The organism is Prescottella subtropica (genome assembly GCF_005434945.1).
Classification (GTDB): Bacteria; Actinomycetota; Actinomycetes; order Mycobacteriales; family Mycobacteriaceae; genus Prescottella; species Prescottella subtropica.
Map to the genome: position 1 here is coordinate 1 of NZ_SKCH01000009.1, position 56,454 is coordinate 56,454.

General features: G+C 70.0%; 55 protein-coding genes (1 of these 55 only partly in view). 27 read left to right on the top strand and 28 right to left on the bottom strand.

Annotation, left to right across the window (positions count from 1 at the left end; genetic code table 11):
- Positions 1-302: 302 nt before the first annotated feature.
- Entirely contained in the window at positions 303-2,072 is a 1,770-nt protein-coding gene (locus E0497_RS10490) for an HNH endonuclease signature motif containing protein (RefSeq protein WP_137724746.1), read from the bottom strand.
- A 114-nt stretch (positions 2,073-2,186) separates the two neighbouring features.
- Between E0497_RS10490 and E0497_RS10495 the strand changes: the two genes are divergently transcribed.
- Positions 2,187-3,623 carry a sugar porter family MFS transporter gene (locus E0497_RS10495; RefSeq protein WP_137724747.1) on the top strand — a complete coding sequence of 479 codons (1,437 nt, stop codon included), beginning with the start codon at positions 2,187-2,189 and terminating at the stop codon, positions 3,621-3,623.
- Position 3,624: 1 nt separating this feature from the next.
- On the opposite strand, the gene E0497_RS10500 is transcribed toward E0497_RS10495, so the two are convergent.
- Together E0497_RS10500 and dxs are read right to left on the bottom strand one after the other, a co-directional pair.
- The gene (locus E0497_RS10500) at positions 3,625-4,434 is read right to left on the bottom strand and encodes a pentapeptide repeat-containing protein (protein ID WP_137724748.1); all 810 of its coding nucleotides are present in this window, start codon (positions 4,432-4,434) and stop codon (positions 3,625-3,627) included.
- 2 nt (positions 4,435-4,436) lie between these two features.
- Entirely contained in the window at positions 4,437-6,368 is a 1,932-nt protein-coding gene (gene dxs, locus E0497_RS10505; RefSeq protein ID WP_137724875.1) for a 1-deoxy-D-xylulose-5-phosphate synthase, read from the bottom strand.
- A gap of 109 nt (positions 6,369-6,477) precedes the next feature.
- Here dxs and glsA point away from each other — a divergent pair, with 109 nt between their 5' ends.
- From glsA to E0497_RS10520, 3 genes are all read left to right on the top strand, one after another.
- Positions 6,478-8,301: a glutaminase A gene (glsA, locus tag E0497_RS10510; protein WP_137724749.1), complete on the top strand. Its 1,824-nt coding sequence runs from the start codon at positions 6,478-6,480 to the stop codon at positions 8,299-8,301.
- A 101-nt stretch (positions 8,302-8,402) separates the two neighbouring features.
- Positions 8,403-9,383, top strand: a complete 981-nt coding sequence (locus E0497_RS10515; protein WP_137724750.1) for an ATP-binding cassette domain-containing protein — start codon at positions 8,403-8,405, stop codon at positions 9,381-9,383.
- Positions 9,380-10,210, top strand: a complete 831-nt coding sequence (locus E0497_RS10520) for an ABC transporter permease (RefSeq protein WP_137724751.1) — start codon at positions 9,380-9,382, stop codon at positions 10,208-10,210. Before E0497_RS10515 ends, E0497_RS10520 begins: the two co-directional genes overlap by 4 nt.
- A 71-nt stretch (positions 10,211-10,281) precedes the next feature.
- Here the strand turns inward: E0497_RS10520 and E0497_RS10525 are convergent, their stop codons facing one another.
- From E0497_RS10525 to E0497_RS10540, 4 genes are all read right to left on the bottom strand, one after another.
- Positions 10,282-11,895 (bottom strand): MDR family MFS transporter, encoded by a 1,614-nt coding sequence (locus E0497_RS10525; RefSeq protein ID WP_421958333.1) that lies wholly within the window; start codon positions 11,893-11,895, stop codon positions 10,282-10,284.
- Complete coding sequence (locus E0497_RS10530) at positions 11,892-12,374, bottom strand: MarR family winged helix-turn-helix transcriptional regulator (protein WP_137724752.1); 483 nt, start codon at positions 12,372-12,374, stop codon at positions 11,892-11,894. The genes E0497_RS10525 and E0497_RS10530 overlap by 4 nt, the downstream gene beginning before the upstream one ends.
- 193 nt (positions 12,375-12,567) lie before the next feature.
- Positions 12,568-13,833 carry a class I SAM-dependent RNA methyltransferase gene (locus E0497_RS10535; RefSeq protein WP_137724877.1) on the bottom strand — a complete coding sequence of 422 codons (1,266 nt, stop codon included), beginning with the start codon at positions 13,831-13,833 and terminating at the stop codon, positions 12,568-12,570.
- A gap of 7 nt (positions 13,834-13,840) precedes the next feature.
- Entirely contained in the window at positions 13,841-15,847 is a 2,007-nt protein-coding gene (locus tag E0497_RS10540) for an APC family permease (protein WP_137724753.1), read from the bottom strand.
- 214 nt (positions 15,848-16,061) lie between these two features.
- Between E0497_RS10540 and E0497_RS10545 the strand changes: the two genes are divergently transcribed.
- Both E0497_RS10545 and E0497_RS10550 read left to right on the top strand, forming a co-directional pair.
- The gene (locus E0497_RS10545; RefSeq protein ID WP_137724754.1) at positions 16,062-16,727 is read left to right on the top strand and encodes a potassium channel family protein; all 666 of its coding nucleotides are present in this window, start codon (positions 16,062-16,064) and stop codon (positions 16,725-16,727) included.
- Between the two features lie 55 nt (positions 16,728-16,782).
- The gene (locus E0497_RS10550) at positions 16,783-17,469 is read left to right on the top strand and encodes a potassium channel family protein (RefSeq protein WP_137724755.1); all 687 of its coding nucleotides are present in this window, start codon (positions 16,783-16,785) and stop codon (positions 17,467-17,469) included.
- Here the strand turns inward: E0497_RS10550 and E0497_RS10555 are convergent.
- Both E0497_RS10555 and E0497_RS10560 read right to left on the bottom strand, forming a co-directional pair.
- Entirely contained in the window at positions 17,416-18,102 is a 687-nt protein-coding gene (locus tag E0497_RS10555) for a DUF3159 domain-containing protein (RefSeq protein ID WP_137724878.1), read from the bottom strand. The two genes, E0497_RS10550 and E0497_RS10555, sit on opposite strands and share 54 nt — an antisense overlap.
- Before the next feature lie 66 nt (positions 18,103-18,168).
- Positions 18,169-18,546: an OB-fold nucleic acid binding domain-containing protein gene (locus E0497_RS10560; RefSeq protein WP_137724756.1), complete on the bottom strand. Its 378-nt coding sequence runs from the start codon at positions 18,544-18,546 to the stop codon at positions 18,169-18,171.
- Between the two features lie 180 nt (positions 18,547-18,726).
- Between E0497_RS10560 and E0497_RS10565 the strand changes: the two genes are divergently transcribed.
- Positions 18,727-19,440, top strand: coding sequence for an alpha/beta fold hydrolase (locus E0497_RS10565; RefSeq protein WP_137724879.1), 714 nt, complete (start codon positions 18,727-18,729; stop codon positions 19,438-19,440).
- On the opposite strand, the gene E0497_RS10570 is transcribed toward E0497_RS10565, so the two are convergent.
- Together E0497_RS10570 and dut are read right to left on the bottom strand one after the other, a co-directional pair.
- Complete coding sequence (locus E0497_RS10570) at positions 19,437-20,270, bottom strand: DUF3710 domain-containing protein (RefSeq protein ID WP_137724757.1); 834 nt, start codon at positions 20,268-20,270, stop codon at positions 19,437-19,439. The two genes, E0497_RS10565 and E0497_RS10570, sit on opposite strands and share 4 nt — an antisense overlap.
- 4 nt (positions 20,271-20,274) lie before the next feature.
- A complete protein-coding gene (gene dut, locus E0497_RS10575) occupies positions 20,275-20,769 on the bottom strand; it encodes a dUTP diphosphatase (protein ID WP_137724758.1) in 495 nt (164 codons plus the stop codon).
- A gap of 18 nt (positions 20,770-20,787) precedes the next feature.
- Between dut and E0497_RS10580 the strand changes: the two genes are divergently transcribed.
- Positions 20,788-21,300, top strand: coding sequence for a DUF3093 domain-containing protein (locus E0497_RS10580; RefSeq protein ID WP_137724759.1), 513 nt, complete (start codon positions 20,788-20,790; stop codon positions 21,298-21,300).
- Between the two features lie 46 nt (positions 21,301-21,346).
- Here the strand turns inward: E0497_RS10580 and E0497_RS10585 are convergent, their stop codons facing one another.
- Complete coding sequence (locus E0497_RS10585; RefSeq protein ID WP_031939713.1) at positions 21,347-21,649, bottom strand: DUF4193 domain-containing protein; 303 nt, start codon at positions 21,647-21,649, stop codon at positions 21,347-21,349.
- Between the two features lie 492 nt (positions 21,650-22,141).
- Between E0497_RS10585 and cei the strand changes: the two genes are divergently transcribed.
- On the top strand, positions 22,142-22,825 hold the full coding sequence (gene cei, locus E0497_RS10590) for an envelope integrity protein Cei (RefSeq protein WP_137724760.1): 684 nt from the start codon (positions 22,142-22,144) through the stop codon (positions 22,823-22,825).
- A gap of 22 nt (positions 22,826-22,847) precedes the next feature.
- Here the strand turns inward: cei and E0497_RS10595 are convergent, their stop codons facing one another.
- Positions 22,848-23,723 carry an inositol monophosphatase family protein gene (locus E0497_RS10595; RefSeq protein WP_137724761.1) on the bottom strand — a complete coding sequence of 292 codons (876 nt, stop codon included), beginning with the start codon at positions 23,721-23,723 and terminating at the stop codon, positions 22,848-22,850.
- Positions 23,724-23,832: 109 nt separating this feature from the next.
- On the opposite strand from E0497_RS10595, the gene ppgK reads away from it, so the two are divergent.
- Together ppgK and E0497_RS10605 are read left to right on the top strand one after the other, a co-directional pair.
- A complete protein-coding gene (gene ppgK, locus E0497_RS10600) occupies positions 23,833-24,600 on the top strand; it encodes a polyphosphate--glucose phosphotransferase (protein ID WP_137724880.1) in 768 nt (255 codons plus the stop codon).
- A 123-nt stretch (positions 24,601-24,723) separates the two neighbouring features.
- Positions 24,724-26,100 carry an RNA polymerase sigma factor gene (locus E0497_RS10605; protein ID WP_137724762.1) on the top strand — a complete coding sequence of 459 codons (1,377 nt, stop codon included), beginning with the start codon at positions 24,724-24,726 and terminating at the stop codon, positions 26,098-26,100.
- 6 nt (positions 26,101-26,106) lie between these two features.
- Here the strand turns inward: E0497_RS10605 and E0497_RS10610 are convergent, their stop codons facing one another.
- Complete coding sequence (locus E0497_RS10610) at positions 26,107-27,324, bottom strand: cation:proton antiporter (RefSeq protein ID WP_137724763.1); 1,218 nt, start codon at positions 27,322-27,324, stop codon at positions 26,107-26,109.
- Between the two features lie 27 nt (positions 27,325-27,351).
- Positions 27,352-27,834: a cation:proton antiporter regulatory subunit gene (locus E0497_RS10615; protein ID WP_137724764.1), complete on the bottom strand. Its 483-nt coding sequence runs from the start codon at positions 27,832-27,834 to the stop codon at positions 27,352-27,354.
- A gap of 275 nt (positions 27,835-28,109) precedes the next feature.
- Between E0497_RS10615 and E0497_RS20815 the strand changes: the two genes are divergently transcribed.
- Positions 28,110-28,304, top strand: coding sequence for a DUF7455 domain-containing protein (locus E0497_RS20815; RefSeq protein WP_137724765.1), 195 nt, complete (start codon positions 28,110-28,112; stop codon positions 28,302-28,304).
- Between the two features lie 98 nt (positions 28,305-28,402).
- Here the strand turns inward: E0497_RS20815 and E0497_RS10625 are convergent, their stop codons facing one another.
- A complete protein-coding gene (locus tag E0497_RS10625) occupies positions 28,403-30,139 on the bottom strand; it encodes a DEAD/DEAH box helicase (protein ID WP_137724766.1) in 1,737 nt (578 codons plus the stop codon).
- Positions 30,140-30,363: 224 nt separating this feature from the next.
- Between E0497_RS10625 and E0497_RS10630 the strand changes: the two genes are divergently transcribed.
- Positions 30,364-31,467: a YihY/virulence factor BrkB family protein gene (locus E0497_RS10630; RefSeq protein WP_137724767.1), complete on the top strand. Its 1,104-nt coding sequence runs from the start codon at positions 30,364-30,366 to the stop codon at positions 31,465-31,467.
- Here E0497_RS10630 and E0497_RS10635 read toward each other — a convergent pair.
- Positions 31,440-31,676, bottom strand: a complete 237-nt coding sequence (locus E0497_RS10635; protein ID WP_137724768.1) for a DUF3039 domain-containing protein — start codon at positions 31,674-31,676, stop codon at positions 31,440-31,442. The genes E0497_RS10630 and E0497_RS10635 overlap by 28 nt on opposite strands.
- Before the next feature lie 76 nt (positions 31,677-31,752).
- On the opposite strand from E0497_RS10635, the gene E0497_RS10640 reads away from it, so the two are divergent.
- The 3 genes from E0497_RS10640 (at position 31,753) to E0497_RS10650 (ending at position 34,746) form a co-directional block, all read left to right on the top strand.
- Positions 31,753-32,109 carry a DUF3099 domain-containing protein gene (locus E0497_RS10640; protein ID WP_137724769.1) on the top strand — a complete coding sequence of 119 codons (357 nt, stop codon included), beginning with the start codon at positions 31,753-31,755 and terminating at the stop codon, positions 32,107-32,109.
- A 26-nt stretch (positions 32,110-32,135) separates the two neighbouring features.
- On the top strand, positions 32,136-33,614 hold the full coding sequence (locus E0497_RS10645; RefSeq protein ID WP_137724770.1) for a DUF7782 domain-containing protein: 1,479 nt from the start codon (positions 32,136-32,138) through the stop codon (positions 33,612-33,614).
- 163 nt (positions 33,615-33,777) lie between these two features.
- Positions 33,778-34,746 (top strand): sigma-70 family RNA polymerase sigma factor, encoded by a 969-nt coding sequence (locus E0497_RS10650; protein WP_137724771.1) that lies wholly within the window; start codon positions 33,778-33,780, stop codon positions 34,744-34,746.
- Positions 34,747-34,836: 90 nt separating this feature from the next.
- Here E0497_RS10650 and E0497_RS10655 read toward each other — a convergent pair whose 3' ends face one another.
- Together E0497_RS10655 and E0497_RS10660 are read right to left on the bottom strand one after the other, a co-directional pair.
- Positions 34,837-37,608 carry a bifunctional acetate--CoA ligase family protein/GNAT family N-acetyltransferase gene (locus E0497_RS10655; protein ID WP_479681066.1) on the bottom strand — a complete coding sequence of 924 codons (2,772 nt, stop codon included), beginning with the start codon at positions 37,606-37,608 and terminating at the stop codon, positions 34,837-34,839.
- Positions 37,535-38,809: an acetoin utilization protein AcuC gene (locus E0497_RS10660; protein ID WP_137724773.1), complete on the bottom strand. Its 1,275-nt coding sequence runs from the start codon at positions 38,807-38,809 to the stop codon at positions 37,535-37,537. The genes E0497_RS10655 and E0497_RS10660 overlap by 74 nt, the downstream gene beginning before the upstream one ends.
- A 123-nt stretch (positions 38,810-38,932) precedes the next feature.
- Between E0497_RS10660 and E0497_RS10665 the strand changes: the two genes are divergently transcribed.
- Positions 38,933-39,619 (top strand): iron-dependent transcriptional repressor DtxR, encoded by a 687-nt coding sequence (locus E0497_RS10665; protein ID WP_137724881.1) that lies wholly within the window; start codon positions 38,933-38,935, stop codon positions 39,617-39,619.
- Between the two features lie 39 nt (positions 39,620-39,658).
- Positions 39,659-40,654: a UDP-glucose 4-epimerase GalE gene (gene galE / locus E0497_RS10670; RefSeq protein ID WP_137724774.1), complete on the top strand. Its 996-nt coding sequence runs from the start codon at positions 39,659-39,661 to the stop codon at positions 40,652-40,654.
- Here galE and E0497_RS10675 read toward each other — a convergent pair.
- Both E0497_RS10675 and E0497_RS10680 read right to left on the bottom strand, forming a co-directional pair.
- Positions 40,634-41,785, bottom strand: coding sequence for a DUF4192 domain-containing protein (locus tag E0497_RS10675; RefSeq protein ID WP_137724775.1), 1,152 nt, complete (start codon positions 41,783-41,785; stop codon positions 40,634-40,636). The two genes, galE and E0497_RS10675, sit on opposite strands and share 21 nt — an antisense overlap.
- A 137-nt stretch (positions 41,786-41,922) precedes the next feature.
- On the bottom strand, positions 41,923-42,636 hold the full coding sequence (locus E0497_RS10680) for a DUF5642 family protein (RefSeq protein WP_137724776.1): 714 nt from the start codon (positions 42,634-42,636) through the stop codon (positions 41,923-41,925).
- A 146-nt stretch (positions 42,637-42,782) separates the two neighbouring features.
- Here E0497_RS10680 and E0497_RS10685 point away from each other — a divergent pair, with 146 nt between their 5' ends.
- The 4 genes from E0497_RS10685 to E0497_RS10700 all read left to right on the top strand — a co-directional run bounded on the left by E0497_RS10685 (position 42,783) and on the right by E0497_RS10700 (position 48,106).
- Complete coding sequence (locus tag E0497_RS10685) at positions 42,783-43,760, top strand: proteasome assembly chaperone family protein (protein WP_137724777.1); 978 nt, start codon at positions 42,783-42,785, stop codon at positions 43,758-43,760.
- 100 nt (positions 43,761-43,860) lie between these two features.
- Positions 43,861-44,898, top strand: coding sequence for an alpha/beta fold hydrolase (locus E0497_RS10690; protein WP_137724778.1), 1,038 nt, complete (start codon positions 43,861-43,863; stop codon positions 44,896-44,898).
- Positions 44,899-44,932: 34 nt separating this feature from the next.
- Positions 44,933-47,452, top strand: a complete 2,520-nt coding sequence (locus E0497_RS10695; RefSeq protein WP_137724779.1) for a DEAD/DEAH box helicase — start codon at positions 44,933-44,935, stop codon at positions 47,450-47,452.
- Positions 47,453-47,470: 18 nt separating this feature from the next.
- Positions 47,471-48,106, top strand: coding sequence for a TM7S3/TM198-like domain-containing protein (locus tag E0497_RS10700; RefSeq protein WP_137724780.1), 636 nt, complete (start codon positions 47,471-47,473; stop codon positions 48,104-48,106).
- A 95-nt stretch (positions 48,107-48,201) separates the two neighbouring features.
- On the opposite strand, the gene E0497_RS10705 is transcribed toward E0497_RS10700, so the two are convergent.
- A complete protein-coding gene (locus tag E0497_RS10705; RefSeq protein WP_137724781.1) occupies positions 48,202-48,627 on the bottom strand; it encodes a DUF5997 family protein in 426 nt (141 codons plus the stop codon).
- Positions 48,628-48,689: 62 nt separating this feature from the next.
- On the opposite strand from E0497_RS10705, the gene E0497_RS10710 reads away from it, so the two are divergent.
- Entirely contained in the window at positions 48,690-49,460 is a 771-nt protein-coding gene (locus E0497_RS10710) for a LysR substrate-binding domain-containing protein (RefSeq protein WP_137724782.1), read from the top strand.
- A gap of 10 nt (positions 49,461-49,470) precedes the next feature.
- Here E0497_RS10710 and E0497_RS10715 read toward each other — a convergent pair whose 3' ends face one another.
- Complete coding sequence (locus E0497_RS10715) at positions 49,471-50,253, bottom strand: lipase family protein (protein ID WP_137724783.1); 783 nt, start codon at positions 50,251-50,253, stop codon at positions 49,471-49,473.
- Between the two features lie 55 nt (positions 50,254-50,308).
- Positions 50,309-51,244: a hydrogen peroxide-inducible genes activator gene (locus E0497_RS10720; protein WP_137724784.1), complete on the bottom strand. Its 936-nt coding sequence runs from the start codon at positions 51,242-51,244 to the stop codon at positions 50,309-50,311.
- Between the two features lie 145 nt (positions 51,245-51,389).
- Between E0497_RS10720 and E0497_RS10725 the strand changes: the two genes are divergently transcribed.
- From E0497_RS10725 to E0497_RS10735, 3 genes are all read left to right on the top strand, one after another.
- On the top strand, positions 51,390-51,977 hold the full coding sequence (locus tag E0497_RS10725) for a peroxiredoxin (protein WP_137724785.1): 588 nt from the start codon (positions 51,390-51,392) through the stop codon (positions 51,975-51,977).
- 2 nt (positions 51,978-51,979) lie between these two features.
- Positions 51,980-52,510, top strand: coding sequence for an alkylhydroperoxidase, AhpD family (ahpD, locus tag E0497_RS10730; protein WP_137724786.1), 531 nt, complete (start codon positions 51,980-51,982; stop codon positions 52,508-52,510).
- A gap of 79 nt (positions 52,511-52,589) precedes the next feature.
- A complete protein-coding gene (locus E0497_RS10735) occupies positions 52,590-53,267 on the top strand; it encodes a PhzF family phenazine biosynthesis protein (protein WP_137724787.1) in 678 nt (225 codons plus the stop codon).
- A gap of 55 nt (positions 53,268-53,322) precedes the next feature.
- Here the strand turns inward: E0497_RS10735 and E0497_RS10740 are convergent, their stop codons facing one another.
- Both E0497_RS10740 and E0497_RS10745 read right to left on the bottom strand, forming a co-directional pair.
- Positions 53,323-53,901, bottom strand: a complete 579-nt coding sequence (locus tag E0497_RS10740) for a LysM peptidoglycan-binding domain-containing protein (protein WP_137724788.1) — start codon at positions 53,899-53,901, stop codon at positions 53,323-53,325.
- A 350-nt stretch (positions 53,902-54,251) separates the two neighbouring features.
- A complete protein-coding gene (locus E0497_RS10745) occupies positions 54,252-54,950 on the bottom strand; it encodes a hypothetical protein (RefSeq protein WP_137724789.1) in 699 nt (232 codons plus the stop codon).
- 18 nt (positions 54,951-54,968) lie between these two features.
- On the opposite strand from E0497_RS10745, the gene E0497_RS10750 reads away from it, so the two are divergent.
- Entirely contained in the window at positions 54,969-55,229 is a 261-nt protein-coding gene (locus E0497_RS10750) for a hypothetical protein (RefSeq protein ID WP_137724790.1), read from the top strand.
- Here E0497_RS10750 and E0497_RS10755 read toward each other — a convergent pair.
- Both E0497_RS10755 and E0497_RS10760 read right to left on the bottom strand, forming a co-directional pair.
- Positions 55,171-56,409 (bottom strand): aminotransferase family protein, encoded by a 1,239-nt coding sequence (locus E0497_RS10755; protein WP_137724791.1) that lies wholly within the window; start codon positions 56,407-56,409, stop codon positions 55,171-55,173. The two genes, E0497_RS10750 and E0497_RS10755, sit on opposite strands and share 59 nt — an antisense overlap.
- Positions 56,406-56,454, bottom strand: the 3' portion of a protein-coding gene (locus tag E0497_RS10760) for a Pr6Pr family membrane protein (RefSeq protein WP_137724792.1). It continues 647 nt past the right edge of the window; only the last 49 of its 696 coding nucleotides appear in the window; its start codon lies off the right edge, out of view; the stop codon is at positions 56,406-56,408. Before E0497_RS10760 ends, E0497_RS10755 begins: the two co-directional genes overlap by 4 nt.

The window sequence follows — 56,454 nt, forward strand, 5'->3', positions numbered from 1 at the left end:
CCTCCATCGAACCTGCCCCGCCCGCGGAGACGGACGTGGACGAATCTGTCCCGCTTACGGCATAATCACCGGCACCACAGAGCTACGCGCTCAACGGTTTACACCACTCCACGGGGCTCTATCTGTCGATCACGGGAAGACCGCACCCACAGCATGGTTCACCGGCCACAGCTTGCTCCCGCGTGAGGTACATCCCCTTCTCGCTCCACTCACGACGCCGAGCCTCGTCTCTATGAGCACGAGCTTCTTCTTCGAGGGCATGCTGCACCCGTCGCTTCTCGGCTCGGGCGACCTTCTGCTCGTCAGTGAGCGGCACGGCATCTTCCTTGTGCTACGTAGTGAACGTAAACATTGGTGCTGACGACTGGACCGAACCAGTCGTGATTGGCGGGTGCCGGCCCAGAATATGGGCTTTGGACGCCGGACGGGCGCGATCCGGTCGACGCGTCGAACGACCTGACTGCAGTCCTCGCAGTGGACCCTCGACTGAGGAATGAGGACGACATCGCCGCCCTACCCGGATTATCGGATCTGCCGGAGCAGCCGCTACGGAACTTCGCCGCCACCAACATCTCCGGCGGTTGTCTCCGATTCCCGCGACCACCGCCTCTGCCCGCACACCTCCCCCCCCCCCGCCGCGCACGGTAGTGCGCCAACGCCGCCTCGAGGAGGTCGCCGAGGTGATGCCGGTGGTTGACCCGAGGCCGTTGCTCGGGGTCGATGTGCGGCGGCGGAATCCACTCCGTCCGGCCCGGATACTCCGATCCCGCCGTCGCGACCCGCGTCCGCCAGCCACCCGGCCCGTCGTGCACGAGTCCGTGACAGCCGTCGCAGGCGAGATCCTCGTTGGTGATGTCGGTGGGACCGCCGTCCCGCCACTCCCGGATGTGGTGCACGGCAGTGAGGGTGGCAGGCGCATCACAGCCCGGCCGGGTACAGCCACGGGACGCGGCGATCAACGCCAACCGCTGATCCGCCGACGCCAAGCGTTTCGCCCACCCCAGATGCAGCGGCCGGCCGTTGTGGTCGAACAGGGCGAGCACTGGATGCGCCTGCTCCAGCATCCGCAACGCATCCCGGATCGGGACCAGACCACCGGTCGCGGTGGTCACCACCCCCGACTCCTCCTCCAACTGCCGCAGCGACAGCGTGATGATCGCCGTCACCGGCAGCCCGCGATGGCTGCCCAGTACACCCGACGAAAGAATCTGCCGCAACGCCACCTTCAACCCGTCATGGTTGCGTTGCTGCACTGACCGGGTATCGCGGGCCGCGGCCTGCGCCAGCGCATCCCGGTCCAGGGCCGGGGATTCAACGTCACCGCAAGGTGATCCGGGGTCGTCCGGATTGTTCATGCCCGGCCTCGCCAGCTTCGCGAGCACCGGTTCGAGCAGGGCCCGTAGCTCCGGGTCCAGCAAGCCCGAGATCGGCGACAACAGATCGGTGCCCTGTTTACCGATCCGGACGCCTCGGCGCCGCTTGCGTTCCCGCTCGTCCGGCACCTCTCCGTCCGGATTCAGGTGCGCCAGCAGCCGCACCCCGACCTTCGTGACATCCTCCGGGGTGGTCGCCCGCGCCGCGTCGGCCAGGATCTGCTCCGCGACGGCGGTCGCGTCCGGGTCGACGGTCGCCGGAATCTTCCGCATCACGGCTGCGATCGCCGCCACATGGTCGGCGCCGATCTCCCCGTCCCGCGATGCCGCCGCGGTCGCCGGCAATCCGGGTTCCGTCTCCTCCCCGGACAGTGTGTGCCACGTCCCGACCGTGTTCGCGATCTTGACTCGCCGCGCCGCGTCACCCGCGGAGATTCGCAGCGTGGAGATCAGGAAATCGTTGATCGACCGGCAGGCGAGATTCCCGGGCAGCGACCGTTCCACCGACTCGACAACCAACCGGTTTCCGACCGCCGACGCCTTCCGTAGCACCGTCTCCAACCGCTGCAGCGCCTCGACGACGCCCGCGTCGGACAGTCCAGTCAGCGAGTCCGCCGACAAGCCTTCGACAGCAGCATCGAGGGCAACCAGGTGATCCGTCACCTGGTCACATCCCGCACCACCCGAAGTCGAAAGCATGTTCGAATACTACTGCGAGGGTCCGACAGAAATCAGCGATTCCGCATCTCCCCGCCCCACCCGCTCATCCGGCGTACTCTCCCGACAACGACCTTCGTCGGCGGGAGGCATGCGATGTCCGGTCTCGGCACTACCGGCCGGTCTCCGGCCGCGTCGTCGGCGGTCGGTGCGGCCGTGTTGTTTTCGGCGGCGGCCGCGTTGGGCGGTTTCCTGTTCGGCTACGACACCGCGGTGATCAACGGGGCGGTGGGGGCGATCCGGGACCGCTACGACATCGGTGCGGGGGCGACGGGCCTGTCGGTGTCGTTGACGCTGCTCGGTGCCGCGCTCGGCGCGTGGGTGGCGGGCAGCATCGCCGACCGGCTCGGCCGGATCAAGGTGATGCGGATCGCGGCGGTCCTGTTCGTGATCGGCGCGCTCGGGTCGGCGTTCCCGTTCGGGATCGTCGACCTGACCCTGTGGCGGGTCGTCGGCGGTGTCGCCGTCGGTGTCGCCTCCGTCATCGCCCCCGCCTACATCGCGGAGATCGCACCGGCCGCGATCCGCGGCCGCCTCGGTTCGATGTACCAACTGGCGATCGTCCTCGGCATCGCGATCTCCCAACTGGTCAACTATGCGATCTCGGCGGCGGCCGGCGGCGGCCGCGGCATCCTGGCCGGCGTCGAGGCCTGGCAGTGGATGCTCGCGATCGAGGCGATCCCCGCCCTCGTCTACTTCGTGGCCACGTTCACCATCCCCGAATCACCTCGCCATCTGGTGCGCTGCGGCCGCGAGGACGACGCCCGCACCGTCCTCGGCCGGGTCGAGGGCGGCGACCCGGAGACGGTGTCCCGCCGCATCACCGAGATCCGCGCCTCCCTCGGCGCCGAACGCACCCGCATCGGCGTCCGCGCCCTGTTCACGAAATCCACCGGCGTGGCCGCCCTGGTGTGGGTGGGCATCGCGCTGGCCGCGTTCCAACAGTTCGTCGGCATCAACGTGATCTTCTACTATTCGTCCACCCTGTGGCAGGCCGTCGGCTTCGGCGAGGACCGGTCACTGCTCATCAGTGTCGTCAGCGCACTCGTCAACATCGTCGGCACGTTCGTGGCGATCGCCGTCATCGACCGCATCGGCCGCAAACCACTGCTGCTGATCGGCTCCGTCGGCATGGCCGTCTCCCTCGCCACCGCCGCCGTCTGTTTCCACTCGGCAACGATCACCACCAACGACATCGGTGAATCCGTCGCCACCCTGACCGGCGCCGCCGGCACCGTCGCCCTGATCGCCGCCAACGCGTTCGTGTTCTTCTTCGCCCTGTCGTGGGGTCCGGTGGTGTGGGTGCTGATCAGCGAAATGTTCCCCAACCGGGTGCGGGCCGCGGCCGTCGGCGTCGCCACCGCATCGAACTGGGTCGCGAACTTCCTCGTCTCCGCCACGTTCCCGTCACTGGCCGACTGGAACCTGTCCCTCACCTACGCCGCCTACGCGGTGATGGCAGTACTGTCGATCGTCATCGTGTCGAAGTTCGTCACCGAAACCCGCGGCCGCACCCTCGAACAGGCCGGGTGAACTACCGCCAGTGCGCGGGCCGCGACAGTGTCGCCGGCAACACGGTCCGGGCATCGCCGCGGGCCGCGTTCACCTGGAACTGGGTGAGGAACAACGCCTCCGACAGGTCCGCACCCGACAGGTCCGCCCCACGCAGATCGGCGCCGATCACGTCGGCGCACCGCAGATCCGTCCTCCGCAGGTCCGCGCCGATCAGCCACGCCCCACGCAGGTTCGCGCCGCGCAGATCCTTGCCGGCCAGCTTCGCCCCCATCAGGTCGGCGCCCCGATGACTGCGCGGCCGGCCCGGCGCCGACGCCCGCACCCGCTCGCTCACCGCGAGCAGCAGCGTGTTCACCCGCTCCCGATGGGCGGGCACGTCCAGGGCCACCAGCGTCGCAGCATCGGCACCGGCCAGCGCCGCCGTCTCCTCCTGCAGCCGGGACAGCTCGGGCACCAGGTCACCGGCGACTGGACGGCGCAGGGATTCGTCGAGATACCACAACAATTCGTGCAGCTGCCGCATCACCGGGAACACGTCGAACATGGGCCGGGCCACGTCGGGTCCGGTGCGCCAGTCGCGTCCGGCGAACGTCACCTGCGACACCTGCTGTCCGGCCCCGAAGCAGTCGTAGACGGTGCAACCGGTGAACCCGCGACCGCGCAGGTCCGTGTGGATCCCGCAGCGGAAATCGCCGCGCAGGTTCCGGCACGGCGTCCCGCCGGCCTTGTCGACCGCGAAATCACTCGACTTCGCGAACGGCAGTGCCACACAGCACAACCCGAAACAGTTCGAGCAGTCCGAGACCAGCTCGATCGACTCCCCCACCATGCTCAGCCGACGCCCGCATCCTTGGAGACACCGTCCGCGGGCACCGTGCGGTCCAGTCCGACGACCCACCCGGTCACCTGCCGGGTGATGTCCTGCGCCGTGAGCCCCAGCTCGCGGAGCACCTGGTCCCGCGACGCGTGCGCCAGGAACTGTTGCGGCACACCGAGATCCCGGCACGGGGTGTCGACACCGGCTGCGCGCAGCGCCGCCGACACACTCGACCCGACACCGCCGTGCAGGCCGCTGTCCTCGACGGTGACGATCATCCGGAAGCTCGATGCCAGGTCGACGAGCGACCCGGGCACCGGCAGCACCCACCGCGGATCCACGACGGCCGCGGTGATGCCGTGCTGGCCGAGCCGCTGGGCCGTCTCCAGCGCCACCGACGCGAACGAGCCGACCGCGACGAACAGCACGTCACCGGCATCGCCGTCGGGCATCGCCAGCATGTCGACACCATCGTCGAGCCGCCGCACCGCCGGAATATCGTCGCCGACAGCACCCTTCGGGAACCGGACGACGGTGGGGCCGTCCTCGACGGCGAGGGCCTCGCCGAGTTCCTCACGCAGGGTCGCCGCGTCCCGCGGGGCCGCCACCCGGATGCCAGGGACGATGCCCAGCAGCGACAGATCCCACATGCCGTTGTGGCTGGCACCGTCGGATCCGGTGATGCCGGACCGGTCCAGCACCATCGTCACCGGCTGCTTCAGCAGTGCGACGTCCATGAGCAGTTGGTCGAACGCCCGGTTGAGGAACGTCGAATAGACCGCGACCACCGGGTGCATGCCGCCGAGCGCCAGACCGGCCGCCGAGGTGACCGCGTGCTGCTCGGCGATACCGACGTCGAACATCCGTTCCGGGAAACGCTCCCCGAACGCGGCCAGACCGGTGGGGCCGGCCATCGCGGCGGTGATCGCGACGATGTCGTCGCGCTGCTCGGCGCGGGCGATCAGCTCCGCCGAGAACACCGACGTCCAGTCCGGCGCGGACGTGGTGGTGCGGGACTTGCCGGTGAGCGGGTCGATCACGCCGGTCGCGTGCATCTGGTCGGCGACGTGGTTCTCGGCGGGCGCGTAACCCATGCCCTTGCGGGTCACCGCGTGCACGATCACCGGGCCGCCGAACGCCTTGGCGCGGCGCAGCGCCGACTCCATCGCGACCTCGTCGTGCCCGTCGACCGGGCCGAGATATTTCAGGCCCAGGTCGGTGAACAGCACCTGCGGGCTGACGGTGTCCTTGAGGCCCGCCTTCATCCCGTGCAGCAGCTGGTAGGCGGCCCGGCCCACCCACGGCATCTTCTTGACCATGCGCCGGCCGCTGTCGAGCATCCGCTCGTAGCCGGGCTGCAGCCGCAGCGACGCCAGATGGTCGGCGAACCCGCCGATCGTCGGCGCGTAGGAGCGGCCGTTGTCGTTGACGACGACGACGACCGAACGGTCCTTCCCGGCCGCGATGTTGTTGAGGGCCTCCCAGCACATGCCGCCGGTCAGGGCCCCGTCCCCGACGACGGCCACGACGTGCCGGCCACGCTGCCCGGACAACTCGAACGCCTTCGCCAGCCCGTCCGCGTACGACAGGGCCGCCGACGCGTGCGACGACTCCACCCAGTCGTGTTCGCTCTCGGCGCGATCCGGGTAGCCGGACAGGCCGCCCTGCTTGCGCAGCGAATCGAACCGGTCCTTGCGGCCGGTGACGATCTTGTGCACGTACGCCTGGTGACCGGTGTCGAAGACGATCGGATCGGTCGGCGAATCGAACACCCGGTGCAGGGCAAGGGTCAGTTCGACGACACCCAGGTTGGGGCCGAGATGGCCGCCGGTCGCGGACACCTTCTGCACGAGGAACTCGCGGATCTCCGCGGCGAGCTCCTTCATCTCCACGGCATCGAGCCGACGCAGGTCGTCAGGCGTCTGAATGCGGGCAAGGACACCCAACGAGATCGCTCCCTCCACCAGGTTCACAGGCTGTCGCACGACAGCCCTCCAAGTCTACGGACGCGACAGAACACGCACCCGGACTGTCCGCTCATCCTACTGTTGCCCCATGAGCAACGTCGTCGACGACTTCATCACGCGGGTGTTCGACGCGGTCCGCACCGACACCGGCGGCGAGCTCGCCGACTACATCCCGGAGTTGGCCGCGGTGGCCCCGGACCGGTTCGGGATCGTCGTGGCCACCGCCGACGGGCACGTGTACGAGGTCGGGGACACCGAGACCGCGTTCACCATCCAGTCGATCTCCAAGCCGTTCACGTACGCGCTGGCCCTCGCCGACCGGGGGGTGGACGCCGTCGGCGAGAAGGTCGACGTGGAACCGTCCGGGGAGCCGTTCAACGAGATCAGCCTCGACCCGGGCACCGAACGCCCCCGCAACCCGATGATCAACGCGGGCGCGATCACGTCGGCGTCGCTCGTCGCCGGTACGACGCCGACACAGCGGTTCGAACGCATCCGGTCGCTGTATTCGCGGTGCGCGGGCCGGCCGCTGTCCCTCGACCAGAACGTGTACGCGTCCGAGGCCCGCACCGGCTACCGCAACCGGGCGATCGGCTACATGCTGCGCTCGTTCGGGATCGTCACCGGCAACCCGGACGACGCCGTCGACCTGTACTTCCGGCAGTGTTCGATCGAGGTCACGTGCCGCGATCTGGGCCTGATGGCGGCCACCCTCGCCAACAACGGCGTCCACCCGCACACCCGGGAACGGGTCCTCTCCCCCGCGATCGTCGAACGCGTCCTGAGCGTGATGACGACGTGCGGCATGTACGACGACGCCGGCGAATGGGTCACCGACGTCGGCCTGCCTGCCAAGAGCGGGGTCGGCGGCGGTGTGCTCGCGGTACTGCCCGGCCAGTTGGGGATCGCGGTCTTCTCGCCGCGCCTGGACCCGCACGGCAACAGTGTCCGCGGGGTGCGGGCGTGCCGGGAACTGTCCCAGGACCTGGGCCTGCACTTCCTGCGGGTCACCCGCGCGTCCCGGTCGTCGATCCGGGCCCGGCACACCGTCGCGTCGGTACGCTCCCGGATCCGCCGCACCGACACCGAGGAGGCCGCACTCGACGAGTTCGGGGACCGGGGCCGCCTGTACGAACTGCACGGCGACCTGCTGTTCACCGGCGCCGAGACGGCCGTGCGGGCGATCGACGCCGACCGCACCGACGCCGAGGCCGTCGTCGTCGACGTCAGCCGCGTCGACGACGTGAGTGCGGTGGCGCGCACCATGATCGAGGCGCTGCGCGCCGACCTCGCCGAATCCGGGTGCCCCACCGCCCTGGTCGACCCGGCCGGGGTGTTCGGGCACACCACGTCGAGCCTGAATCCGCACGCCCCGCACGGCCGGGTGTTCGTCGACCTGGACGCCGCCACCGAATGGTGCGAGGACATCGTCCTGGACCGGCACTGCCCCACCGGCCGGCAGCCGGCGTCGATCGACCTCGAGGCCCACCCGCTGCTCACGGACCTGTCGCCCGACCAGTTCGAACGGTTCACCGGCGAACTCGAACGCCGCACCGTCGCCCGCGGCGAGACGGTCGTGCGCCGCGGCGACCGTGACACCGGGATCTTCCTGGTGCTGTCCGGCCGGGTCAGCACGATCGTGACCTCCGCGGACGGGGCCGCGCACCGGATCACGACCCTGTCGGCGGGCACCACGTTCGGGGAGATGCCGGCCCTGCTCGACTCGGCGTTCCTCAACGACGTGCGCGCCGACTCCACCGTCACCCTCGCGGTGCTGCCGCCGGACGGGTTCGCCCGGCTGACGACGACAGCACCGGAGATCAAGGCGGCCCTGCTCGAGCGGCTCGCAACCGCCGCCTACAGCCAACTCGACACGATGCTGCGCACGTTCGAGCAGCGCGGACGAATCTGATCCGTCTCGGCAAAAACGTTTGCGCGACCCCGCCACGTCCGACAGGCTGGAAACCGAAGACCGAGCCTGAGATCCCACTCACACCTGACGACGGGAACCGGATGACATCCGACAGAGCACTGGCCATCGACACCACCGGACTGATCAAACGTTTCGGCTCGTTCACCGCGGTCGACGGCGTCGACCTCGCCGTCCCGGCCGGCGGCGTGTACGGCGTCCTCGGCCCCAACGGGGCGGGCAAGACCACCACGATCCGGATGCTCGCGACCCTGCTGCCGATCGACGGCGGCAGCGCCCGCGTCCTCGGCCACGACGTGACGAAGGACGCCGAGATCGTGCGGTCGAAGGTGTCACTGACCGGGCAGTTCGCGTCCCTCGACGAGGACCTCACCGGCACCGAGAACCTGATCCTCCTCGGCCGCCTGTACGGCTACTCGCGGGCCGCGGCCCGCTCCCGCTGCGACCAACTGCTCGACGCGTTCGGGCTCACCGAGGCCGCCGGCCGGCAGGTCAAGACGTTCTCCGGCGGCATGCGGCGGCGCATCGACATCGCCGCGTCCATCATCGTCACCCCGGAACTGATCTTCCTGGACGAGCCGACCACCGGCCTCGACCCGCGCAGCCGCAACCAGGTGTGGGAGATCGTCCGGGCCCTCGTCGCAGGCGGCACCACCGTGCTGCTCACCACGCAGTACCTCGACGAGGCCGACCAGTTGGCCGACCGGATCGCCGTCATCGACCGCGGCAAGGTCATCGCCGAGGGCACCAGCGGCCAACTCAAGGCGTCCGTCGGCTCCGGCGCCCTGCACGTGCGGATCGCCGAACCGGAGCGCCGCACCGACGCCGCCGTCGTCCTCGAACGGGAACTCGGCATCGACGTGACACTCGAATCCGATCCGGCGGCGATCACCGCCCGCGTCGACGACCCGCAGCGGGTGGCCCGCGCCCTCGCCGCCCTCGACGACGCGAACGTGGCCGTGACCACCTTCGCGCTCGGACAGCCCAGCCTCGACGAGGTGTTCCTCGCCCTCACCGGGCACGGCGCCGAGTCGGCCGACACCCTCCAGGAGAAGGCCCGATGACCGACACCATCCCCGCGTCCGCCCAGTCGGTCGGCAGCGTCCTGCAGATGCCCGGTCCGCGGCCGGCCCGCCCGAACGGGCTGTCGACGTCGCTGTCGTTCGGGTGGCGGGCCCTACTCAAGATCAAGCACGTCCCGGAACAACTGTTCGACGTGACCATGTTCCCCATCATGTTCACGCTGATGTTCACGTTCCTGTTCGGCGGGGCGCTGGCCGGATCCACCGGCGCCTACGTGCAGTTCCTCATCCCCGGCATCCTCGTGCAGACCGTCGTCATGATCACGATGTACACGGGCCTGACCCTGAACAAGGACATCGAGAAGGGCGTCTTCGACCGGTTCCGGTCGCTGCCGATCTGGCGGCCGTCCCCACTGGTCGGCGCCCTGTTCGGGGACATCGCCCGCTACACGATCGCGTCGGTGATCGTGCTCGTCCTCGGCCTGATCCTCGGGTTCCGGCCCACCGGCGGCGTCGTCGGTGTGGTCGCCTCCGTGCTGGTGCTGCTGCTGTTCTCGTTCAGCATGTCGTGGGTGTGGACGATGTTCGCGCTGCTGCTGCGCACCGAGCAGGCCGTGATGGGCGTGTCGATGGTCATCCTGTTCCCGCTCACGTTCGCGTCGAACATCTTCGTCGACCCGGCCACCATGCCCGGATGGCTGCAGGCGTTCGTCGAGGTCAACCCGATCAGCCATCTGGTGACGACACTGCGGTCGCTGTGCGAGGGCTCGTTCGAGGTCGGGCAGCTGTCGATCGTCCTGCTGTGGTGCGCCGGATTCATCGTGATCTTCGGCCCGCTCACCATGCGGCTGTACAACCGCAAGACCTAGCGTCGCGGCACACGACTGTGGCCCGCAACCGAACCGGTTGCGGGCCACAGTTCTACCGTCGATCGAACAGGTCATACGGTGGCGTTCTCCTGCGCTTTCTCCTGCGACTCCTCGGCCGGCTTCTCGATGTCGATCGTCTTGCGCAGCGGCGTGTTCGGCACGAAGATCACGCACACCAGGGTGATGAGCGCGACGATCGCCGACACCAGGAACAGCCGTCCGGTGGCGTCGCCGTACGCGGCGCGGATGATCTCGGCGACCGGCGCCGGCAGTGCCGCCAGATCCAGGTTGCCGCCGCCCCCCGACGAACCGGTGTCGATGCCGAGTTTCGCGAAACCCTCCGCCGACAGGTCCGCGACGCGGGTCGCGAGGACCGAACCGAGCACCGACACACCGATCGCACCACCGAACGTGCGGAAGAACGCGACCGAACTGCTGGCGACGCCGATGTTCTGCACACTGACGGTGTTCTGCACGGCGAGCACCAGGTTCTGCATGAGGCTGCCGACGCCGATACCGACGATCGCGATGTACAGGCCGATCAGCCACAGGCTGGTGGCGTGGTCGATCGTGGACAGCAGGCCGAATCCGACGACGAGCAGCACCGCGCCGCCGACGATGAACGGCTTCCACTTACCGAACCGGGTGATCAGCTGACCCGAGACGACCGACGAGATCAGCATGCCCAGCACCATCGGGATCGTGAGGATGCCGGCGATGGTGGGGCTGTTGCCGCGCGCGGTCTGGAAGTACTGGGTGAGGAAGGTGGTGGCACCGAACATGCCGACACCGACCGCGACCGACGCGACGATCGCCAGGCCGGTGGTCTTCTCGGTGATGATATCGAGCGGGATGATCGGCGACTTCACCTTGGATTCGACGATCACGGTGGCGATCAGCAGCAGGACACCGACCACGACGTACATCGCCGATTCCTTCGAGAACCACGCGTAGTAGTCGGCCTTGCCGGCGAACGACACCCACACCAGCAGCACGCTGACACCCGCGGTGAGCAGCGTCGCGCCCCACCAGTCGATGGAGACGTCGTCCTTGCGTTCGGTCGCGATGTGCAGGGTGCGCTGCAGCAGGAACAGTGCGATCACGGCCAGCGGGACGCACACGAAGAACGTCCAGCGCCATCCGAGGGGGCTGTCGACGATCACACCGCCGAGGATCGGGCCACCGGACATCGACACGGCCATCGCCGCACCCATGTAGCCGGAGTAACGGCCGCGTTCGCGCGGCGGGATGATGCTGCCGATGATCGCGACGACGAGCGCGGTCAGACCGCCCATGCCGATGCCCTGCACGACGCGCGCGACCAGCAGCACGGGCACGTTGTGGGCGAGTCCGGCGATCACCGAACCGGCCACGAAGATCACGATCGAGCTCTGGACCAGGGTCTTCTTGTTGAACAGGTCGGCGAGTTTGCCCCAGATCGGGGTGGACGCCGCGTTCGCGAGCAGTGCGGTCGTGATGACCCACGCGTACTGCGTCTGGGTGCCCTTCAGGTCACCGATGATCGTCGGCAGCGCGGTGGCGACGATGGTCGTGCTGAGCAGCGCCGTGAACAGGGCTGCGATGAGGCCCGTGAGGACCTCGAGGATCTGGCGGTGGGTCATCGGCTCGTGTGCCGCGTGGCCGGTACCTGCCCGGCTCTCCCCCACTGATGTCGATGTCGTCATCGAGTTGTACTCCCACAGTGATCGGCGGTTAGCGGTGCGGATTCGGGGCGGGGCGTGAGCGAGACGGTCAGCCGCTCGATGAGCGTCAGCGCCGCGGACGCGTCCTCCTGGCTCCAGTCGGTCAGCTGTCCGCGCAGGTGCGCGGATCGGCGTGCCTTCGTGGTGCGCAGCACCTCGGTGCCCTGTTCGGTGACGTGGACGCGGAACGCCCGTCGGTCGTCCGGGTCGGGCCGGCGTTCGACCAGGCCGGCGTCGACCAGTTCGGTCAACTGCCGGCTCAGGGCCGACTGGCTCAGGCACAGCATCGACGCGAGTTCGTTCTGTCGACACGATCCGCGAACGGAGAGCGCCACCAGCACCGCGACGAGTGCCGGCGCGACCGGGTCGCCGGCCGTGTTCGCGACGGCGGCCCGCAGCGATCGGCCGAACAGGAAGATCGCGTCGACGAGTGCCTGGGCGGTATCGGCGTGGACAGCCATCGGATACCCCGAATCCTCATAAGGACTGACAATTGTTTGCAGAACGCAACTATAGATATAGTTGCGTACCTCAAGCAATTACCTCGCAAACGCGACAAACCCACCCATCAGGGTTCCGACCTGGGGCGATCCGACGATCACCGGCGGTCCGCTGTGGCGAGACCCACTCACGGGCCCCGATCGGTCCCCGATCTCAGCGCGTGAGCAGCGCCAGCGACTCCACGTGATGCGTCGACGGGAACGCGTCGAACGCCCGCACCCGATCCAGCCGATAGCCGTTCTCCAGGTACAGCGCCACGTCCCGCGCGAACGACGCCGGATCGCAGCCGATGTGCACGATCCGCTCCGGGGCTGCGGCGGCGACGGCCGCCACGACCTCCCTACCGGCCCCGGCCCGCGGCGGATCGAGGACGACGACCTCGGGGGCGGGCAACTCGTGCAGCGCCCGCTCCACCCGCGCCGCATGCAGATGCACCTGCGGCAGATCCGTCAGCGATGCCGTCCCGTCCGCGACGGCCTGCCGGGAGAACTCCACCGAGTCGACGCGGCCGGACTCACCGACCTGCCCGGCGAGCGTCGCCGCGAACACCCCCACCCCGCCGTACAGATCCCACACCCGGGCCCCGGCCGACGCCTGCGCCCACTCCCCTACCACCGTCGAATACATGGAGGCCGCACCGCGGTGTGCCTGCCAGAAACCGGTCGCCGACAGCGTCCACTCCCGATCCCCGACACGTTCGAGTGCCCGACCCGACCCGACGACGACCCGTTCGGCGCGGCTGCCCGACGATGCCGCCCGCCGCGCGGTCGCCCCGCGCCGGCCCGGGCTGCGACGACCGGTGCGGGACACCTTCGGCGGCGCCACCTCCACGACGTGCCGCTCCCCGGCCGCGTCGAGCACGATCTGCACCTCGACGCCCGGCTGCCACGACCGCTCCGACAGACCGGCGTAGGCGGCCGGGTCGATCTGCGGGCACGCCAGGAACGTCTCGATGTCGAGGCTGCGGTACCGGTGGAATCCGGGCCGGCCGGCGGCGTCGACGGCCAGCCGCACCCGCGACCGCCAGCCCGTCCCGTTCCCGGTGCCGGGCAGTTCCTCGACGGCGACATCCAGGTCCACGCCCGCGATCCGCCGCAACTGCTCGGCGACGACGGACGACTTCATCGCCCGCTGCGCCGCCGGCGTCGCGTGCGAGTAGTCGCAGCAGCCGGCCCCGTCCGGCCCCGAGATCGGACACAGCGGGTCGACACGGCCGTCCGACGGCACCAGGATCTCCACGGCGTCGGCGCGGCAGAACGAGCCGCCACGGTCCTCGGTGACGTGCGCGATCACCCGTTCGCCGGGCAGCCCGTGCCGCACGAACAGCACCCGCCCGTCGTGCCGGGCGACGCAGAACCCGCCGTGCCCGGGGTTACCCAGTTCCACCTCGAGTCGGAGTCCAGCCCAGTTCTCGCTCACCTGACGGTCACTTACCTTCCACATCGAAACCACGTCGGATCGCGCCGGGCGCGCTGTCGAAGTTCGCCTTCCGGGCCCGCTCCCGGGCCTTCTCCGACGAACTGAGCTGCCACGGCACACTCGTGACCATCACCCCCGGCTGGAACAGCAGCCGGCTCTTCAGGCGCAGCGCACTCTGGTTGTGCAGCAACTGTTCCCACCAGTGACCGACCACGTACTCGGGGATGAACACCGTCACCACGTCGCGCGGCGAGTCGCGGCGCACCCGGCGCACGTACTCGAGCACCGGCTTGGTGACCTCCCGGTACGGCGACTCGATCACCTTGAGCGGCACCGTGATGTCGCTCTTCTCCCACTCCCGGACCAGCGCCCGGGTGTCGGGTTCGTCGACGTTGACGGTGACCGCCTCGAGTGTGTCCGGGCGGGTGGCCCGCGCATAGGCCAGTGCCCGCATCGTCGGCATGTGCATCTTGGACACCAGCACGATCGAATGGGTACGGCTGGGCAGCACCCCGTCCCACTCCTGCTCGTCGAGTTCGGCGGCGACCCCGTCGTAGTGCCGACGGATCGACTTCATCAGCACGAAGATCGCGATCATCGCGACGATCGCGATCCAGGCGCCGGCCGCGAACTTCGTGAGCAGCACGATCACCAGGACGGCACCGGTCATCACCAGACCGACCGAGTTGATGACCCGGGACCGCTGCATCCGGCTGCGTGCCGCCGGATCCGTCTCGGCCTTCAGGTGCCGGGTCCAGTGCCGGATCATGCCGGTCTGGCTGAGCACGAACGAGACGAACACCCCGACGATGTAGAGCTGGATGAGTTTGGTGACCTCGGCCCCGAACACCACGACGAACGCGATCGCCGCACCCGACAGGAACAGGATGCCGTTGCTGAACGCCAGCCGGTCGCCGCGGGTGTGCAGCTGCCGCGGCAGGTACCGGTCCTGCGCGAGTACCGACCCGAGCACCGGGAACCCGTTGAACGCGGTGTTCGCGGCGAGCACCAGGATCAGGGCGGTCACGATCGCGATGAAGAAGAAGCCGACCGAGAACCCGTCGAACACCGCGCCCGCGAGCTGCGCGATGAGCGTCTTCTGCTGGTAGTCGCCGGGCGCGCCGATCAGCTGCGTGGCCGGGTCGTGCGCGTACACGATGCCGATCTTCTGGGCGAGGACGATGATGCCCATCAGCAGGGTGATCGCGAACGTGCCCAGCAGCAGCAGCGTCGTCGCGGCGTTGCGGGACTTGGGCTTCCGGAACGCCGGGACACCGTTGCTGATCGCCTCGACACCGGTCAGGGCCGCACACCCCGACGAGAACGCGCGGGCGATGAGGAACGCGAACGCGATGCCGTACAGGTGCGTGTCCTCGGCCTGCAGATCGAATCCGGAGGACTCGGCGTGCACATCGTCCCCGAACACGTAGATCCGCACGAACCCCCACGTCAGCATGAGCAGCATGCCGACGATGAACGCATACGTGGGAATCGCGAACATGGTGCCGGACTCGCGGATGCCACGCAGGTTCATCGCCGTGAGCAACGCGATCGCGGCGACCGCGAACAGCACCTTGTGCTCGGCCACGAACGGGACCGCCGACCCGATGTTCGACGCGGCCGACGAGATCGACACCGCGACCGTGAGCACATAGTCGACCATCAGCGCGCTGCCCACCGTGAGCCCGGCGTTCGGACCGAGATTGACCGTCGCCACCTCGTAGTCGCCGCCGCCGGACGGGTACGCCTGCACGTTCTGCCGGTAGCTGGCGACGACGACGGCCATCACGATCGCCACCGACAGGCCGATCCACGGCGTGTAGGCGTACGCGGAGATACCGGCGACGGACAGCACCAGGAAGATTTCTTCCGGTGCGTAGGCGACGGACGACATGGCGTCCGACGCGAAGACTGGGAGTGCGATCCGCTTGGGCAGCAGGGTGTGCCCGAGCTTGTCGCTCCGGAACGGTCGCCCCAGAATCAGCCGCTTGGCAGCGGTGGAAACCTTCGACACCGCCAAAGCGTAAGCCGTCCGTACGGCCGCGTGGGATCAGGGCGGTCCGGTGGGCGATTTCTCCGCTTCCCCCGGTCCCGGAATACGGTCCGGAATGTGGCGCGCGCGACGACCGCACCGACTGCTGCCGTGTACCCGCCCACGGGCGCTGTACCGTTCGATCCGATACCGACGGCACCCCGCCGGTGACCGCAGCGAGAAACGGAGTGGACTGGTGTACGTAGTCGTCATGGGATGCGGCCGGGTCGGCTCGTCCCTCGCTACCGCACTGAGCCGGATCGGCCACGAGGTCGCCGTCATCGACCGCGATCAGAGTGCGTTCCTCCGCCTGGGCGCGGACTTCTCCGGCCACACCGTGGTCGGCATGGGCTTCGACCGGGATGTCCTGGTGCGCGCCGGAATCGAACGCGCCGAGGCGTTCGCGGCCGTGTCGTCCGGCGACAACTCGAACATCATCTCCGCGCGCGTCGCCCGCGAGACGTTCGGCGTCGACCGCGTCGTCGCCCGCATCTACGACGCCAAACGCGCCGCCGTCTACGAACGGCTCGGCATCCCCACGATCGCGACCGTGCCGTGGACCACCGACCGGTTCATGCTGGCGCTGCAGCAGGACGACCAGATGGCCAAGTGGCGGGACCCGTCGGGCACCGTCGTCGTCACCGAACTGGCGTTGCACGAGGACTGGGTGGGCCGCAAGGTCACCGACCTCGAGGAGGCCACGTCGTCACGGGTGTCGTTCCTCATCCGCTTCGGCACCGGGATCCTCCCCGACCGCAAGACCGTCATCCAGTCCGACGACCAGGTGTACGTCGCGGCCGTCGCCGGCACCGTCGCCGAGGCCGTCGCCCTGGCCGGCAACCCGCCGCCGTCCGACGACTGACCCGGTCCCCGGTCATGACCTCCTTCTCGATCGACTACCCGATTGGAAACCTCCGATGAGAGTGGCCATCGCAGGAGCCGGCGCCGTAGGCCGCTCCATCGCCCGTGAACTCGTCCGCAGCAACCACCACGTGATGCTGCTCGAACGCAAACTCGACCATCTCGAACCGGACGCGATCCCGCAGGCCGAATGGGTGCTCGGGGACGCGTGCGAGCTGAGCCTGCTCGAGACCACCCAGCTCGAGACGTACGACGTGGTGATCGCCGCGACCGGCGAAGACAAGGCCAACCTCGTGCTGAGCCTGCTCGCGAAGACCGAGTTCGGGGTGGGCCGGGTGGTTGCCCGCGTCAACGACCCCCGCAACGAATGGCTGTTCGACGAGTCGTGGGGCGTCGACGTCGCGGTCTCCACCCCGCGGATGCTCGCATCGCTGGTCGAGGAGGCCGTCACCGTCGGCGACCTGGTCCGGCTGATGACGCTGCGGCAGGGGCAGGCCAACCTCGTCGAGATCACGCTACCCGACGACACCGCCCTCGCCGGCAAGCCGGTCCGCAAGATCCGGCTGCCGCGCGACGCCGCCCTCGTGACGATCCTGCGCGGCGGACGCGTCATCGTCCCGCAGGCCGACGATCCGCTCGAGGGCGGCGACGAACTGCTGTTCGTGGCGTCCGTCGAGGTCGAGGACGACCTACGCGCGGCGGTCGGTCTCCGGACCCTCGGTGACCGGCCCCTCGACGACTGAGTTCTCGGCGAGTTCGGCAGGGGCCGGGGCCGGTTCGACGATCCGGTCGGCGCGCCGCACCGCCCACACCGTCACCAGCAGTGCGGCACCGGCGAGCGGCCAGCCCATCGCGATCCGGGCGACCGCCAGCCACCCCGTCCGGTCGTCGTTGTAGAGCGCGTTCTGCACGACGAAGCGGGCACCGAAGACGAGCGCCCACGCCAGCGTCGCGAGGTCGTAGGCGCGCACCGCGACCGGGTGGGCGCGCCACGCGTTGCGGTGGCCGTTGAGGTAACCCCAGGCCACCCCGACGAGCGGCCACCGGACGAGGATCGAGAGCACGAACGCCGCGCCGTACACGAGGCTCGAGTAGATACCGAACAGGAAGTAGCCCTTGGCATCCCCGGTCCGGTAGGCGATGAACGCGCACACCCCGACACCGACGAAACCGGAGATCGCCGGCTGGACGGGGCTGCGGCGGACGATCCGCCACACCAGGATGGCGGCGGCGGCCCCGAGCGCGATCCACAGCGCCGGCATCAGGCCCCAGATGCTGTTCGCGGGCACGAACACGAGGATCGGCAGCGTCGAATAGACGAGCCCGCTCAGGCCGCCCATCTGTTCCAGGATCGTCTGCTGCTTGGTTTCGCTCACACGAGGTTCACTCACACGACGAGGGTGCCACACCCGGGAGCCTCAGCCCCGGTCCGGACGAAACGGTCAGGATTCGCCGCGGAGTTCGTAGTACGGGTTGAAGATCACCTTCTGCCCGTCGCGGTCACCGATCCGGCCCCGCACCATGAGCGTCTTGCCGGGCTCGATCCCCGGGATACGACGCCGTCCGATCCACACCAGGGTCACCGGATCGGTACCGTCGAAGAATTCGGCCTCGACACTCGCGTTCGCCGACTTGGGGCACGCCTCGACGCTCCGCAACCGGCCGAGCATCGTGACCTCCTCACCGCGGGCGCAGTCACAGGCCCGGGTCGCACCCGACGCCTGTGCGGTCTCCACCATCTCCTCTGCATCCAACTGCTCGAGGTCTTCGGTGAGTTTGCGGGTCAGCCTGCGGAAATAGCCTGTCGCGGCGGGTGCCATAACGTGCTCCTGGACGTGGCGGCGGCAGATCGTGCGCCGCGACGATGATGCTCGACGGGGCCCGTACGGCCCGGGTTGGGGGTTATCGGGTGGTCTTCTGCTGGCCACTGTATCCCCAAAGCGAGCGGACAACCACAGCCGTTCACGGGCACCCGGAAACGGCCGTGCATGATCGTCTCCATGCAGCAGCAGACGTGGTTCGAAACACAGCCCACGACCGCCGTCGTCCTCCCCGGAACCGGCTCCGACGCGGGCTTCGCCGACCGCGCGTTCCGGCCCGCGCTGACCCACGCCGGGATCGCCGGGATCGCCGTCGACCCCGACCCGCGTCGGGTCGTCGGCAGCTACCGCGACGCGATGGACCGGGCCGCCGACACCCACGGACGGATCGTCGTCGGCGGCGTGTCCCTCGGGGCAGCCGTCGCGCTCGCGTGGGCCGCCGACAATCCCGGCCGCGTCGCCGCCGTCCTCGCCGCGCTCCCGGCGTGGACGGGATCCCCGGTGGACACACCCGCCGCCGGCAGCGCCCTGTACACGGCGGACCGGCTCCGCACCCACGGCCTCGACGCCGTCGTCGCCGAGATGACCGCGTCGAGTCCGCCGTGGCTGGCCACGGAACTGGCCCGGTCGTGGCGGGCCCAATGGCCGGATCTGCCCGACGCACTCGAGGAGGCCGCCCGCTACCGGGCCCCCGACACGGAGACCCTCGCCCGCATCCAGGCCCCCGTCGGCATCACCGCCGCCGACGACGACGCCGTCCACCCCTTCACCGTGGCGAAGGAGTGGACGGCGGTACTACCGAATGTGGGGTTGTCGGAGGTGACGCTCGACGAGATCGGCGCCGATCCGGGCGTGCTCGGACGCGGCTGCCTCGCCGCGCTCGACCGGATCTAGAGTCCGAGCTGCTGCATCGCCGAACCCGACTCGCCGCGACGCGGCGACTCCGGGGGCACGGCACCGTTCCCCGACGGATCCGGCTGACCGGCGGCCTGCTGCTGGGCGGTGGCCTCCTGCTGGGCCTGCAACGCCGCCTGCTGCTGCGCGAGCATCTGCTGCTGCTGGGCGGCCACGAGCTGTTGGACGAGCGCCTCGGGCAGGACCAGCGGCAGCGGCGTGCGCACCGGATGCGGTTCACTGCCGCGCTGGACGACGGTGTCGGCCAGCACCGTCCGCGCGATCGCCACGAGCGGCGCACCGGCCGCGACGTTGCCGGACGGTCCCGCGACGACGCACCGGACCATCCAGCGTGGGCCGTCGACACCGATGAACCGCAGGTCCGCGTTCGCGGTCACCCCGACCACCTCACGACCCCACGGCCCGGACTCGACAGCCACCTCGGCATTGTCGGCGCGCAGCGACTCGGCGAGCTCGGACGCCACCTCCCGCCACTGCCCCGGCGATTTCGGGGCCGCGTACGCGGACACCGTCACCCGGCCGAACTGTGTCACCAGGTGCACGGCCTGCGGCGTACCCTCCGGCGTCATCTCCACCTGCAGCTGCGCGCCCTCGGGCATCGGCAGCAGCACCGCACCGAGATCGAGCCGGGTGGCGGCCGGCTCGTCGCCGTCGGGAAGTTCACTCACGTCGTACGGGCCACCGGTGCGGTCCGGGGCCTCGTCGGCGGCCGGATCCCCCGCCACGGCGCCGACCGCGTCGACACTCGCGTTGTCCGCATTATCCGTGTTGCTCGAGGTGCCGTCGTTCTTCTTGCGACGTCCGAACATGTGCTCAGGCCCCTTCCGAAGGCGGCGCGCTCTGCGCCACCAGGCTCGCGTGTCCCCCACTGGATCCGTACCCGCCCGCACCGCGGACGGTGTCGTCGAGTTCGTCGACCTCGACGAAGTCCACGAGCTCGACCTTCTGCACCACGAGCTGCGCGATCCGGTCGCCGCGGCGCAGGTCGATCGGCGTCTCGAGATCGTGATTGATGAGGCACACCTTGATCTCGCCGCGGTAGCCGGCATCGATCGTGCCGGGCGTGTTCACGACCGACAACCCCGCCTTGGCCGCCAGACCGGACCGCGGATGGATCAACCCGACCGTGCCGATCGGCAACGCGATCGCGACACCGGTCCCGACGAGCACCCGCCGTCCGGGCGCGATCGTGACATCGGTCGTGGTGCACAGGTCGACACCGGCATCACCGTCGTGGGCACGCCGGGGCAGCGGGATGTCGGGGTCCAGTCGCTTCAGCGCGACGGCAGGAAGAGCGCTCACGTGCACCGAGACTACTCTGGGATCGTGCCCGAATCGCCTCAGCCCGCGCCGACCACGCCGGACAATGCCCGCACCCCGATCTACTCGGAACGCCTGTGGGTTCCGCTGTGGTGGTGGCCGGCCGGATTACTCATCGCCGGCCTGCTGGCCGCAGAGGTCCACATGGGATCTCCCGGCATCCGCGCCTGGCTTCCGTACATCCTGTTGTTCCCGTTCCCCGTCTGGGCGCTGCTGTGGGTGTCCCGGCAGCGTGTGGAGGTGTTCGACGGGCCGAATGCCGAACTCCGGGTCGGACGCGCGCACCTGCCGCTGTCCGTGGTGTCGCGTACCGCGGCGATCCCGCCGTCGGCGAAGAGTGCCGCGCTGGGCCGTCAGCTCGATCCGGCCGCGTTCGTGCAGAACCGTTCGTGGATCAAGGAGACCGCTCTGATCGTCCTCGACGATCCCGAGGATCCCACTCCGTACTGGTTGGTGAGCACGAGGCGGCCAGCCGAGCTGCTGGCCGCCATCGGCCGCGGGACCGCCGCGCACGACTGATCCCTCGACGGCGTCCCGTGCGGACGCCGTCGATCCTGCGCGAATGTCAGGCTGCGCAGTCCATACAGATCATCACGCCGTTCTCCTCGCTCGCGAGGCGGCTGCGGTGATGCACCAGGAAGCAGCTCGAGCAGGTGAACTCGTCGGCCTGCTTCGGTACCACTCGTACCGACAGTTCCTCGCCCGACAGGTCCGCGCCGGGGAGTTCGAACGACTCCGCGGTGTCGGACTCGTCGACGTCGACGACCGCCGACTGCGCCTCGTTGCGTCGTGCCTTCAGTTCTTCGAGCGAATCCTCGGAGACCTCGTCGGTCTCCGATCGCCTGGGTGCGTCGTAGTCGGTTGCCATTTCCTCTTCCCCTCGTCCTCGTGCATGTATCCCCGGTGCCCGGGACCGACGACACCTGATGCGGTGACGACGATCCTCGGAAACCGTTGTGACGGCAGATCTGTTCCCGTGGCTGTCACAACGATTCAGGTCACCGGGAAGTGCCCGGAATCGTCGCCGGAAAACATGATCTGCGCCTCACTTTCGTCTCCTCCGGACCCACTCGACATCGTGTGATCTCACGACTGGGGCCGCCAGACAATAGCCGACCGGCCGGGAAAAGTGGCAACCGAACCGGACACCGCCGAAAACTGTCCGTCAATCGTCACCAACCACACAGCAAGTCGAGACATTCCTGGGTGTGGCATGTCCCGGGCGGTACCGGGCCGGGATCTACAGTGGGCACCGGGACGGTACCGGCCGCGGCGATGGTGGCAGGAACCACACCGAAATCTGTTCCCCTGCTTTCCCGCGGACCGTCGTCCGCGCGCCCGACGGAGAGGTCGACACACCGTGGTTTCACTGATCACCGACGGGAGTTCCACCGACGACCAGGGTCGCCCGTTCCGGCGCCGGCGCACACTCCCGGTGCTCGCCCTGCTCACGGTGCTCGCCCTGCTCGGGATCACGCTGTGGGTGCGGATCCTCACCCACACCGAGGCGGCCGCGACGACGGTCGACTGCAACGCGCCGACGATGCCGACAGCCCCGGGCGTCCCCGCGCCGCAGCCGCTCGGCGAGGTCGTCGGACGGAGAACCCTGCTCGACGTCCAGCCGGCCCCCCTGTCGGCCACCGCGGTGCGCGTGTTCAACGCCAACGGGGAACGCGGGCAGGCCGCCGACGTCGCCACCCAGCTCCGCGACTACGGCTTCGCGAGCGCACCCGACGTCCAGGCCGGCAACGACCCGGTCTACGTCGACCAGAACCTGCAGTGCCACGGCCAGATCCGGTTCGGGGTGGACGGCCGGGCCGCCGCGAGCGCCCTGTGGCTGGTCGCGCCGTGCGCCGAACTCGTCGAGGACGGCCGCACCGACGACACCGTCGACCTGGCCCTCGGCACCTACTTCGCCAAGAGCATCTCGCCCAGCACCGACACCGAGGAGGTGCTCAGCACGCTGCGGGATCCGATGCCCGGCAGCACCCCGGCACCGCTCGATCCGGACCTGCTGCAGGCCGCCCGCACCACCCGCTGCTGACCGCGCCGCCGGCCGCAGCCGGTCAGGGGATCGGGTCGAACGCGCCCACCTCGCGCAGCACCGTCTCGAGTTCGTCGGCGATCCCGGGCGCCGTCGCCACCACGACCTCGCCCGCGTCGCCGGGTGTCTCCGCGGACGGCACGTGGACGCGGGCACCCGCCTCCTGCGCGATCAGTGCGCCGGCCGCCCAGTCCCACGGACTCAGCCCGTGCTCGAAGTGCGCGTCGACCCGCCCCGACGCCACCATGCACAGGTCCAGGGCCGCCGAGCCGATCCGGCGGATGTCCCGGACCCGGGGCAGCAGCGCGCCGACGATCCGGCCCTGCGCGGCCCGCCGGTCGGCGCCGTAGCCGAACCCGGTGGCGACCAGCGCGTGCGACGCGTCGGTCACCGGAGTGCAGGAGAGCACCCCGGAGTGTCCGGCGGCGTCGGTCACCGACGCGCCCTGCCCCCGCGCCGCCGAGTACGTGACGGCGGCAGCGACGTCGACGACGGCTCCCGCGACGGACACCCCGTCGATCTGCGCCGCCACCGACACCGCGTACGCGGGGATGCCGTAGAGGAAGTTGACGGTGCCGTCGATGGGGTCGACGACCCAGCGGATACCGGCCGCGGTGGCCGCGCCGCCCCCCTCCTCCCCCAGGATGCCGTCGTGCGGGCGCAGGTCCGCCAGCAGCGCCCGGATCGACTGTTCGGCCTCGGTGTCGACGATCGTGACCGGATCGGTCGGGGTGCTCTTGGACTGCACCGCGCCGCCGGTGGCGGCGACCGCCGCGCCGAGCACCCCGAAGACCTCGGGTCGACGCGTCCGGACGAGTTCCGCGGCCGCCTCCGCGACGGCGACCGCGACCTCCCGCAGGACGGCGGGGTCGGTGGTGGTGTTCTCCGATGCATGCATGCGGGTATCGCACCACACCCGGCGGACACCCCACCACCGCAGACGCGACGCCGAACGACCCCGGACGCACTACTGTTCCGCGCAGACGGTGATCTCTCGGAAGGGGACGATGGTGGGTGCGCTCGGCTTCGGCGTGGACATCGGTGGCAGCGGCATCAAGGGGTCGGTGGTCGACCTGGACACGGGCGATCTCGTCGTCGACCGGATCAAGATCGAGACCCCGCATCCGGCGACCCCCGACGCGGTCGCCGCGACGGTCGCCGAGATCGTCGCCCGGGCCGGGTGGGACGGGCCGGTCGGTGTCACGTTGCCGAGTGTCGTCACGGCCGGTGTCGCCCGCACGGCCGCGAACATCGATCCGTCGTGGATCGGCACCGACGCCCGCGCCCTGTTCTCGGCGGCACTCGGCGGCCGCGCGGTCGCCGTCCTCAACGACGCCGACGCCGCGGGCCTGGCCGAGGACCGGTACGGCGCCGGCCGCGACGTGACCGGTGTCGTCGCCCTGTTGACGTTCGGCACCGGGATCGGGTCGGCGATCATCCACGACGGTGTCCTGCTCCCCAACACCGAACTCGGCCACCTCGAGGTCGACGGCAAGGAAGCCGAACACCGTGCCGCGTCGTCGGTGAAGGACGCGGAGGGCCTGTCCTACAAGGAGTGGGCGGTCGAGGTGACGCGGGTGCTGCGGCGGTTCGAGGATCTGCTGTGGCCGGACCTGTTCGTGGTGGGGGGCGGCATCAGCCGCAAACACGACAAGTGGATTCCGCGGCTCGAGAACCGCACCCCGGTGGTTCCGGCGGCCCTGCTCAATACCGCGGGCATCGTCGGTGCGGCGATGGCTGCGGCGAATCCGCAGGAAAAGGGCATAGCTCCGTAACGATTTCGGGCTTGTCGTTACAATGGTTCGTGGCCGACTGCGAGTCGGCGAAACCCGACAGACCTCTCCGCCGGATATCCACTCTGGCGTGACGCCGCACGACACCGTCACGAAAGGGCGTACGTGGCAGCCACCGATACGCGTCAGACCGCCGACTCCACTACCGAGGCGTCGACCACGGCATCCACTGCCGAGGCGACCACCGGTAGCGCGCCCGCCACCAAGGCTCCCGCGAAGAAGGCCGCCGCCAAGAAGGCACCCGCGAAGAAGGCCGCCGCCAAGAAGGCACCGGCGAAGAAGGCCGTCGCGAAGAAGACGGCCGCGAAGAAGACCACCAAGAAGGCCACCACCAAGAAGGCCAAGGTCGGCGACGACGCGGACGACGAGGACGTCGACATGGCCGACCTCGACGTCGCCGCCGGCGATCTCGTCGAGGAGGAGGTCGAGGACGTCGTCGTCGAGGACGACGAGGAGACCCCGGCCGAGCCGTCCGAGAAGGACAAGGCGTCGGGCGACTTCGTGTGGGACGAGGAGGAGTCCGAGGCGCTGCGGCAGGCCCGCAAGGACGCCGAGCTCACCGCGTCCGCCGACTCGGTGCGCGCGTACCTCAAGCAGATCGGCAAGGTTGCGCTCCTCAACGCCGAGGAGGAGGTCGAACTCGCCAAGCGGATCGAGGCCGGCCTGTTCGCGACGTTCAAGATGTCGGAGATGGCGGAGAAGGGCGAGAAGCCCACCCCCACCGACCGTCGCAACCTGAACTGGATCACCCGCGACGGCAACCGCGCCAAGAACCATCTGCTCGAGGCGAACCTGCGTCTGGTCGTCTCGCTCGCCAAGCGCTACACCGGCCGCGGCATGGCGTTCCTGGACCTGATCCAGGAAGGCAACCTGGGTCTGATCCGTGCCGTCGAGAAGTTCGACTACACCAAGGGCTACAAGTTCTCCACGTACGCCACGTGGTGGATCCGGCAGGCCATCACCCGCGCGATGGCCGACCAGGCCCGCACCATCCGTATCCCCGTCCACATGGTCGAGGTCATCAACAAGCTGGGTCGTATCCAGCGTGAGCTGCTGCAGGATCTGGGCCGCGAGCCCACCCCGGAGGAGCTCGCGAAGGAAATGGACATCACGCCGGAGAAGGTGCTGGAGATCCAGCAGTACGCGCGTGAACCCATCTCGCTGGACCAGACCATCGGCGACGAGGGCGACAGCCAGCTCGGCGACTTCATCGAGGACTCCGAGGCCGTCGTCGCGGTCGACGCGGTGTCGTTCACGCTGCTGCAGGATCAGCTGCAGTCGGTGCTCGAGACGCTGTCCGAGCGTGAGGCCGGCGTCGTGCGTCTGCGGTTCGGTCTCACCGACGGCCAGCCGCGCACTTTAGACGAAATCGGCCAGGTCTACGGCGTCACCCGTGAGCGGATCCGCCAGATCGAATCGAAGACGATGTCGAAGCTGCGGCATCCGTCGCGGTCGCAGGTGCTGCGCGACTACCTGGACTAGTTCCGGTCAGCTCGTCAGGAAGGGGTCCTTCGGGGCCCCTTCCTCGTTTCTGTCGTCGTCGTCCCGGGGACGCTGCAGGAGCCGCACGAGCGGTTCGGCGAGTTTGGCGCCGACCGGCCCGACGACGGCCATGATCAGCACGTAGGCGGTTGCGAGGGCCGCGAGTTCGCCGTCGACGGCGCCCGCGGACACCGCGAGTCCGGCGATGACGATGGAGAATTCGCCGCGCGCGACGAGGGCGGCGCCGGCGCGGGCCCGGCCCATCGCACCGATGCCCTGCCGGCCCGCCGCCCACCATCCGGTCAACACCTTCGTCGCGGTGGTCACGACGGCCAGCCCGATCGCCGGGACCAGGACCGGCGGGATCGTCGACGGGTCGGTGCCCAGCCCGAACACGACGAAGAACATGGCCGCGAACAGGTCGCGCAGCGGCTCGAGCAGTCGGGTGGCGTCGCGGGCGGTGGATCCGGAGATCGCGATGCCCAGCAGGAATGCGCCCACCGCTGCGGACACCTGCAGGGACGACGCGAACCCGGCGACGAGCAGCGCGGCCCCGAGCAGTTTGAGCAGGAACACCTCGCGGTCGGTGCTGTCGAGGTACCGGGACACCACCGAGCCGTAGCGCAGCGCCACCACCAGGACGACGGTGATGACGAGGAACGAGATCCCGACGGCCTTCAGCCCGCCCAGGAAGCTCACCCCGGCCAGGACCGCGGTGAGGACCGGCAGGTAGAACGCCATCGCGAGGTCCTCGAACACGAGGATCGACAGCACGACGGGGGTTTCCCGGTTGCCGAGGCGGCCCAGGTCGCCGAGGACCTTCGCGACGATGCCCGACGACGAGATGTAGGTGACGCCGCCGAGGACGAGGGCACCGACCGGACCCCATCCGAGCATCAGCGCGAGGATCACGCCGGGCGCGGCGTTGAGCAGCAGGTCGACGACACCGGCGGTCCACGACCGTCTCAGCCCGGTGACGAGTTCCGCGGCGGTGTACTCGAGGCCGAGCAGCAGCAGGAGCAGGACGACGCCGATCTCGCTCGCGAGGCGGCTGAATTCGCCGATGTCGCCGAGCGAGAAGATCCCGCCCTGCCCGAAGCACAGGCCGCCGATCAGGTACAGCGGGATCGGCGACATGCCGATGCGCCCGGCGAGCCGCCCGAGCACCCCGAGCGCGAAGAAGACGGCGCCGAGTTCGACGAGCGCCAGTGCTGTTCCGGTCAACGCCACGAGTCCGCCCCCCTGCCGAACTCAGCCGAGCGCGAGGATCTTGGCGGCCTGGTCGAGTCCCTCGGGCGTGCCGACCGCGACCAGGAGGTCCCCCTCGGTGAGCAGGAAGTCGGGAGTCGGGGACGGTGCGACCTGTCCGGCCCGCATCACCGCGACGACCGACACCCCGGTCCGGGTGCGCATCGCGGTGTCGCCGAGACTGCGTCCGTCCCACGGCGAGTTCTCGGTGATCGGCAGCTGCCGGGTGCTGATACCGGGCAGGTCCCGGTGCTCCTCCCGCAGTTGCGCGACGAGTTGCGGCGCCCCGAGCAGATTCGCCAGCACCGACGCCTCCTCGGTTTCGAGGGGAATCGACGCCATGCACGCGTCGGGGTCGTCGAGCCGGGACACGATCAGTTCGGTGCGGCCGTCACGGTGGGCGACCACCCCGATCCGGCGGCCCGTCGCGAGTGCGAAGTCCTTACGGACCCCGATGCCCGGCAGCGGCGTCACTTCCACGTTCATGCGATCAACCGTAGACCCACCCCGATATCGGCACATACGGGGCGAGTACACGGCGTTCCCGCTCTGCTGTCAGCGAACACCGCCGGCGGCCGTAGCCGCATCGTGCGAGATCAGCGGGGTGAATCGGGAAGATTGTCAGACAGGACACACCGGGGGTGGATCGGGAACAACCTGATCGGCCCGAACGTCTGACAGAGTGGACCCACCGCGTCACCCCCGACGCGGCGGAAGACCCCAGGTGGCGGGTGCGAGCCCGCAGCCAGTTCGGAGGAGTCATGCCCGGAACCCTGACCAGCCCCCCGTTGACCGCTGCCGACCGGTGCGACCGGTGCAGTGCAGCCGCGCGTGTACGCGCCGTGCTCACGAGTGGCGGAGAGCTTCTCTTCTGCCAGCATCACGCGAACGAGCATGCCGATCGTCTTCGTGAGATGAACGCGACGATCGTCAGCGATTCGGAAGCGACCGTCTAGCAGGTCAGTGCACCGGGCGGGCCGCTACCGTCCCTTCGTCCCGAAGCGGGTGACCACCACAGGTGGTCACCCGCTTCGGCGTTTCCCGCACCGCCGTTCTACCACTGTCGCAGGAGCGCGATCCGGTCGGTGAGTTGTTCGACGGTGGCGATCGCGGTCGGCGGACCACCGCACGTGCGACGCAGTTCGCCGTGGATCACACCGTGTGGTTTACCGGTCCGGTGGTGGTGCATCGCGACGAGCGAGTTCAGTTCCCGGCGCAGGTTCGCCAACTGTCCGGCCGACGCGACCCGTTCGCTCACCGCGGCCGGGGCCGGCGGCGGGGCCGTCGCGACCGCGGCGGCGGGGGCGTCGATCTGCTTCTGCTGACGCTGCCGCAGCAGGGCCCGCATCTGGTCGGCGTCGAGCAGACCGGGCAGGCCGAGGTAGTCGGCTTCCTCGTCGGACCCGGAGAACGTGGCGGTACCGAACGAGGACCCGTCGTAGATCACCTGGTCGAGTTCGGCGTCGGCGCCGAGGGAGGTGAACGCCTTCTCCTCCTCCCCCAACTCGTCCTTCTGCCGGTTGGCGTCGGCGAGCAGGTCGTCGTCGAAACCGTCCTTCTCGCGGTGCGGTTTGCCGAGGATGTGGTCGCGTTGCGCCTCGAGTTGCGCTGCGAGATCCAACAGCACCGGGACCGACGGCAGGAACACGCTCGCCGTCTCCCCCTTGGTCCGCAGCCGCACGAAACGCCCGATGGCCTGTGCGAAGTACAGCGGTGTCGACGCGCTGGTGGCGTACACGCCGACCGCGAGCCGCGGCACGTCGACCCCCTCGGACACCATCCGGACCGCGACCATCCACGGCTGGGTGCCGGCCGCGAACTCGGCGATCCGCTTCGACGCGGTCGGGTCGTCGGACAGGATCACCGCCGGCATCTCGCCGGTGATCGTCTCGAGCTGCTCGGCGTAGGCGCGGGCGACGGTCTGGTCGGTGGCGATGACGAGGCCGCCCGCGTCGGGCATGCCGTGGGCGCGCAACTGTCCGAGCCGGGTGTTCGCGGCGGTGAGCACCGACGGGATCCAGTCACCGGCCGGGTCGAGCGCGGTCCGCCACGCGCGTGCCGTCTGTTCCGCGCTGAGCGGCTCCCCGAGCCGGGCGGAGAACTCCTCGCCCGCACTGTTGCGCCAGCGCGCCTCCCCCGAGTACGCCAGGAACACGACGGGTCGGACGACGCCGTCGGCGAGCGCATCGGAGTAGCCGTAGGTGTGGTCGGCCTTCGACCGCTGGTGGCCCTCGTTGTCGGGCTCGTACGTCACGAACGGGATGGGGCTGTCGTCGCTGCGGAACGGGGTTCCGGTGAGCGACAGCCGGCGGGTGGCGCCGTCGTACGCCTCGCGGATCGCGTCACCCCAGCTCTTGGCGTCGCCGCCGTGGTGGATCTCGTCGAGGACCACCAGGGTGCGTCGCGCCTCGGTACGGGCCCGATGTTTGAACGGATGCGACGCGACCTGCGCGTACGTGACGACGACACCGTGGTAGTCGGACGACGTCTGCCCGGTCGAGTTGGAGAAGTTCGGGTCCAGGGCGATACCGATGCGGGCGGCCGCGCCGGCCCACTGGTGCTTGAGGTGCTCGGTGGGGGCGACGACGGTGATCTGGTCGACGGTGCGGTCCCGCAGCAGTTCCGCCGCGACCCGCAGCGCGAACGTCGTCTTGCCGGCGCCCGGGGTCGCGACCGCGAGGAAGTCCCGCGGCTTCGTCGCCAGGTACCGGGTCAGGGCGCGCCGCTGCCAGGCACGGAGCGAGCCGGTCGGGGCGGGTGCACGTTCCACACTTCCGGGTTCAGCGCTCACTTCGCACCTCGCCACAGGCTTCGCACAGTTGCCCCACTCCTTGCTTCGCTGACGTAGCGGACCGGCCGGCGGGATCCGCCGAACCGTCCGACGGCCACCGAGGAGCCTAACGCCCGCGGTCGCCCGGCACCGCACCAGCCGCACGCCGAGGTGGCAGAATTCATGGCGACACGACAGCCCCACTGCGAGCGTCCCGACATGTCGTCAGGAATCCTGGAAGGACCATGAGCGAGACGCCGACTTCGACACACTGCCACCCGCTGCGTCGGTGTGTGCAGGTCGTCGGCCGTACCGCGTCGAAAGCGTGGGACGACTCGATCTTCGGGAAGGCCGCCACCGCCGCGTTCTGGCAGACCCTGTCGCTGCCGCCGCTGCTGCTGGGCCTGCTGGGCAGTATCGGCTACGTGGGCGGCTGGTTCGGGCCGAACACCGTCGAGATCATCCAGTCGAAGATCGTCACGTTCAGTCACACCGTGTTCAGCGAGAACGTCGTCGACCAGATCATCGCGCCGACCGTCTCCGACGTGCTGGTGCGGGGGCGTCCCGAGTTGATCTCGTTGAGTTTCCTGCTGTCGCTGTGGGCGGGGTCGTCGGCGATCTCGACGTTCGTCGACTCGATCGTCGAGGCGCACGGGCAGCAGGAGGCCCGGCATCCGGTGTGGCAACGGTTCTTCGCACTGCTGCTGTACGTGGGATTCCTCGTGCTGTCGGTGTTCACGCTGCCGCTGGTGGCGCTGGGGCCGACGATGATCGGCCGGGTCCTGCCGGAGGCGTGGCGGGACGCGGGCACCGAACTGGTCGACGCGTTCTACTACCCGGCGGTCGGACTGCTGCTGCTGATCGGGCTCACCACCCTGTACAAGGTGGCGCTGCCGAGGTCGCTGCCGTGGCATCGGCTGCTCGGCGGCGCCCTGCTCGCCGGGGTGTTCTTCATCGCGGCCAGCACGGTCCTGCGCTGGTACCTGACGTGGGTGGCCGCGACCGGCTACACGTACGGGGCGCTGGCCACCCCGATCGCGTTCCTGCTGTTCACGTTCTTCCTGGGTTTCGCGGTGGTGTTGGGGGCCGAGTTCAACGCCACCGTCCAGGAGTTCTGGCCGGCCCGCGCGACCCGCATGGAGCAGGTCCGGGACTGGATCGCCGCGCAGACCGCACTCGACGCCTCCGAGGACGCCGGACGGGTGACGAATCTGACCCGGCGACTGACCACCGGGCCGATCCGGTTCACGTCCGAGGCGTCACCGTCGACGGACGGCACCGACGACGCCACAGCCGGGGACGCCGCCGGAACCGCGGAGGATCAGTCGCCCTTGCGCAATCCGTCGTAGACCTTCTTGCATTCCGGGCACACCGGCGATCCGGGCTTCGCAGACTTGGTGACCGGGAAGACCTCGCCGCACAGGGCGACGACGTGGGTACCCATCACTGCGCTCTCGGCGATCTTGTTCTTCTTCACGTAGTGGAAGAACTTGGGCGTGTCGTCGTCGGTCGACTCGTCGGTGGTGGTGTCGGGACGTTCCTTCGTCAAAGTGCTCACCCCACCAATGATGCCGCACCGTACAACTGCCGCACCGCATGTGCATTCGACGGCCGAGAGTGCAACAGTGGAGACCATGGGAAGAACATCGGGGTTAGGCGACGACGCCGAGAGCGGTACGCCCCGCCACCCGGCACTGATCACCGAGGCCGCCCAGTCGATCGACGAACAGCACCGGGCGCGCGTCCGGAAGTATCTGACGATCATGTCGTTCCGTGTCCCGGCGCTGATTCTCGCGGCGCTCGCGTACGGCGCGTTCGGCAACGCCTGGATCTCGGTCGGCATCATCGCCGCCTCGGTTCCGCTGCCGTGGATCGCCGTCCTCATCGCGAACGATCGACCGCCGCGGTCGAAGGACGAGCCGAGCCGGTACGACAAGCGTGACGCGGAACGGGAACTCGAGGCGCGTAGCCACCGCACGATCGAGGGCTGACGGTTCCCGGCTGCAACAATGCAGGCGTGAACCGTGATCTTCTGCTGTCCGTCTGCGGCCCGCTGCGGGAGGCGTTGACCCGCGCCCGCTACGACATCGACTCGATCGTCGACCTCATCGGCGCCGACGCGCATGCCGCGCTCGGCCGCCACGAACCGGTACCCGCCCGCCGGGCGAGTGCCGGCGGCGGGGATCTCGGACAGCTGATCCGGCTGTTCCTGCTCGACGACGACTGCCCGGCGGACGGGGTCGCCACGGCACTGCACCCTCTCGACCTCGATGCCGCGGTCGAGGCCGGGTTGATCTCCCGCGACGGGGACACGGTGCGGGCCGAACTGGATCTGCGGCCGCTGGACCTGGGCACCGGCAACCGGTGGGCGCTGTCCGACCTGGACGGGTCGCTGCGGGCCCGCGTCACCGCCGACGATCACGTCATCGGGGTCGGGGAGGCGTCGATGACGCTGCTGCGCGGCACCCCGACCGCGCCGGTGGGGGCGGTCCTGGACGTCGGCACCGGCTGCGGCATCCAGGCGCTGCGCGCCGCCGACTACGCGGGCACGGTGACCGTCACCGACATCAACCCGCGGGCCCTGGCCCTGACCGCGGCGACCGCGGCCCTCAACGGCCGGGACTTCGAGATCCTCGGCGGCTCCTGGTTCGAACCGGTCGCCGGCCGTCGGTTCCAGCAGATCGTCGCGAACCCGCCGTTCGTCGTGGGCGAGGCGCGGGTCACGCACTCGTACCGCGACTCCGGGCTGGACCTCGACGGGGCGAGCGAGTTGATGATCTCGCAGGCCGTCGACCATCTCGAGTCGGGCGGCACCGCGTCGATGCTCGCGTCGTGGCTGCACGTCGACGGCGAGGACTGGCGCCACCGGGTCGCGTCGTGGCTGCCGGCGCACGGGGTGGACGCGTGGATCGTGCAGCGGGACGTCGCCGATCCGGCCCTGTACGTGGGGACGTGGCTGCGCGACGGTGGCGCCGACCCCCGCGATCCGGCGACGGAGGCGCGGGCGAACGCGTGGCTCGACCATCTCGAGGAGGCCGACGTCGACGGCATCGGATTCGGGTTCGTGTACCTGCGCCGCACCGACGCACCGTCGGACATCCTGTGCGAGGACCTGCGGCACGGGTTCGAGGATCCTCTCGGCGGCGAGGCCCTCGCCTACTTCGAGCGACTCGCGTGGCTGCGCGAGCACGACGTACTGTCCGCCCGGTTCTCGGTGCGCCCCGACACGGCGCTCGAGCGGGTGTATCTGCCCGGCGCGGACGGCTGGGACCAGGTGGTGGCCCGGGTGCATCGCGGCGGCGGGCCGCAGTGGCAGCACGAGGTCGACGACCTGGCCGCGGCGCTGCTCGCCGGTATGCGCGCCGACGGGCTGCCGTTGGAGGAGTTGCTCACGCTGCTCGCGTTCGCGAACGGGGAGGACGAGGACGAACTCGCGGCGGCCGCGGTGCCGCTCGTGCACGCACTCGTGCGGCACGGGCTGATCGAACCGGCCTGATCCCCGGTTCCCGTCCGGTTCCCCGCTGCGAGCTTCTCAGGAACTTCTCAGGGGATCCGGACGAAACCGCAGGTCACGGACGGTCGGAATGAATACCGTCGGGAACTTTCCGGGGTCGTCGGAGCGTTGAGCTTTATGAGACACGCCGACGAGGAGGCCCGTCATGACAAGCCCCACCACCACTCGCACCCGTACCGCCACATCCGAACTGGACAGCCAGAGTCCGGCCGCGGACCTCGTTCGCGTCTATCTGAACGGGATCGGCCGCACCGCCCTGCTGACTGCAGCGGACGAGGTGGATCTGGCGCGGCGGATCGAGGCCGGCCTGTACGCCGCTCACGTGCTCGCCACGAAGAAGCGGCTCACCGCGGTGAAGAAGCGGGATCTGGCCACGATCGTGCGTGACGGTGAGGCGGCCCGGCGCCACCTGCTCGAGGCGAACCTGCGTCTGGTGGTGTCGCTGGCCAAGCGTTACACCGGCCGCGGCATGCCGCTGCTGGACCTGATCCAGGAAGGCAACCTGGGCCTGATCCGGGCGATGGAGAAGTTCGACTACGCGAAGGGCTTCAAGTTCTCGACGTATGCGACGTGGTGGATCCGTCAGGCCATCACCCGCGGCATGGCCGATCAGTCCCGCACCATCCGGCTGCCCGTCCACCTCGTCGAGCAGGTCAACAAGCTGGCCCGGATCAAGCGGGAACTGCATCAGCAGCTCGGCCGGGAGGCCACCGACGAGGAGTTGTCGGCCGAGTCCGGTATCCCCGAGCACAAGATCGCGGATCTGCTCGATCACAGCCGTGACCCGGTGAGCCTGGACATGCCGGTCGGCTCCGACGAGGAGGCGCCGCTCGGCGACTTCATCGAGGACTCCGAGGCGACGTCCGCGGAGAACGCCGTCATCGCCGGCCTGCTGCACAGCGACGTCCGCAGCGTCCTCGCGACCCTCGACGAGCGGGAGCAGCAGGTCATCCGGCTGCGGTACGGGCTCGACGACGGCCAGCCCCGCACTCTCGACCAGATCGGCAAGATCTTCGGGCTCTCCCGTGAGCGGGTCCGGCAGATCGAGCGCGAGGTGATGGGCAAGCTGCGTCAGGGCGAGCGGGCCGACCGCCTGCGCGCCTACGCCAGCTGACCGCCTGCGCCACCGGCTTCCGGCCGGGTCCGGCCCCTCCCCCTCGGGTGCCGTGCCCGGCCAGTTTCGTGTCTCACCGGTTCCCGGGCGTCACCATTCGCGCAGCCGGCGCGGTCCGAGATCGACGGTGCTCGGTTCCGGCCCGATCCGCACCCGGGCGTCGGTGACCCGGGCACCCTCCGCGGACGCCAGGACCGGTTCACATGCGAGTGACCGCACCTCGGGGAGGTCGTCGGCGAGCGCCGACACCCGCTGCACCAGGTCGACGAGCGCCTTCTTGTTCACCGGGGCCGCACTGCGGTACCCGGACAGCAGCGGCGCCGCCTTGGGGGCGTCGATCAGTTCGGCGGCCTCGTTCTCGGTGAGCGGTAGCACCCGGTAGGCGCGGTCGCCGAGCAGATCGGAGATGACACCGGCCAACCCGAACGAGATCAGCGAACCGAACGACGGGTCGTCCTGCACGCCGACGACGCAGCCGATTCCCTTGGGTGCCATCTTCTGCACGTGTAGCAGCGGCTCCCCGGACGCGGCCGCCAGATCCCGGTAGGCGGCCCGCACCGCATCCGGGCCCACCAGGTCGAGTCGCACCCCGCTGAGGTCGGGGCGGTGCCGCCACAGTTCGCCGGTCGCCTTGACCGCGACCGGGTAGCCGAGTGCATCGGCCGCCTCGACTGCTTCGTCTTCGGTGGTGGCCGCCGAGAATTCGACGACGTGGACGCCGTAGCACGCGAGCAGCTGTGCGGCCTCGACGTCGGACAGCCAGCGGCCGTCGGATTCGGCGAGCCAGCCGCGTACCAGGGTGCGGGCCCGGTCGGCGTCGATACCGCCGGGCCGGATCACCTTCGACACCGGGCGGCTGCGCCACACCGCGTACCGCCAGGCCCGGGCCAGAGCCAGTGCGGCCCGCTCGGGGCCGGGGAACGACGGCACCGACCCGCGCGCCGGGTAGCCGTCGGGTCCGCGTACCGCGAGCACGTCGGGGATGCCCTCGGTCGCCAGGAACGTGGTGAGTACCGGCTTGTCGGTGCCGGTGACGGCCTCCCGCAGTGCCTGCGCGTACGGTTCGACGGTCACCGCGACGGGGGGCGCGAACACCGCGATGACGGCGTCGACGTCGGCGGACCCGAGCGCGGTGGACACGGCGTCGGCGAACACCTCGGGGGTGGCCTGCGCGCCCAGGTCGACCGGGTCGCCGACGTGCAGCCCCTCCCGCCGGGCCGCGTCGGCGGCGAGCACACCGAGCGCCGACGAGTTCCCGACGACCGCGACCCGCGGCCCCGTCGGCAGCGGCTGGTAGCCGAACAGCATCGCGCAGTCGAACAGCTGCGAGATCGATCCGACCTGCACGACACCGGCCTGCTCGAACAGGGCCCGCACGATCGAGTCGTCCATCTCCGGCCCGACACCGGTCGCGGCGAGCGCCGGCGGGACGGCGTGCCGGCCGCTCTTGACCGCGACGATCGGCTTGTTGCGGGCCACCCGGCGGGCGATGCGGGAGAACTTGCGGGGGTTACCGAAACTCTCCAGGTACAGCAGGACGACCTCGGTCTCCGGATCGGTGTCCCAGTACTGCAGCAGGTCGTTGCCGGAGACGTCGGCGCGGTTGCCGGCGGAGACGAACGTCGACAGGCCGAGCTGCCGTTTCGCGGCCTGGTCGAGGATCGCGATGCCGAGGGCGCCGGACTGGCAGAAGAAGCCGACCTTGCCGGGCTCGGGCAGCACCGGCGCCAGGGTCGCGTTGAGGGAGACGGTGACGTCGTTGTTGGCGACACCGAGCGCGTTCGGCCCGATCAGCCGCATGCCGTGTGCACGGGCCGCGTGGACGAGCCTGCGCTCGGAATCCCGTCCGGGCGCACCGGTTTCGGAGAATCCGGCGGACACCACCACGAGCGCCTTGACGCCCTTGGCGAGGCAGTCGTCGAGGACGGCGTCGATGGATTCGGCGGGGACCGCGACGACCGCGAGGTCGACGTCGTCGGGGATGTCGCGGACGGTCGGGTAGGCGCGGACACCGCGGACCGACCGGTGTTCGGCGTTGACCGGGTACACCGGTCCGGTGAAGCTGCCGCGCAGCAGGTTCACCAGGACGGCGTTGCCGACCTTCGAGTCGTCGGTGGAGGCGCCGATCACCGCGACGGACCGCGGGCTGAGCACGTTGCGGACACTGCGTGCCTCGGCGGCACGTTCCCGCGAATTCCGCACCGACAGCAGCGCTTCGGTGGGGTCGATCGCGAACTCGAGCCGCAGGACACCGCCGTCGAAGCTGCGGCTGACCTGGTAGCCGGCCTCCCGGAACACCGACACCATGTTGCGGTTCTCGGCGAGGACCTCGGCGACGAACATGGTCAGGTCGTTCTCGGCGGCGGCGCCCGCGAGATGCTCGAGCAGGATCGGGCCGAGCCCGCGGCCCTGATGCGAGTCGGCGACGACGAACGCCACCTCCGCGGACAGTCCGTCACCGACGTCACGGAGTCGCTCGTAGCGGCCGACGGCGATGATCTCGTCGCCGAGGCTCGCCACGAACGCGACCCGGTCGTGGTGGTCGACGGTGGTGAAGTTGACGATGTCGCGACGCGACATCGTCGGGTAGGGCCCGAAGTAGCGCAGGTAGCGGGTGCGTTCGGACAGTTTGCCGTGGAACGCGACGAGTTTCTCGGCGTCGCCGGGCACGATCGGCCGCAGATGCACCACACCGCCGTCGGAGGCGAGGACGTCCGCGAGCCAATGGCGCGGGAAGTCGCGGGCGCGAGCAGCAGCCGGGTCGGGGGCCGTGTCGGGGGCCGGGTCGTCAGTCACGCGGGTCCTCCGGATCCAGTCCGAGCAGCGGGAAGGTGGCGCGGCGGGTCGCGATGATCGCCGCATCGATGCGGGTGAGGGCCCGATCCAGGGACGCGACCCCGGTCTCCGGGGTGCCACCGGGGCCGTCCCAGCGCATGTATCCGACGTCGCCGCCCTCCCCCATGACGGTCGGCAGCGCGACGCTGGGGGCGATCGTGCGGGCCTTGACCCGCCACTGTTCCGGGGTGGGGGTCGCGGGATCGATCTCCCGGTCCAGGGCGGCCGCGATCAGATGCGTCCACGAGCGCGGCACCACCCGGACGAGCCCGTAGCCGCCGCCGCCGACCGCGAGCCAGCGTCCCTCCGCGTACCGGTCGGCGAGGTCGCGCATCGCGAGATAGGCGGCGCGCTGGCCGTCGACGGTGAGTGCCAGGTCCGCGAGGGGGTCCTCACGGTGGTTGTCGGCGCCGCACTGACTGATCACGATCTGCGGCCGGAATGCCGCGATCGCGGCCGGTACCACCGCGTGGAACCCGCGGAGCCACAGCGCGTCCCCGGTTCCGGGCAGTACCGGCAGGTTGACGGCGGTGCCCTCCCCGGCGCCCTTCCCGATCTCGCTCGACCAGCCGGTGTTGGGCCACAGCGTCGCCGGATGCTGGTGGACGGACACGGTGAGCACCCGCGGGTCGCCGAGGAACGCGTGCTGGACGCCGTCACCGTGGTGGGCGTCGATGTCGATGTAGGCGATCCGGTCGAATCCGTTGTCGAGGAGCCAGGAGATCGCGATCGCGGCGTCGTTGTACACGCAGAATCCGGACGCCCAGTCGGCCATCGCGTGATGCATGCCGCCGCCGATGCTCACGGCGCGGCGGGCCCGTCCGGATGCGATCTCGCGGGCCGCGGCCAGTGTGCCGCCCGCGAGCACCGCGCTGGCCTCGTGCATGTGCTCGAAGATCGGGTTGTCGTCGTTGCCGAGTCCGTGCCGGGCCGCGATCTCCGGCGGCAACTCCCCCGGCTCCGTGGAGCCGGCGCGTTTGACGGCGGCGACGTAGGCGGGGGTGTGGATGCGGAGCAGGTCGGTGTCGGATGCCGCGTCGGGTCGCACGATCTCGGCGCCCTCGACGAGTCCGAGTCCGGTCGCGAGGTCCATCGTCAGCTCGAGCCGGGTCGGGTTCATCGGATGCTGGGGACCCCAGCGGTAGCCGAGGTACTCCGGACTCCACACCACGACACGGTCGGTTCCGGACTCCCGGCGTCCGGGGACGGGATCTGTCGGCGCGGTCATGGCCCCAAGCTACTGGGCGCTGTGGGGAAGGCGCGATACGCCATGCCGACGCGCATCCTTGCCGAGCGGGACATCCGAGCCCGTTCTGCCCGGTAGAATCACTCGCGACGAAGGGGTATGAGAGTGAAGGATCTGGTCGACACCACGGAGATGTATCTCCGGACGATCTACGACTTGGAAGAAGAGGGAATCGTTCCTCTTCGGGCACGGATCGCCGAACGGCTCGAGCAGAGTGGCCCGACGGTGAGCCAGACCGTTGCCCGGATGGAGCGGGACGGTCTGCTGCAGGTGGCCGGTGACCGGCATCTGCAGTTGACCGAGAAGGGCCGTGGCCTCGCGGTCTCCGTGATGCGCAAGCATCGGCTCGCCGAGCGTCTGCTCGTCGACATCATCGGTCTCGACTGGGACCAGGTCCATGCGGAGGCGTGCCGCTGGGAACACGTGATGAGCGAGGATGTCGAGCGGCGTCTGGTGGAGGTGCTCAAGAACCCGACCACGTCCCCCTACGGGAACCCGATTCCCGGGCTCGCCGAGCTGGGCCTCGACCGGCCCGCCGGTGACGCGGAGACGCTGATCCGGCTCACCGAGGTGCCCGCCGGCAAGCCGACCGCCGTCGTGGTCCGACGGCTGGCCGAGCACGTGCAGTCCGATCCCGAACTGATCGGGCAGTTGCGTGCGGCGGGCGTGGTGCCCGACGCTCGGGTTACAGTCGAAACCCGGCCCGGCTCGGTGACCATCACCGCGTCCGGCCACGACGAATTCGACCTTCCCGAGGAAATGGCCCACGCCGTCCAGGTGAAGCAGGTCTGACGCCTCGCTCGCCCGGTTCGGCGAGCGAGGAGACAAGCGGTGAGACTTCTGGTGACCGGCGGTGCCGGCTACGTGGGCAGTGTGTGCAGCACGGTGCTGCTCGAACGCGGCCACGAGGTCGTCGTCGTCGACGACCTGTCGACCGGCAACATCGACGCGGTGCCCGCGGGCGCCGAGTTCGTCGAAGGTGACATCGGTGCCGTCGCCGGATCCGTACTCGGATCCGGTGCCGGCGCACCGCGTTTCGACGGTGTGCTGCACTTCGCGGCCCAGTCGCTCGTCGGCGAGTCCGTCGAGAAGCCGCAGCAGTACTGGCAGGGCAACGTCGTCACGACGCTCGCACTGCTCGACGCGATGCGACTCTCCGGGACCCCGCGTCTGGTGTTCTCGTCGACGGCCGCCACGTACGGCGAGCCGGAGCGGACCCCGATCACCGAGGACGACCCCACCCGTCCCACCAATCCGTACGGCGCCACCAAACTCGCGATCGATCACGCGATCACGTCGTACGCGCACGCCTACGGGCTCGGCGCGACGAGCCTGCGGTACTTCAACGTCGCCGGCGCGTACCGGGGTGCCGGGGAGAACCGGATCGTGGAGACGCATCTGATTCCTCTCGTGCTGCAGGTCGCGCTCGGTCAGCGCGAGAAGATCTCGGTGTTCGGCACCGACTGGCCCACCGCGGACGGCACCGCGGTCCGTGACTACATCCACGTCCTGGACCTCGCCGAGGCGCATCTGCTGGCGCTGGAGTCGTCGCAGCCGGGCCGACACCGCATCTACAACCTCGGCAGCGGTGCCGGATTCACCGTCCGCGAGGTCATCTCGGCGTGCGCACGGGTGACGGGCCTGCCGATCGCGGCGGAGGACGCCCCCCGCCGTGCCGGTGACCCGGCGGTGCTCATCGCGTCGAGCGAGAAGGCGATCGCCGAACTCGGCTGGCGACCCGCACACACCGATCTCGACGAGATCGTCGCGGACGCGTGGACGTACCTGCAGGCGCTCGGCGACCGGTCACACGCCGCACGGCGGTAGCGGCGCCGGCGGCGGCAGGTCGATGCCGAGATCACCCGCGATGTCGTGTCCGAGTTCGGCGAGTTCCCGCAGCGACGTGGGCCGGACACCGTTCTGCAGCGCCCGGTCCAGCAGGCCCGCGAGCCCGTGGCACGGGTCGGCGGCCAGGGCCGCGGCGAGGGCGATCCCGGCCATCGGCCCGTCGCCGCGCGCGTAGGCGCTGTACCCGAGCAGGGCGAGCGGTTCGGCGCGTTCCGGATCGGGCAGCATCCGGGCCAGGTGGATCCACAACTGTTCGGCGGCGTCGGCCTGCTCCCCCAGCGCCAACGCGAGGACGGCGTCCCGGACGGCGGTGATCTCGAGGGCGAGCGCCAGATCTGCGATCGCCGCCGGGTCCGGTTCGTCACCCGAGTCGAGTTGCGTGATCCGGGCCAGCACCGTGTCGAGTCCGGCGCGTTCGACGGTCGTCCGATCGGCCGCGACGGGGGCGAGGGCCGCGGCCTGCACGCGGCGCTCGCGGGCGTCGTCGATGAGGTCGGCGACCCGTTCCCGCACCGGCGGTGCGGCGGGGGCGATGACGTCGTCGAGTTCGCTGCGGGAGGCGCGGATCACCCGGCCCCCGACCACCTGTGCGACGGCGACCTCGGAGGATCCGGGGTCGGGCAGTGTGCCGCAGTGCCCGCCGTCGAGGTCCTGCCACGGCGCGCCCACCGCGATGCGCGGGCACACGAGCGCCTGGGCGAGTTCGATGTCGTTGTGCCACAGCAGGTCCGAGAACTCGTCGACGATCAGATGGTGTCGCATCAGGTCCGCGGGCCGGGGCCGGGCGGGCAGCCGGTCGTCGACCAGGAGCACGAGGACCCGGTCGGCGCCCTCCCGCGCGGCGACCCCCGCGAACTGGGCGAGCACGAGATCCATCACGGGGGCGAGCCGGTCGTCGGCGCCGAGTTCGAGGTCGTGTCGCATGACTGCGCCGACACCGGCACCGGTGAGGCACACCGCCACGAGCGAGCGGCGGGGGTGGAACCCGAGCAGTGCGGGGACAGCGCTGATGAGTGTGCCGGGATCCGATATCCGCACCACGATGCGTCCGGGGGTGTCCGGCTCGAACGATCCGGGTGGGGGCGGCGGCGAGAACGGTGAAGTCGTCATGGGCCGAGCGTGCCCGGCGGCGGCCGCGGCACCGGGCCGGCGACCTGGGCTTTCGGAAAACCTGTGGATGACGCGTCCGGCTGTGGACAACACCCCCGTCGCGGGTCCGGCGGCACCGATCCTGTCGGGGACGGCTGCTAACGTGCCGCGCCCACCTTCAGGATCGTCGCCGTGAAGAGTTCGTCGAGGGTCCCGGTGTCGGGGTCCGCGCTGCCCGGGCCACCGCCGAACGACATCGCGGTGACCTGCACCCGCACGTCCCCGATCTGTCCGAGCAGGGTGAGCATCGACTGGGTGACGGCCTGTCCGCCGTTGCCGGACGTCACCGTCCGGCGCAGTGCGAGCACGGCGTCGGCGTCCGCCGGGGGCGGCGGGGCCAGGACGGTGGTGACGGTGGCGTCCACCCCGCCCCGGGTCGCGGTCACCTCCGGGCATTCGGTGAGTTGCGCGGCGAGTTCGGCGAGCGGCGTCGCGACGCGCACGAGTTCGACGGTGATCGTGGCACGGTTGCCGGCATCGGTGCCCACCGTCATGACGGTGCCATCGGGCCCGTAGTCCTGGGCGGGCGGTTTGCAGCCGGCCGGGTCGACACGCGCGCCGGGCGGGATCCCGGTCAGGTCGGGGGCGGCCTGCGCCACCGCCGGCGGCGGCAGGACCACCACTTGGTACGGGGGTGGGAACGTCTCCGGGCCCGGCAGCAGGTCGGCGAGCGGACCGGCCGGGGTGCCGGTGGGACGGGTGTCCGCGGGACCGGGGGTGCCGGTGACCCCGGACGAGCACGCCGCCGATCCCCCGGCGAGCAGGACCGATACGGCGGCGAGAACGGGTGCCACCCGGATCCGCTGCGGCATCACCGGCCTCCCTTCTCCGCCCGGTCGTGGACCGGCCTCCGACAGCGTGACACACGGTGGTCGGTGCCCGCCGGTTCCGCCGGTTTCTGTCCGCGGGTGTCGGTGGTGGACACTGGAAGCAGACGTCGGAACGAAGAGGAGCGGTCATGGACGAGCAGTCGAAGATGTACGAGCTGGAGTTCCCGGCGCCGCATCTGACTTCCGCCGACGGCCTCGGCCCGGTCCTGGTGCACGGTCTCGAGGGTTTCTCCGACGCCGGGCACGCGGTGAAGCTGGCCACCACCCATCTGCGGGAGAGCCTCGAAACCGAACTGGTGGCGTCGTTCGCGGTGGACGAGCTGATCGACTACCGGTCGCGGCGGCCGACGATGACGTTCAAGGCCGACCACTTCTCCGATTTCGATGCGCCGAAGCTCGAGCTGTACGCGGTGCGCGACACCGCGGGCACCCCGTTCCTGCTGCTGGCCGGTATGGAGCCGGATCTGCGCTGGGAGCGGTTCACGACGGCGGTGCGGCTGCTCGCCGAGCAGCTGGGGGTGCGCCGGACCGTCGGCATCAACGCGATCCCGATGGCGATCCCGCACACCCGTCCGTTGAGTGTGACCGCGCACTCGACGAACCAGGAACTGATCAAGGATCATCACCGCTGGTCGGGCGAGTTGCAGGTGCCGGGCAGCGCGTCGTCGCTGCTGGAGCTGCGGATGAGCGAGCACGGGCACGAGGCCGTCGGCTTCTCGGTGCACGTCCCCCACTACCTGGCGCAGACCGACTACCCGGCGGCCGCCGAGACGCTGCTCGAGAACGTCATGGAGATCGCGGACCTCGAACTGCCGCTCGTCGCGCTCGGTGAGGCGTCGGCGCGGGTGCGCGAGCAGATCGACGAGCACATCGCCTCGAACGAGGAGGTGCAGCAGGTGGTCCGGGCACTCGAGAACCAGTACGACTCGTACGTCGCGGCGCAGGAGCAGCAGTCGACGCTGCTGGCCACCGACGTCGACCTGCCCAGCGGCGACGAGCTGGGGGCGGAGTTCGAACGGTTCCTGGCCGAGCAGGCCCGTCTCGACGACACCGGATCGGACGATGCGGGGTCGGGCGATGCGGGGTCGGGCGAGCCCGGGAACTGACCCGCCGATCGCCCCTCGTCCGGTCGACCGTCCGGGTATCGTCGAAAAGCGAGACCTGTCCGTTATCGGAAGTAACACTCCGGCAGCACCTGGAGGCGACATGAGCGATCCCCGGACGCGTGCGCTCCGCCCGGTTCCCGACGCCGAACCGCAACTCCGGTTCCGGACCGTCCACGGCTACCGGCGGGCGTTCCGCATCGCCGGCGAGGGTCCCGCGATCCTGCTGCTGCACGGCATCGGCGACAACTCGTCGACGTGGAGCGAGATCATCCCCCACCTCGCGAAGAGTCACACGGTCATCGCCCCCGACCTGCTCGGGCACGGGCGCTCCGACAAGCCACGTGCGGACTACTCGGTGGCCGCGTACGCGAACGGGGTGCGGGATCTGCTGTCGGTGCTGGGCGTCGACACGGTCACCGTCGTCGGGCATTCGCTCGGCGGCGGGGTCGCGATGCAGTTCGCGTACCAGTTCCCGCACATGGTGGACCGGTTGGTGCTGGTGTCGTCGGGTGGGGTGACCAAGGACGTGCACCCGTTGCTGCGACTGGTGTCGGTGCCGGTGGTCAACGAGGTACTCAAGTTGCTGCGGATCCCGGGGGCGATGACCGCGGTCCGGGCGGTCGGTGCCGCCGTCGCCCGGGTGCACGGGTCACCGCTGCGTCCCGGCGCGATGCTGCACGACACCCCGGATCTGGTGCGGGTGCTCGGGGGCCTGCCCGACCCCACTGCGTACGAGGCGTACCTGCGGACGCTGCGGTCGGTGGTGGACTGGCGCGGCCAGGTCGTCACGATGCTCGACCGCTGCTACCTGACCGAGAATCTGCCGGTGCAGTTGATCTGGGGGGCACAGGATTCGGTGATCCCCGCCGCGCACGCGCACCTGGCGCATTCGGCGATGCCGGGGTCGCGGATCGAGATCTTCGAGGATGCCGGGCACTTCCCGTTCCGGGACGATCCGATCCGGTTCCTGCGGGTGCTCGAGGACTTCCTGACGTCGACGGCGCCGCTCGAATTCGACGCGGACCGCTGGCGCACCCTGCTGATCGACGGCGTCGGCGAGGGCGACATCGTCGGCGCCCCCGAGACCCGGATGGCGGTGCTGGACGCGATGGGATCCGACGAGCGCAGCGCCACCTGACGGCGATGTCGGCGCGAGCCTCTAGCCTGTAACGGTGCTGCTACCCGAACTCCTCCCCCCGTCCACCGGCCCCGACGACGTCGATCCCGACGCCCTGTTCGACGCCTTCACGTCGTGGACGAGCGACCGTGGCCTGCAGCTGTATCCGGCGCAGGAGGAAGCGCTCATGGAGTTGGTGTCGGGGGCCAACGTCGTCCTGGCCACCCCCACCGGGTCCGGCAAGTCGATGGTCGCGCTCGGTGCGCACTTCTTCGCCCTCGCCGAAGGCAAACGGACGTTCTACACCGCCCCGATCAAAGCACTGGTGAGCGAGAAGTTCTTCGCGCTGTGCGACGTGTTCGGCGCCGAGCACGTCGGCATGATGACCGGGGACGCGTCGGTGAACTCGTCGGCGCCGATCATCTGTGCGACCGCGGAGATCGTCGCGAATCTGGCGTTGCGGGAGGGTGCCGGCTCGGACATCGGGCAGGTGGTGATGGACGAGTTCCACTTCTACTCCGAACCCGACCGCGGGTGGGCGTGGCAGGTGCCGCTGATCGAGTTGCCGAACGCGCAGTTCCTGCTGATGTCGGCGACGCTCGGCGACATCACCGCCCTGTGCGACGACCTCACCCGCCGCACCGGACGCCCGACGACGGAGGTGTCGGGGTCGGAACGTCCGGTGCCGCTGCACTTCTCGTACTCGCAGACCCCGATCGGCGAGGAGATCGAGGAACTGGTCACGACGCATCAGGCGCCGGTGTACGTGGTGCACTTCACGCAGGCGGCGGCGCTGGAGCGGGCGCAGGCCCTGACGAGTGTGAACCTGTGTTCCAAGGAGGAGAAGGCCGCGATCGCCGAGGCGATCGGCGCGTTCCGGTTCACCACCGGGTTCGGCAAGACGCTGTCGCGGCTGGTGCGGCACGGGATCGGCGTCCACCATGCCGGCATGCTGCCGAAGTACCGCCGGCTCATCGAACGGCTCGCGCAGGACGGCCTGCTCAAGGTCATCTGCGGCACCGACACGCTCGGTGTCGGCATCAACGTGCCGATCCGCACGGTGCTGCTCACCGGGTTGACGAAATTCGACGGCACCCGGACCCGGCAGCTCAAGGCCCGCGAGTTCCATCAGATCGCCGGGCGGGCGGGCCGCGCCGGCTACGACACGATGGGCACCGTCGTCGTGCAGGCCCCCGAACACGAGATCGAGAACGTGCGGGCCGTCGCGAAGGCGGGCGACGACCCGAAGAAGCGCCGGAAGGTGCAGCGCAAGAAGGCACCCGAGGGATTCGTGTCGTGGGGTGAGGGCACGTTCGAGAAGATCGTCGCCGCCGATCCGGAGCCGCTGGTGTCCCGGTTCTCGGTGAGCAACTCGATGCTGCTCAACGTGATCGCCCGCCCCGGCAACGGTTTCGAGGCGATGCGGCATCTGCTCGAGGACAACCACGAGCCGCGGCCGGCGCAGCGCAAGCACATCCTCAAGGCGATCCGCCTGTACCGGGGGCTGCTGCAGGCGGGGATCGTCGAACAGCTCGACGAGCCCGACGAGGACGGGCGGTTCGCGCGGCTGACGGTGGATCTGCAGCGCGACTTCGCACTCAACCAGCCGCTGTCGCCGTTCGCCCTGGCGTCGCTCGAGCTGCTCGACCCCGAATCACCGTCGTACGCACTCGATGTGGTGTCGGTGATCGAGTCGACGCTCGACGATCCGCGGCAGATCCTCATGGCGCAGCAGCACGCCGCGCGCGGTGAGGCGGTGCAGCAGATGAAGGCCGACGGCATCGAGTACGAGGAGCGGATGGAACTCCTCGAGGAGGTCACGTGGCCGAAACCCCTGTCCGAGTTGCTGTTCCCCGCGTTCGAGATGTACCGCGAGGGGCATCCCTGGATGAGCGAGTTCGCGTTGTCCCCGAAGTCGGTGGTGCGCGACATGGTGGAGCGGTCGATGACGTTCACCGAACTCGTCAGCCACTACGGGCTCGCCCGCTCCGAGGGGCTGGTGCTGCGTTATCTCGCGGACGCGTACCGTGCGCTGCGGCAGACGGTGCCGGCGGAGGCCCGCACCGAGGACATCGAGGATCTCATCGAGTGGCTCGGTGAGCTGATCCGTCAGGTCGATTCGAGCCTGCTCGACGAGTGGGAGCAGCTCACCGATCCGGGCGCCGAATCCGACGACCAGCAGGTGGCGTTCGGCGCGGACGTGCCGCGGCCGATCACCGCGAACCCGCGTGCGTTCAAGGTGATGGTGCGCAACGCGATGTTCCGGCGCGTCGAGTTGGCGTCCCGGCAGCGGTGGGACGAGCTCGCCGGACTGGGCGACGGCCTCGACGCCGACGACTGGGCCGATCTGCTCGAGCTGTACTTCGACGAGTACGACGAGATCGGCACCGGCCCGTCGGCGCGCGGCCCGCTGCTGTTCCAGGTGACGGCCGAGCCGACGCTGTGGCGGGTCCGTCAGGTGCTCGAGGATCCGAACGGCGACCACGGCTGGGCGCTGCTCGGTGAGGTCAATCTCGCCGAATCCGACGCGGCCGGTGAGGTGATCTTCGACGAGTTCGAGGTCGCCGAGGGCTGACGGCGGTACCGTTCCCCCATGTCGGACATCGTGATCGGACTCCTGGCCGTCGTGATCGGCGCCGTGTTCTGCTTCCGCGGCGTGGTCGCGATGCGGTTCGTCATCGCCCTGTGGGGCGCGTTCGTGGGCCTGAACCTGGGCGCCGGGCTCGTGTCGGCGATCACCGGGGACGGGTTCTTCGCGACCGCGCTCGGCTGGATCGTCGGTGTCGTGGTCGCGGTGGTGTTCTCGCTGCTGGCGTACCTGTACTACGCGGTCGCGGTGACGCTGGCGATGGCGTCGGTCGGGTTCGTCCTCGGCACGGCGACGATGGCGGCGATCGGCGTCACCTGGAACTGGGTGGTGATCCTCGTCGGGGTGCTCGCCGGGATCGCGCTCGCCGTGTTCACACTGGCCGCGAATCTGCCGGCGGTCCTGCTGGTGGTGCTCAGCGCGCTCGGCGGCGCCACAGCGGTCACCGCCGGCGTCATGCTGCTGGCCGGGACCATCGACACCACCGACTTCGACCGCGGCACCCTCACCGACACCATCGCCCACGACTGGTGGTGGTACACCCTGTACGTCGCGCTCGCCGTGGCCGGCGCGATCGTCCAGGTCGGGCTGCTCGGGCGGGAACGCGCCCTGCGGGATCAGTGGCAGCCGACACCCGCCTGACCCCCACGCACAGACCACTGCGGGCTGTTGCTGCATCGTTCCCCGAGAGGAACCCGCAGCAACAGCCCGCAGTGCGTTGGAGCAGTGCGTCGTACCTACCCCTTGAACGGTCCCGTGCTGCGCTCGCGACGGTTGGACGCCTCCCGCTTCGCGGCCTGCTGCTCACGAATCCGCTTGTCCTCCTTGCGGACCTCGGCGAGGTTGGCGCGTTCGGCGACGAGCCAGTCCGGCTGATCGGCGAGCAGCGCGTCGATCTGCTCGGTGGTGAGGGCCTCGGTGACACCGCCGCGGGCCAGTCCGGCGATCGAGACACCGAGCTTGGCGGCGACCGTGTCCTTGGGGTGCGGACCGTCCTTGCGCAGCGCGACGAGCCACTCGGGCGGGGTGGTCTGCCACTCGGCGAGCTCGTCGCGGGAGACCACGCCGGCCTGGAACTCTGCGGGGGTGGCCTGGAGGTACACACCCAGCTTCTTTGCCGCGGTGGCGGGCTTCATCGTCTGGGGAGTCTTCTGCGACGTCATGCGTCAAGGGTAACGAGCGCACGCGACGCGGCCGCACTCGCCGCTGCGGGTAGCCTGACCGGGTGACCGAGGCAACCGATCCCCGACCGTTCCGGCTCGCGTACGTCCCCGGTGTCACCCCCACGAAGTGGGTCCGCATCTGGAACGAACGCGTGACCGGCACCCCGCTCGACCTGGTGGCGGTCGACGCCGCCGACGCCGCCGACGCCCTGCGCGACGGGCGCGCCGACGTGGCCCTGCTGCGGCTGCCCGTCGACCGGGACGGTCTGAGCGCGATCTCGCTGTACGACGAGGTCCCGGTCGTGGTGGTGCCGAAGGACCACGTGTTCACCGCCGCCGACGAGGTTGCGCTCGCCGATCTCGCGGACGAACTGCTCCTCGACCCCCTCGACGTCCAGCTGGTGTGGGACGTGCTGCCCGGCCGGGCCGCGAACGACCGTCCCGCCACCACCGCCGACGCGATCGAACTGGTCGCCGCCGGGGTCGGGGTGCTCGTCGTCCCGATGTCGCTGGCCCGGCTGCACCACCGCAAGGATCTGACCTACCGGCCCGTCGCCGGAGCACCCGAGTCGCGGATCGCCCTGTCGTGGCCCGAGGACCGCACCACCGGCCTGGTCGAGGAGTTCATCGGGATCGTCCGCGGACGCACCGCGAACAGTTCCCGCGGCCGCACCCCGCACGAGACCCCGAAGACGAAGGTCCGCAAGCAGGCCGCAGTCACCAAGGCGGCCAAGTCGCCGGACCCGCGGCGCGGCGGCAAGCCGTCGGGAAAACCGGGCGGCAAGCCCGGAGCCAAGGGGAAGCCGAAGCCGGGCGGACGCAAGCGACGCTGACCGTCGCACCTCATCCGCGCCGGCAATTCGCCGCGATCGGCACCGTCTCCGGTGCCAGGCACGTCAGGTATGTGTTCAGGGCGTGCGCGCAGCCGAGGCTCCAGCGGGCGACCGGCAGCGAGTCGACCGGATAGCCGGTGGCGACGTCCCGGTACGCGTCGGCCGGGTCGACCGGGAAGTACGGCACCACGTCGACGATGTTGTGGATCCGCCACGACACCGGGCACAACTGCCCGAACCGGGCGGCGAACGCCGCGTCCCCGACCTTCGGGGACGCGAACGTCCACACCTGCGGGGTCAGCGGGGTGTTCGCGGCGAGATCGGCGGCCAGCAGCGTCGCCAGCGCGCCACCGAGACTGTGCCCGGTCACGACGAGCGGCAGCGCCGGATCCACCGCCGCGGCGAGCCCCGCCGTTCCGGCCGGGGTGCCGGGTTTCCCGGGTTCGGCGCTGGTCAGCGTGTCGTACAGGCCGAGGAACCCGTCGGCGACGTGTCCGCCGGTACCTGCCTGCGGGAACGCGACCGGCGTCCAGTGCAGGTCGTCCACCCATTCGGCGGGGGTCGCGGTACCGCGCAGCGCGATCACCTGGGTGCGTGGGCTACCGCCGACCGCGAGGAACCCGAACAGGACCGGGCCGAGTCCGGCGAGATCGCGCATCTGGATCGTCCGGACCAGCGTGTAACCCTCCGGCAGCGCCACCGTATCCGGATCCGGCACGGTCTGGTCCGTGGCGTACCCGGCGTAGGCGGCCTGCACCAGGTTCCCGCACTCGACCGCGACGGCAGCGTCCATCGGTCCATCTCCTCACGCCCACTCCCCCGATTGTGCGCCGCGACGCCCGGACACGTCAGGAATCGACGACCACCACCGCCTCTGCCGGCGCGACGTCCCGCAGGACCTGCGCGAGTTGCCGGTAGCCGTCGGCGCGTCCGCTCGAGCCGCGGAAGACGAGGCCGATGGTGCGGCCGGGGGCCGGGGCCGCGAAGTGGGCGGTGGTGAGGTCGCCGCGCCGGGTTTCGACGGTGACGGCGGAGGCGGGGACGAGGGTGGTTCCCAATCCGCCTGCGACGCACTGCACGACGGTGGCCAGTGAAGTGGCGCGGGTGTCCCGGGACTGCGGGTAGGCGTCGACGGACCGGCACAGGTCGAGCGTCTGGTCGCGTAGACAGTGGCCCTCGTCGAGCAGCAGCAGGGGCAGTTCGTCGAGTACCCGCAGCGGCAGGTCGACGCGGCCGGACAGTGGATGCCCGCCGGGCAGGACGATCACGAATTCCTCGGTGTACAGCGGGATTTCGACGAGTCCGGGCATCTCCGACGGCAGCGCCAGCACGGCGACGTCGAGTGATCCGGTGCGCAGCGACTCGAGCAGCCGGGCCGTCTGGTCCTCGATCACCTGTGGGACGAGTCCGGGCATGTCGCGGCGCAGCGCGGGTAGCAGTCCGGGCAGTACGTACGGCGCGACGGTGGGGATCAGTCCGATCCGCAGCGGCCCGGCGAGCCCGTCCCCCACCCCGGCCGCGGCGGCGACGAAACCGTCGGCAGCGTCGAGGATGAGTTTGGCGCGGGTGAGGAGCTGGTCACCGGCCGCGGTGACGAGGACCCGTCGGGTGCTGCGTTCGATCAGTTGCACGCCGAGCCCGTTCTCGAGCGACGCCAGCGCCTGCGACAGTGTGGGTTGGCTCACATTCAGACGTGCTGCGGCGGTGCCGAAGTGGCGGTATTCGGCGACCGCGACGAAGGCACGCAGCTGTGACAGTGTCGGCTGATAAGTCCCATCAGGCATACCTATCAGTGTAGTGCCACCTATCACCTTTACCTTTTGAATGGATTCGGGCAGTATGGAGTCACACCGCAAGAACGCAGGTCGGCCACCATGCCGGACCCGCTCGCGGTATCGAGATGTTCACTTTCAAGTAGGAGGACGACACATGGCTCTGCTGACCATCGGCGACCAGTTCCCGGCGTACAACCTCACTGCCGTGATCGGTGGTGACCTGTCCAAGGTCGACGCCAAGCAGCCCGACGACTACTTCACCCAGATCACCAGCGACGACTACGCCGGCAAGTGGCGCGTCGTCTTCTTCTGGCCCAAGGACTTCACGTTCGTGTGCCCGACGGAGATCGCCGCGTTCGGCAAGCTGAACGACGAGTTCGCCGATCGTGACGCCCAGGTGCTCGGCGCCTCGGTCGACAACGAGTTCGTCCACTTCCAGTGGCGTGCACAGCACGAGGACCTCAAGACCCTCCCCTTCCCGATGCTGTCGGACCTCAAGCGTGAGCTGGCCGCGGCCACCGGTGTCCTGAACGCCGACGGTGTCGCGGACCGCGCCACCTTCATCATCGACCCGAACAACGAGATCCAGTTCGTGTCCGTGACCGCCGGCTCCGTGGGCCGCAACGTCGACGAGGTCCTGCGTGTCCTCGACGCCCTGCAGTCCGACGAGCTGTGTGCCTGCAACTGGAAGAAGGGTGACCCGACCATCGACGCCGGCGCGCTGATGACCGAGGGCGTCTGACCATGAGCATCGAGAACCTGAAGAACTCGCTGCCCGAGTACGCCAAGGATCTCAAGCTCAACCTCAGCTCGCTGGCCCGCTCGACCGAGCTGACCGAGCAGCAGCTGTGGGGCACGTTCCTCGCGTCGGCCGCCGCCACCAAGTCGGCGACCGTCCTGAAGGAGATCGCGGAGGAGGCCGCCGACGTCCTGTCGGCCGAGGCCTACAACGCCGCGCTCGGTGCCGCGTCGATCATGGGCATGAACAATGTCGCCTACCGCGCCAAGAGCTTCCTCGGTGACGAGTTCGCTCAGGTGCGGATGGGTCTGCGGATGAACATCATCGGCAACCCGGGCGTCGACAAGGTCGACTTCGAGCTGTGGAGCCTCGCGGTCTCGACGATCAACGGCTGCCACGACTGCACCGCCGCGCACGACGCCGTCGTCCGCAAGGAGGGGCTGACCAAGGAGCAGGTCTTCGAGGCCGTCAAGGTCGCCGCGACCCTCTCCGGTGTCGCCCAGGCGATCGTCGCGACGGAGATCCTCGCGAACTGATCCCCGATCCACGACAGCGGCCCCCGACACTCGTGTCGGGGGCCGCTGTCGTCGTCGGTGCGACGGTAGCCTGGTCGGCATGCCGATCGAGGTCACTGTGGTTCGTGTGTTCACCGACGAGAAAGGCGCGCACGGCAATCCGCTCGGCGTCGTCGACGCGGACGCGGTCACCGACGACACCGACCGGCAGGCCCTCGCGAAACAGTTGGGGTTCAGCGAGACGGTGTTCGTGACCGCCCCCACCGACGGTGCGGCACCGGTCCGGATCTTCACGCCGGCCGTGGAGTTGCCGTTCGCCGGGCATCCCACCGTCGGCGCGGCCTGGTGGCTGCGCAACCGCGGGTTCGACGTCGACACGCTCGTGACACCGGCGGGCCGGGTCGACACCCGCGTCCGCCGCGGCGCCACCTGGGTGCGCAGCCGGCCCGAGTGGGCGCCGGAGTTCGCACTGCATCCGATGCCGCATGTCGGTGACGTCGTCCACGCCCATTCCCGCGACTACGCGATCGGACACAACTATCTGTGGGCGTGGGAGGACGAACTCGAGGGCCGGATCCGCTCCCGCATGTTCGCCCCCGACCTCGGCATCCCGGAGGACGAGGCGACCGGGTCGGCGGCCGTCCGGATCACCGCCCACCTGCGCCGGTCCCTGCTGATCCACCAGGGCCGCGGCTCGCACATCCGCACCATCTTCGGTGACGACGGCTACGTCGAGGTGGGCGGGCTGGTCCGGCTCGAGCGCACCGTCGACGTGTGACGGCCGACGGCCCCGCCGGGAGTGCGTCCCGGCGGGGCTGTCGGCTACCGATCGATCAGAGGGACAGGGTCTGTCCCGGGAAGATCAGGTCGATGTCCCGGACCTGGGCGGCGAGGTTCGCGAGATCCACACCGTGGGTGGTGGCGATCTGCGAGAGGGTGTCGCCGAGCTGGACGACGTAGGTGGAGCCGCCGAGAGCCTGGACGGGTGCCGACTCGGCGATCTGGACGGCGGCCTGCTGGATCGGCGTCTGCGCGACGGGGGCGGGCGCGACGATCGGCTCGGCGATGTCGGAGACGCCGGTGGTGAGGTACTGACCGCACACGGGCCATGCGCCGACGCCCTGGCCCTCGAGGACGTTCTCGGCGACGCGGATCTGCTCGGACTTACTGGCGTTGTGCGCGTAGCCGCTGCCGCCGTAGGCCTCCCAGGTGCTCTGGGAGAACTGCAGGCCGCCGTAGTAGCCGTTGCCGGTGTTGATGTTCCAGTTGCCGGTGCTCTCGCACTGGGCGACGCCGTCCCAGTTGTGGCCGACCGCGTTCGCGGCGCCCGTGCCCAGGGCCATCGGGACGGCGGCGAGGGCAGCGGTGGCGGCGACGGCGCCGAGGGCGCGCGTGGGGGTGAAGCGAGTCATACGGATGAATCCTCTCCTTGCCGCCGGCGGACGGGCTCTTTTCGCGTCGAGGCGCGGGGTGAGCGTGTATCCGTCGCACTCCTGTTCCGGGGAAGTGGTTACGTCCGGCCCGCGGAACAGGGTCTGGCGGTAGCGGGTCGGCGGCGCCCGGCTGTTTCGGGCTGTCCCGACCGTAGGCGACGGTCACGGAATGGTCACAGTCCGCGTTTTCGGCACAGCAGTACCGCTTTCCGGCGCGGTTGTCGCCGTTTACCCAGCGTCATGCGGCGTGTCCGCAACTCGACAGACCGCTCGTTATCCATCCGTTACGTGACAATCGACACGCTTCGAATGTGGCGTGGGACACCCGATCACGGGCGTGGGGCGGCTCCCGCGGCCAGATCCTCCGGGCTCAGGACGACGGCGACCTCGTCGCCGAGTGCGATGCCGGGCGCGAGCGGCAACCGGTCGCCGCTCCAGAACCGACCCGGGTCGTACCAGTTGGTCCGCCGCTCGGACGTGAGCAGGCCCATCGCCTCGTACGTCGACGCCACCACCTCGGCGCAGTACGCACTCTCGACTCCCGCCGACCGCGTCTCCGACCGCCGGCGCGGCAGCGCCGGCGCCCGAGGCACCCGGCCTCCGAACCAGCGGGACGCCAGCGCGGCCGTCGACGGGAACGGGGTGCCGTCGAGTCGGGCGATCGTGCGCAGCAGCGCGTCCTCCTGCTCCCGGGTGACCGACTGCGCGAGTTGCCGCAGCCACGGCCGCTGCCCGTAACGGCCACCCCACACCCGGACGGCGGCCCGCAGATCGTGCAACTGGACGCCGCGCTGGTATCGGCCCGTCCACATGTCGGGCAGCGACCGGCCGAGTTCGGCATGCCACATCAGCGGCGGCAGGTCGTCGAGGACGACGGCCATCCCGACATGGTTGACAGGACTGTTGGTGAGGGTCTGGATGGCCCGGTCCGCGCCCGACCGGCCGCGGAAGATCCAGACGTCCCCGGTGCGGGTGAACTCCGCGGCCTCGTCGAGACCGATCTCGGATCCGTGCACACGCCGACTCATAGCCTCTAGGTTAGGGCGATGGCATTCGATTCCAGGACGGTGTGGAAACTCGTCGGGCTCGCCGGCGCGGTCGGCGTCGCCGCGACCGGGGCGCTGACGGTCCGCGCCGAACGCAAACGTCGCGCCTACACCCCCGACGAGGTCCGGGACCGCCTGCACACCCGGTATGCGCAGGCGTCGGCCGCCGCCGACCGCGCGACGGTCGACCTCGTCCCGGTGCCTACCCGAGCGCGGCGCGCACTCCGGCTGCCATGTCGGCGACCTGCTCGTCGGTCATGACGAACGCCGGCGAGAACTGCAGGGCTCCCTGACCGGCGGCGCGGCCGGAGATGCCGTGCGCGCGCAGCGTCCGCACGAACGGCGCCGCCTCCGTCGGATCGGCCAGTTGGACGGCGGCGACCGCGCCGAGTCCGCTGCGCACCTCGGCGACCCGCGGATGGTCGGCGAGCGGCGACAGGTGCTCGTGCAGCGAGGCCTCGAGCCGCTTCGACTCGGCGAGCAGGTTCTCCCGCTCGAGGATGTCGAGGTTGGCCATCGCGGCGGCGGCGGCGCCGGCGTGCCCGCCGTACGTGTAGCCGTGCCGCCACCACACGCCGCCGGCGAAGAACGGTTCGGCCACGCGCGGTGCCACGAACAACGCGCCCATCGGCACGTACCCGGAGGTGAGTCCCTTCGCGGTGGTGACCATGTCCGGGTCGAGGGCGAAGCGGGTTGACGCGAACCACTCCCCGCCGATCCGGCCGAACCCGGTGACGACCTCGTCGACGACGAACAGGATGTCGTGCTCGCGGCAGATGTCGCGCACCTCGGCCAGGTAACCGTCCGGCGGCAGGTAGATGCCGCCGGCCCCGATGATCGGTTCGCAGAAGAAGGCGGCGATGTGCTCGGCGCCCTCGCGTTCGATCAGCGCGAGCAGGCTCTTCGCCTCGTCCCAGTCGACGGTGCGGGCGTCCGACACGAAGTCGGCGTCGCCGTAGCCCTCCCGGTTGCCGGGGATCCCGGCGAGCGCGGTCCCGGCCACGTGCATGCCGTGGTAGGCCTTCTCCCGGCCCACGATCAGTCGCTTCGACGGGCGGCCCACCTCGACCCAGTAGCGGCGGGCCAGTTTCGCGGCCGACTCCACCGAGTCGGATCCGCCCGACGTGAAGAACACCTTCGACCCGGGCACCGGCGCGAGCGCGGCGAGCCGGTCCGCGAGCGCCACGGTCACGTCCGCGGTGAAATCCCCGAACGTGGAGAAGTGCGCCAGCGTGGACAGTTGCGCGGCGACCGCGTCGGCGATCTCGGTGCGCCCGTGCCCGACGTTGGTGAACCACAGGCCCGCCGTCGCATCCAGGTAGCGGATACCGTCGGCGTCCCAGATGTAGGCGCCCTCGCCGCGGGTGACGACGAACTCGCCGTCCCGGCGCACCGCCCCCATGTCCGCGAACCCGTGCCAGAGTGCTCCGCTCGACGTCATCGCTCCGCCTTCCGTTCCACATCCGACACCACTGCAAGGCCCCGG

Excerpts from the sequence above, each read along its gene's own strand:
- E0497_RS10490 (WP_137724746.1), bottom strand. The coding sequence starts at position 2,072 with ATGCTTTCGACTTCGGGTGGTGCGGGATGTGACCAGGTGACGGATCAC.
- E0497_RS10495 (WP_137724747.1), top strand. The coding sequence starts at position 2,187 with ATGTCCGGTCTCGGCACTACCGGCCGGTCTCCGGCCGCGTCGTCGGCG.
- E0497_RS10500 (WP_137724748.1), bottom strand. The coding sequence starts at position 4,434 with ATGGTGGGGGAGTCGATCGAGCTGGTCTCGGACTGCTCGAACTGTTTC.
- glsA (WP_137724749.1), top strand. The coding sequence starts at position 6,478 with ATGAGCAACGTCGTCGACGACTTCATCACGCGGGTGTTCGACGCGGTC.
- E0497_RS10515 (WP_137724750.1), top strand. The coding sequence starts at position 8,403 with ATGACATCCGACAGAGCACTGGCCATCGACACCACCGGACTGATCAAA.
- E0497_RS10520 (WP_137724751.1), top strand. The coding sequence starts at position 9,380 with ATGACCGACACCATCCCCGCGTCCGCCCAGTCGGTCGGCAGCGTCCTG.
- E0497_RS10525 (WP_421958333.1), bottom strand. The coding sequence starts at position 11,895 with ATGACGACATCGACATCAGTGGGGGAGAGCCGGGCAGGTACCGGCCAC.
- E0497_RS10530 (WP_137724752.1), bottom strand. The coding sequence starts at position 12,374 with ATGGCTGTCCACGCCGATACCGCCCAGGCACTCGTCGACGCGATCTTC.
- E0497_RS10550 (WP_137724755.1), top strand. The coding sequence starts at position 16,783 with ATGAGAGTGGCCATCGCAGGAGCCGGCGCCGTAGGCCGCTCCATCGCC.
- E0497_RS10560 (WP_137724756.1), bottom strand. The coding sequence starts at position 18,546 with ATGGCACCCGCCGCGACAGGCTATTTCCGCAGGCTGACCCGCAAACTC.
- E0497_RS10565 (WP_137724879.1), top strand. The coding sequence starts at position 18,727 with ATGCAGCAGCAGACGTGGTTCGAAACACAGCCCACGACCGCCGTCGTC.
- E0497_RS10570 (WP_137724757.1), bottom strand. The coding sequence starts at position 20,270 with ATGTTCGGACGTCGCAAGAAGAACGACGGCACCTCGAGCAACACGGAT.
- E0497_RS10585 (WP_031939713.1), bottom strand. The coding sequence starts at position 21,649 with ATGGCAACCGACTACGACGCACCCAGGCGATCGGAGACCGACGAGGTC.
- E0497_RS10595 (WP_137724761.1), bottom strand. The coding sequence starts at position 23,723 with ATGCATGCATCGGAGAACACCACCACCGACCCCGCCGTCCTGCGGGAG.
- ppgK (WP_137724880.1), top strand. The coding sequence starts at position 23,833 with ATGGTGGGTGCGCTCGGCTTCGGCGTGGACATCGGTGGCAGCGGCATC.
- E0497_RS10615 (WP_137724764.1), bottom strand. The coding sequence starts at position 27,834 with ATGAACGTGGAAGTGACGCCGCTGCCGGGCATCGGGGTCCGTAAGGAC.
- E0497_RS20815 (WP_137724765.1), top strand. The coding sequence starts at position 28,110 with ATGCCCGGAACCCTGACCAGCCCCCCGTTGACCGCTGCCGACCGGTGC.
- E0497_RS10630 (WP_137724767.1), top strand. The coding sequence starts at position 30,364 with ATGAGCGAGACGCCGACTTCGACACACTGCCACCCGCTGCGTCGGTGT.
- E0497_RS10640 (WP_137724769.1), top strand. The coding sequence starts at position 31,753 with ATGGGAAGAACATCGGGGTTAGGCGACGACGCCGAGAGCGGTACGCCC.
- E0497_RS10650 (WP_137724771.1), top strand. The coding sequence starts at position 33,778 with ATGACAAGCCCCACCACCACTCGCACCCGTACCGCCACATCCGAACTG.
- E0497_RS10655 (WP_479681066.1), bottom strand. The coding sequence starts at position 37,608 with ATGCGGCGATCATCGCGACCCGCCGCGCCACCTTCCCGCTGCTCGGAC.
- E0497_RS10660 (WP_137724773.1), bottom strand. The coding sequence starts at position 38,809 with ATGACCGCGCCGACAGATCCCGTCCCCGGACGCCGGGAGTCCGGAACC.
- E0497_RS10675 (WP_137724775.1), bottom strand. The coding sequence starts at position 41,785 with ATGACGACTTCACCGTTCTCGCCGCCGCCCCCACCCGGATCGTTCGAG.
- E0497_RS10680 (WP_137724776.1), bottom strand. The coding sequence starts at position 42,636 with ATGCCGCAGCGGATCCGGGTGGCACCCGTTCTCGCCGCCGTATCGGTC.
- E0497_RS10685 (WP_137724777.1), top strand. The coding sequence starts at position 42,783 with ATGGACGAGCAGTCGAAGATGTACGAGCTGGAGTTCCCGGCGCCGCAT.
- E0497_RS10690 (WP_137724778.1), top strand. The coding sequence starts at position 43,861 with ATGAGCGATCCCCGGACGCGTGCGCTCCGCCCGGTTCCCGACGCCGAA.
- E0497_RS10700 (WP_137724780.1), top strand. The coding sequence starts at position 47,471 with ATGTCGGACATCGTGATCGGACTCCTGGCCGTCGTGATCGGCGCCGTG.
- E0497_RS10705 (WP_137724781.1), bottom strand. The coding sequence starts at position 48,627 with ATGACGTCGCAGAAGACTCCCCAGACGATGAAGCCCGCCACCGCGGCA.
- E0497_RS10715 (WP_137724783.1), bottom strand. The coding sequence starts at position 50,253 with ATGGACGCTGCCGTCGCGGTCGAGTGCGGGAACCTGGTGCAGGCCGCC.
- E0497_RS10720 (WP_137724784.1), bottom strand. The coding sequence starts at position 51,244 with ATGCCTGATGGGACTTATCAGCCGACACTGTCACAGCTGCGTGCCTTC.
- E0497_RS10725 (WP_137724785.1), top strand. The coding sequence starts at position 51,390 with ATGGCTCTGCTGACCATCGGCGACCAGTTCCCGGCGTACAACCTCACT.
- ahpD (WP_137724786.1), top strand. The coding sequence starts at position 51,980 with ATGAGCATCGAGAACCTGAAGAACTCGCTGCCCGAGTACGCCAAGGAT.
- E0497_RS10735 (WP_137724787.1), top strand. The coding sequence starts at position 52,590 with ATGCCGATCGAGGTCACTGTGGTTCGTGTGTTCACCGACGAGAAAGGC.
- E0497_RS10740 (WP_137724788.1), bottom strand. The coding sequence starts at position 53,901 with ATGACTCGCTTCACCCCCACGCGCGCCCTCGGCGCCGTCGCCGCCACC.
- E0497_RS10745 (WP_137724789.1), bottom strand. The coding sequence starts at position 54,950 with ATGAGTCGGCGTGTGCACGGATCCGAGATCGGTCTCGACGAGGCCGCG.
- E0497_RS10750 (WP_137724790.1), top strand. The coding sequence starts at position 54,969 with ATGGCATTCGATTCCAGGACGGTGTGGAAACTCGTCGGGCTCGCCGGC.
- E0497_RS10755 (WP_137724791.1), bottom strand. The coding sequence starts at position 56,409 with ATGACGTCGAGCGGAGCACTCTGGCACGGGTTCGCGGACATGGGGGCG.